The following is a 56887-nucleotide window of genomic DNA, read 5'->3' as shown; positions in this document are numbered from 1 at the left end:
GGCCAGCACCACCGGCGCATTCGCGGGAGCGGCCGCCTGCGGCAGCGCACCCGACAGCAGATCCGCCTCACTGGGACCAAAACCGAACATAAACCACTTCCTTTCACTGGACTCAACGACCACACACGCGGCCGCCACCATCCATCCAACCCCGAAAACCCACAACCGAGTTTGGAACACGAAACCCAACCCCCACACCGCGATACCCCGATACCGCAACACCGAAAAACCCGAACACCGGCCGACCGAAACAGGCAAACCAACATACGATGGAACGGACACGACGACAAGGACGCCGATAGAAAGGAACACACCATGACAGAAAAGACGAAGAAGCCGCAGGAAAACCAATGGGAATGCCCGTACTGCCACAGCACGAACGAACATCGGTCACAGGAACACGTGATCTCTAAGGCCGTGCTCGACCTCTATCCGAACAGCCGAACGACCCTCGACTACACCCGGACCGGCAGGCAGCCGAACACCATACTCACCTACTCGGGCGACCCGACCGTCACGATCGGACGGCAATGCAACACCGCCAGCTCATACCTGGACGACTACATGAAGGACATGCTCGCCCGTCACATCGCCAACCCGCGGGCCAACATCCCGAACGGAACCAGACAATGCAAGGACCGCACCGCCGACACGACGACGATATGCCACGACTACGTCCTCTTGCAGAAGACGCTGACGAAATACGTCTGGAACGCGCTGCACCTGATGAGCGAAGGACCGCAGGTCCGGTCGTTCCTCGGCGCCGAATTCCCCGAACCCGGCGACGGGACCATCAACCCCCGCCTCGACTGGATACGACATCTCGACATGGACCACCCGGACGACAGGATACTCATCCTCGCAGGACGCTACGCCACCCCCAGATTCCCCATGACACGCGACCGCGACATCGACATCCTCACCTCGATCACCGCCATGTTCGGCGACGGCGGGAAGGACGAGCCGCTCGACATCCCCTGCCGTCACTCGGCGCAGTTCAAGTTCGGCGACCTCAGCCTCGTGATCCTGTTCATGCCCGACGGCACCGGACTGCCTGACAAGACCAGGAACATGCTGAAAAGCCAATACGGGCATACACTCGTGGAACCCGGCAAGCCGATCAGAACGAGAACCTGCTACCTGCCACCCACGCCCGATACATTCGGCGCCATCCCCTCCATCCGGAAGGGAAAACAGCTTTCCCAGCTGGCAAACGCCGGGCGGGCCACCATGCTGCTGAACGCGATGGGAGCGGACCTCGCACGCACCACGCCCAACGCGACCGACAAGGCCATCGACGACCTCATCACCCGGGAGGCCGAACGAGAATGACAGGAGAAACAGGGGAGGATGGAGAAGACCACGGCAGGGCCGGCCATATCCCCCTCCGCCCCGATCACGGAGACATGAACGACGAACGGCGACACCCCATCGTCCGGATCGGCGAACGATCGAGGAAACGCTGGAAGCCGTTCCTCGGCAGGCCGGACGCCGTCCAACGGATCATGGACCTAGAACTCGGCAAGAATACGGAGATCGACGATGACTTCCGTCACTTCCTCGAGGCTGAGATCCGATACGAGATCGGCCTCGGCGGCCGGGACGAGGCCGAAGCCGCCTACAACGCCTACTACGGAATAACACCCGAGGAATCCACGGAGACCATGGTCATCGGGAAGAGGTGACCTTTCCGGCCAGCGAGGGTCTTGAAGAGCGGCATGCCGCCGATTGATAGACCCTCAAGGCCATGCGCACCTTGTAAACAAAGGCGATTTGGGCGCATGCTCGGCCCGGCGTAACGTTCGCCATGCCACCGGCCATACGGGGCCGACGGCATAGGAGAAAGGAGCCGCGCATGCGACCCGAGCACAATCGAAACCTGGCGCTCGTCACGCTCATCGCCGTCTGCGGCGTGCCGTTGGCGCAGCAGACCAGCGGCTGGCAGGCCGTGGCAGTTCTCATGGCCATGACCGTCGCGGCATTCCAGAGCGACCGACACCACTGAAAGGCCAGTCCGCCACGACCGGCGGCGAACTGGAACTGTGATGAAGATCACGCCACATCGCATGTTCTAGGCGCATAGCCGACAAGTATGGCCGATTTTGTAGGCGCCGTGATCGGCGCGTTCCACACCATCCATATCACTGATCTGTGCTGGAGTCTGCCGCTGTGGTCTCTGGGCATCCTGCTGCGTGACGCCGGCCGTCACGGCCGTCACTCACGTCGATGCGGACGGCATACGCGCGCACGTCACAGCAGGGTATCGAGCCGGATCAGGCTCATCAACCGGATCGGCGAGATCCTGAAGGCGGTGGCGGAGTTCCTTGCCTCATAGGACCTCTAGAAGAGGACATGGACGCCTCCCGGACATGGAAAACGGGTTCATCCTCCTCCCCGTGAAACCGGTGAGGGGATGAACCCGTCATGTGGTGCGTCGACTACCGGACTCGGCGCATGCGGCGTGCGATCATGCCGCCGGCCGTGAGCAGACCGGCCGTGAGCAGGACGCCCAGTCCCGTGGCCGCTCCGGTGGAGGGCAGGGTGCTGGTGCCGGTTCGTGCCCATTGGGCGGTCAGGGTGACGGTCTCGCCGTCATTGGAGGCGAGGTTGGTGGCCTCCTGCGCGTCCTGGTAGGTCTTGCCGTTCTGGTCCTTCCAGCCGGTGAATCGCCATCCGGATCGTTTGAACCCGTTGGCGGTGAGCCTGGCGGACTGGTCGAACGTCATGGCCTGGTCGCCCATGCTGCCGGTCGCATCATCCGCGCCCTTCTCATAGCGGACGGTGTAGGTCCACGTGCGCCATTGGGCGGTGAGGGTGAGGCCTCCCTTGGGGTAGTCGATCTTGTCGCCGGCCTTGTGGTCGCCGCCGTCCGGATCCTTCCACCCGGTGAACGTGTGGTGGTCCCACGTGTAGCCGGTCGCGTCGGGCAGGGTGGCCTGGTCGCCGACGTACCCGTCTAGAGGCTTGATGCTGCCGGTGACCTTGGGATCACCGGGCTGGAAGGTGATGCGGCTGGACGCGGCCCGGTAATGCAGGACGACGGCCTGGTTGCGCGCGCCCATGGTGCCGGACGCGACCGTATTCGGATCCTGCGTGCTGCTGGACGTCGCGTCGCCGGTGACCTTCTCGAGCGTGTACCCCTCGGGGGCCTTCGGCGTGGCCAGCTTCCACTGGGTGCCGTAGACGACCTTGGTCGCGTCCAGATCCTTGCCGGCGGCGGTGGTGAACCCGCTGGTCTGGTTCGTCAGCCCGGGCAGCGTGTTGCCGTTCTGATCGACCGCAGTCCACGACACCTGATGGGAGCTGTCCTTCTCGACCGCGTCGGAACCGATGGTCATCGCACCCTCCTGGCCGCTCGTGTAGCTGAAGGTCAGGCTCGTGGCGTCGAACAGGGCGGCGAACCGGTGGGACGCCTGACTGGACTCGGCCAGGGCCTGATCGTTGGTGGTGTCCCTGTGATCATACAGGTCGTTGGGATTGTTCGGCCTCGGGAAGTTCGCGTCGTACGTGTAGGCGAACGTCTTGTCGCCGGCGATGCCGTTGCGCCCGAACCGGGTCAGATCGCCGGTCGACGTGCCGGTCGAGGGCAGGATCAGCTGGTCGAAGCCCTGCAGGGGCTCGATACCCACGTGCAGGTAGGGGTCCCACTTCAGATTGTCGGGGTCGCCGCCCCACCAGAGGCCGTACCGGTCACCGTCCAGATTCTCGAACGCCGTGTATCCGGACACCTGGATCGGCTGGCCGTTCTGGTCGAGGAAGTCGACCTGAAGGGTCAGGCCGTTGCGCTTGGCGGCGTCGTACGCGGGCTGGGGGGAGTCCTTCGAATATCCCGTACCGCAGCCCGTGGGCTGTCCGTTCGCGCATTGCAGGAGCTTGATGCCGGCGTCGGCGGCGAACGTCAGGCCCTTCTCGTACACCGGGTTGTTGTCGCCGCCCAGATGGTACCAGCGGACGGAGCCGCCGTTCCATTCGGTGACGGTGAACTTCGCGCTCACGGTCTGGGGCAGGCCGTTGCCGGCGATCCACGTGCCCAGATCGGGAACGGTGAACGAGGCGCCGATCTTGGTGGGGATCTGCTGTTCGATGGCGCCGTCGACCATGCCGCTGTTGCCGTGGGTCCAGTTGGCGTCGAACTTGACGGTGTCCATGCCGATGGACTGTGTGTCGAACTCGAAGTTGGTGTATTTGCCGTGGATCTGGCCGGCGATGGTCCCGCCCTGGGGAGCGACGGTGACGGGCAGACTTGTATCGCACACGGGCAGCTTGACGTTGATGTCGGTGTCGCTGCCGGCGGGACGGTCGTAGCCCGAACAGGAGGCGTCCGCCGCCTGGACGGCCGGAACCGCCATCAGGCCGGCCAACGGCATGGCGAGGCATGCGATGCCGGCCAGGGCCGCTGCAGGCCGTTTCCAAAACATTGTTCTCATGATGTGCTGCTTTCCTTTCTGGTGGAATGATGCTGCGGCGTCTCACGCCGGCTGGCACGGCGGGCCAGCGGCAGGCCGACGATCAGGGGCAGGCCGACCCCGGCCGCGAGCAGCGGCCGCGCGTCGCCGGGCGCATCCGCCTCGGCCGGCACCTGAACACCGATCCGGGCGCGTTCGCCGGTGACGAGGAGCCGTTGCGTGTTCACGCCGTACGGGGTGCACGTGACCAAGGTGACCAGATCCTTGCCCGGGACGATCTTCAGACTGTCGACCTGGTCCGGGTCGACGACCCGGATATCGGTCACCCGGTAGGCAAGCGTCGTGCCGAGCACGTGCAGATAGAACGGGTCTCCCAACCGGATCTCGTCCAACCGGGTGAACAGCTCCGCGTTGGGCAGACCGCGATGACCGGTCAACGCCGCATGCGTGGACGGGCCTCCCACGGGCAGGCTGGTGCCGTGCAGATGACCGATCCCGGTCTCCAGCGCCTGCGCGCCGCTGCCATGACGAATGGTCAGGTCAACGCCGATCTTCGGGATGCTGATCGACCCCATGACCCCCCGACCGGTGTCGAGGGTCCGCTCGTAGTCGGGATCATCACTCCCGGTGAAATCCCCGGTGGCCTTGCCGCTGAACGGGTCCGCCGCCTCGCCGATGATCGGCTGGCCGGTCCGGGCGAGACGCCGGTTGTACGCGTCGGCGGCCGTAAGCATGCGGGTGCGACGCGCGGAGTCCATGGCGTCCATGGCGTCGGAGAGCCGTTGCGTCGTCTGGCTTTGGTCGGCGGCGAACCCCACGCTCTGCGCGGCCGGAATGCCGACGACAAGCGTGGCGGCGGCGAACAGGAGCGCGGTCGCGGCGGTGAGGATCCGGTCACGGACCCGCCGGCGTCGCTCACGGCGGCGCTCGATGCGCGAGAGGGACGGATGGATGATCTCGTAGAAGTCGTCCATTCGTCCCTCCCGGTGGTCCATGCGTTGTCTTTCCCGTTCGTCATGTCCCTCTCGGGCCGTGTCGGGCGGGAGGGCGCGCATGTCAGGCGGCCGGCTGCTGCTTGCGCTTGAGGGCGTAGGTCGCGCCGCCCGCGAGGGCGAGGAGCGCGGCGGTGCCCGCGAGCACGTACACGCCAGCGGCGCCGGTCTGCGGCAGCTGGGTGATGCTGTTGAGGTTGTGGACCTCGACCTGGCCGCCGTCCTTGATGGTCACGTTCGGGGTCAGCCCGTTGTTCGCGCCGGTACCGGTGACGACGCCCGTGTGCGCCTTGTTGTCGATCTTGATGGTGAACTGGGCCGGGGTCTTCAGATAGCCGTCCGGCACGGTGGACTCGGTGACGGTGTAGGTGCCATCGCCCAGACCGGCGAAGCTGAGGAAGCCCTGGTCGTTGGTCTTGGTCTCCGCGCCGGCGGCGACGGCGGCCTGGTCGTCCTTCGCGTCGACCTTGGTCCACTTGCCCTGGGCGAACTTCATGTACTTGCCGTCCGAGGCCTTGATGGTGAAGCCGGCGTTCTTCAGCGCGACCGTGCCATCGTTGTTGGTCTTATGGATCTTGAAGTCGAAGTTGGCGAGGGTGACGGGACCCTCGGGCGTGGTGCCGGTGTGGTCGGTGCCGTCGAGGTTGGCGTGCACGGTACCCGTGTTGGACGGATCCTCGCCGAGGACGACCGCGGTGTAGGTGATGGTCACCTGCTTGCCGTAGTTGGCATCCGTCAGCAGACCGGTCGCGTTGTAAGTGAAGCCGGCGTTGGCGTCCTTCATGGTCAGGGTGCCCTGGGCGGGGGCGGCGGCCGCTCCGTCGCCGACCTTGACCTTGATGGAGTCCTGGTTGACGGACAGGTTGGTGGCCACGTCCTCGTAGGACAGGCTCTTCGGGTTGGAGTTCTTGTCCGGGACCTTGAAGCTGACCGTGTAGCTCACGGTCGCGCCGATCGTGGAGTCGCCCGCACCGTCCTTGGAGACGGACAGGATGGTGGACTTGACCACGGCGACGCCGAGCGTCTGCGTGTCGAGATCATGGCCGCCGATCTTGGTGCCGACGAGCAGGGGCAGACCGTCGGAATCGACGACGAGGTAGTAGCCCTCCTCGAGACCGCCGATGGTCAGGGTGGTCTTGTCCTTCGCATCCGCGGCGACGGCGATGCCGGACTTGACGGCCTGCGGCTTGTTCTTGACCGCGGCGAGGGCTGCGGCCGCGCTGCGGGCGGCCTGCGCGTTGCCGGCGGCGATCGTGCCGGCCTCGTCGTGGCCGGTGGCCTGATCGGCCTTGATGCCGGCGGCCTTGAGCCAGTCGGTGGCGGCCTGATTGGCGTTGACGACGTCGGTGGAGTCGATCTTGCCGTCCGCGTCGTTGTTCCAGTTGCCGTAGTTCGTGTAGGAGCCGACGCGGTACACGTCGAACGTGTGGCCGACCAGATCGCCGGACGCCGCGCTCAGGGTGATGGTCGCGTTCGCGGCCGCGGCCTGACCGCCATCGGCAGCGTTGGCCGAGAGAACGCCGGTGCCGAGAGCGGCGGCGGCGACGAAGGCCGCGACGGTCGGGGCCACGATACGGCGAAGGTTGTTGCTCATGATGATTTCCTCTTTCCTCGGGAAGACCACACGGCCTGCCCGCTTGTCGTTGTTGCATATGCGTGGATGCCGCCCCATCGGGGACGGCGGGATGATGATCGGTGTGGATAGGCTCCTTTCCTGATCGGGTCGTGGTGGACGGGGAGGGCCAGCGTGCGTGTCACGCCGCCGCTGCCGGCCCGCCCCTGCGCCCGCGCCTGGTGGCGCGGGAAGAATGAACGGCCGCCGGGAGGAAGAGATCCGACGGCCCGGGTGCCCCGAAGCCGGGGAAGACGACTCCGGGGAGGCTTCGTCTACCGGTCTCCGTCATGCGGCTCCGGTTCCCGGCCGTGACCGGGCGGGGATTCCAGCCGTTTGCCATGCCGGTACAGGAGGAACAGCACGCCGCCGGCCGTGGCCGTGGCCATCGCGGCGACCATGTTGACGATCGCGGCCCCGGTCGCCGCGAGCCTGGTCGTCCGCCCGCCGGCACGCATCCCGGACCAGTCATCGGACGCGGACGTCACCGTCGTGTCCAGACACAACGATCGACCGCCCGCCTCGACCCGACCGGCCATGTCCCCGTCGGACGGACACTCGGTCAGGGGGCGCGCCGACACCGTCGTCCTGCCGGTATGACGCCCCTGGGTGAACCCCTGCAGCCGGCCCGTCACGTCCACGCTCTGACCCGGAGCCAGCAGCAGCGAATCCCAGCCGGACGGGTGCTCAAGCCCCGTGACCGCGCCGTCGCCGACGACCGCCCGATCCGAGAAATGTAGGTCCGAGGCGCGGAACCACGCGTCCGAACTCGTGTTCGTGACCGTGAACACGATCCGCTCCCCGTCCTTCACGCCCGTCAGAGCATCCGTCGAGGAATCCCGGTCCCCGGACTCGCGACCGCTGCGCGCGTCCCAGGACTCCACACGCAGCGTGGGCGTCGCGTCGGGAGTACGGGTCCACGCCGACGCGCTGCGCGTCGACTGTCCGTTGAGCGTCGCGGTGAACCGCCAGTCCACCCTGTCGGAGACCGCGATCCGTGTGGCCTGCGCGTAGGCGCGCCAGGCGGCCTCCCGACCCGGATTCGCATTCACGAGCCGCCGGTACAGGTCCGTGGCCTCCACTCGCGTCGTCCCGGACCCCGGATCCACACTCGCGGTGAACAGGTCGCCGCCGAAGCGTGACGAGTCCATGCCGTCGCCGCCGATCCGGGATCCCTTGGCCGCCAGCATGGAACCATCCATGCCATACAGGTCACGGGCCGCATACACCGCCCACCGGCCGGTCAGCCGGTCCACGCCCGGATCCACATTCGAGTCCACGCGCCACGACGAGACGGACGTCGCACGATCCGCGGACAGTACGCCCGAATCCATCCGATACAGGAACGACGAATCCCTCCACACCGACATGCCGTCCACGGAATCCCCGCCGACCGTCATGACCGCGTCACGATCCGGCTCCACACGCGCCAACGGATTCGACACGGCGTTCCCGTCGCCGCGATCCGCGTCCACGATCCTGGTCATCGACGCTCGAGCCGTGGAACCATTCCCCGTAACGCCCGTCACCCGCCACGGCACACGAACCCGATACGAACCTCCGGCCAGCGACCGGTCCACGCCCGGATCGTGCGACGGATCATGCGAGGAGCCATCCAACGCCGCATACGCGGCCAGATCCGACGGCTGCGCGCCGGCCGGCACCACGGTCCCGTCCTCCATCGTCGTGTCCACCAGCCGGGCAAACACGTACACGCGACCATCCGACACCTGCACGTTGAAACCATCGGTCACATCCCGTCCCGAACCATCCGACACCCTCACCGTCGAGGCATCCACGACCAGATGCCGCGCATCGAACGCGAGCACCACTCCCGCACGCCACGTCGGAGACATACCCGACAGATCCAGCAACGCCTCGTACTCGCCGGCATCCCCCACCAGCAGACCACGACCATCAATCCCCTCCGACGAACCATCGGACGTGCGCACCGACAGCCACTGACCAGCCGTCGAACCCTCCGCGGCCCCGGCCCCCACCGGAGCCAGCAGCGCCGCCAACGCGACACCGGCGGCACACGCCCTCACGCCGCAACGAAGATCCATGAGCTTCCCTCTCATCCAAAATCCATACGTCCCCGCCCTCCACCGGAGGCGGACCGGTCTGACCGGTCCGTCTCGACATCGGAACAGGAAAGAAGCGGACCCCCGAAGGGGCCATGCACCATGGAACCGCGAAAACCACGGGAAGAGTTTGGAACGAAAAAGAAAACCCAGCCTGAAAAACCGGCCTACCGCAATACCGCCATACCCCCGGAACGATACGAAAAAAGGGCCGTGCGAACCCGCACGGCCCCCACCGGGAACCCGCTAACCGATATCCGTGGAATCGGACAGGCCCGCCTCCACCGCCGCCAATCTGGCCTCCAGCGCAGTGACACGACGCGCCAGCGTCCGAACTGTCGCACGGCCCTCCACGCCCTTGACGCGAGGCCGGGACGGCGTCCAGACCACAGCCTCGGCCGGCACCGGAGGCGCGGGTGGAACGTCTTCATCGGGCAAATCACGCCAGCGCGCGATGCACCGTTCGATGCGCTTGTAGCCGATCAGAGCGGAATCCAGCCCCGCCTCACGGAAGATCCTGGCCGGAGAATCCCCGGCCCGATATCGTCTTGCCACCATGCGACGGAACCCCTCCTCATACGTGATCCGCAACCGGCCCCCGGTCACGCTCACACGCTTCACCGCGGGCAACGACTGCAGATACGACAGATCCGACATCGACAGCTCCCTGACTCCACTACTCATAACGAACTCCCTTCCAAAACAGGACTACACAACGAAAACCAACGAGAACCCGGCCGACACCGTACGGCACCGGCCGGCACGGGGTCACGGCCTAGAGGCCAGATACTCCTCCAACGCCAGGTCGACGACCTCCTGCATGCTCATGTCATGCTCCAGCGCCCACAGCTTCACCCGCCGGCGCGTCGACCTGCGCATCGCCACGCTCGTCTTCGTCCAACCGTCATCCCCGGTCGCTGACGAACCGGAACGGACTGGAGCGGTATCGGCGGCGAACACGTTATCCAACGGCGCCTCGGACACGGCGCGCGGCCTCGATGGACGGAACGCGAGATCCTTCATGCGATCACCCACCCCGCCAGCAGCACGAACGACGGGACCAGCAGCATGAGCGCCATACGTCCCGAGGCCGGCACATCCGCGCACATCGCGCACAACAGGCCGGCCGATGTCACGGCCAGCAGGACAACGAACACCAGAACGACAAGCGCCAGCAACCGGATCATCGCAGCACCTCCAGCAGCTCGTCGAGCACCTGCCCGTACTCCCACAGCTTGCCCGGGCGCAGACCCATGCACCGTTTGAGATCCTGCCGCTTGCGAACCACCGCGTCGAACCGTGGCGTGGCCGCGTCCCCGAGCGCGGACAGCGTCCTCGCATACGCCGTCGTGCCCGGCTCCACACGCACCAGCAGCAGGGCCGCCGGCCGATGACGCGGCACCGCCTCGAGCGTCGCCCACGCCTGCTGCAGATCCAGCGGACTGTCCGACGAGGGCACCACCACGAAATCCGCCACCCCGATGGCCGTCTCCAGCAGACGACCCTGCGGCGGCGCGTCCACCGCCACGAACGAATCCGCGCCCACGCGGCTGAGCCGGCCCAGCGTGCTCAGATTCGCCGGCGACACATCGAAGCCCAACGGCTCGCCCGCATCCTCGGCGAGATCCCGCCACAGACTCGCCGACGACTGCGGGTCCGCGTCCAGCACCACCGGCGCCGAACCCTCGAACCGGCGCGCGTACGCCGCGGCCAGAAACATCGCGCTGGTGGTCTTCGCCACCCCGCCCTTCGCGTTAGCGATAGTCACGATCATGATCAAACTCCTTGAAAAACCAGAAAAATCCAAAAACCAAATACCGACGACGGCACGTACCGGAGGAACCCGATACCGCCACACCGCCATACCGTCACGTCGACGCCAGCCGGCGCAGAAACGAGTCCAACGCCCAGACCACGTCGGCCGCACGGCCCGAACGCACCCGCAGGCCCCGCATGCTCACCGGACGCAGCGAGAAGCCGACCTCCATCAGCATCAGCCCCGACGACGAGGACGCGCAGTCCAGCACCAGCGACCACGGGCCCGGGGACGCGGGACGAGCCCCGTCCGCCAGCCCGTACCGGCCCTCCAACGCGCGCACGGCGGCCGACGCCACCGGAGCGGACTCGCGAGCCAGCAGGGGCCAGCCTCCGGCCGGAGGCTCGGCCTCGCCGCGGGACGACACCCGGGCCAACGGCACCGGCCCATCGACATGCAGATCACCGTCGAACACCTGAAGAAACAACACGACGAGCCTCCCTAGAACAGACGACCCTGAGCGAGAGCCGCGCTGGAGGAACGCTTGCGGTCCCGCCAGTAGGCGCGGGTGCACGACCGCGCCCGCTCCACCGCCCGGGGATGCTCACGAAGCCAGGCCAGCACCGTGGACGGGGACACCGACGCCAGACCCCACAGGGTCACGCCCAGATCCGCGGCGATCTCGTGGCTCAGCACGCACCGCTCCTGATAGGTCAGACCACCGGCCAGCACGTTGTCCCTCGTGCGACGGGCCAGCGCCTCGCTCAGACACAGGTCCCGCACCGGACACGAATCGCACAGCCTCCTGGCCGCACGCCTCGCCCGCCGATCGACACGACCGGAATCCGGGACCGCGAACATCTGATCCGCCAACGCCTGACTGCGCGCCGCGACCCGCACGCACGACGCCTGCTCCATGCCGGTCATGAGACGGCCCCCCGGTACATCGGATTGCCCGCGAACGACGGACGGAACGCGCCGGACGCGGCCGGGCGGCTCCGGGCGGCCTCACGGTCGCGACGCTCGGCGTCCAGACGAGCCTGATACGCGAGGCCCGCGTCCAACGCCGCGCGCAGCGCCTCGGCCTCGTCGACGCCCTCGCGCAGCAGCCGGCGCAGCTCGCGGCGGGCCATGAACCCGTCGTTGCCGTCCTCGACGCCCAGACCGTCCAGCAGCCTGCGGCAGCGATGCTCGAGATCGTCCGGAACCCCGTACGTGCCGGCGGACGGGGCGGAACGGGCGTCGAGCGTCATCGCGTCGCGGATCTCGTCGAACAGGCGGGCCAGCTGACGCGGGGACGACACCCGACGGGCCAGCCGAGCATCGGAGAACGCGTGATCGCACACCCGCCTCGCCTCGACCACCGCATCGGAGGCCCCGGAGGCCGTCAGACGGTCCAGCAGCGAGGCGACCGCGCGACGGTCACGATCCGAGAACGCGCGACGGGACAGACCCAGCTCGGCACGCCTCGAGGAGAACCAGTCCAGGAACGAACCCACCAGGTCCCCGCCAACGGCGGCCACGCCATCGACGGAACCCTCATCACCAGGTTCGCCCCCGGAGGGGGAGATGTCCCCATGGGGGACAGAGGGGGAAATGTATTTATATGTATTTCTATGTATATTGGGTGACATTTTGTCACGTTTTGATGACAAAATGTCACGCTTTTTGGACAAAATGTCACCCCGTTCAGTCTCCACGCACGGGGCGTCATTTTGTCCGGAACCGGTTCCAGGCGCCTCCATCACACCGTCGTCCACGGCATCGGCGACGGACATGCCTGCATCCTCGGCATCGACCTCGGCGGGGGAGGACTCGGCCGGTTCGGCCTCCTCGACCGCCTCGGACGGGATGTCACGGCACACCACGTTCCACACGGTCGTGCGACGGTCCTGACGCACCGGCTCGCCCGTCTTCGGGTTGAAGCCCGCGAAATCCTGCTGGCCGAGCTCGATCAGACCGATCTCCAGCAGACGATCCATCGCCCGCTGCACCGTGCGCCTGCCGATGCCCAGATCATGCGAGATCGTGTCCACCGCGGGCCACGACGCCGTCCCGTCATCGAAATGCGCGCGGAACGCCAGATACGCCAGCACCGACTTCGTGGCGTTGCCCACGCAGGTCACGTTCTTCTGGACCCACACCATCGTCACCACGGTCACGTCACTCACCTCCGATCAGACGGTCGCCCGCCTCCGCGCCCAGGCGCATGCCCAGCACGAACGCCGGGGACACGTCCACGGCCAGACCCGACGGGTCCATCAGGTGATGGGCCACGCCGGCATAGAAATCATCACGGTTCGCCGCGGTCAGCGGCAGACCCGCGTTCAGACAGGTCAGACCCCACATCGCGGCCCGATACGCCTCGACGCCCATCCACGCGACGAACAGACGATCCGTCGCCGTCCGGGAACCCGCGTCCAGCAGCACCGACTCCGCGTCGAACTCCACACGACGCAACGGCAGACCGCCCCGCATCGCCAGAAACAGCAGCAGCGTGGTCTTCGCCGCATCCAAACGCGCGGGATCACAGCCCCGCACCACCGGAACACTCAGCCACGAGCAATGCCGGCCACCCAACGAGCCGCCCGCATCCACCAGCGCGCGGAGCGACGAGACCCGGCCATGCAGACGCTCATACGCCAGCACCCGCTCGTCAAACCCCAGACAACGATCCTCGAGAAACGAGGAATCATCCGACGGCGTCTCCAACAGGGACAAGTCCCTGGCCGCCGCCAACAGACACGACCCGGTCATCACAGCACCCCCGAACCGGCCGGATGCTCCAGCATCGCCAGACGCTGCTCCAGCGCGTGACGCACCGCCGTGCCGCACTCCGACGCGCCCAGGGCACGCTGCTCCGCACGATCCCAGTCCACCGCCGAGAACGACCCCGTCGCACCGGACTCGTCCAACCCGCGCATCGTCGCGACATGACCGGAGACCACGTCACCGGAAGCGCGATTGCAATCCCGCATCGCATCCAACAGGGCAAGCCCGTACGCCGCGTGCACGAGACCCGCGATATCATCATCGACAGCCAGTCCCATGACACGGGACAACAGATCTTCCTTTTCCAAACTCGGCGCCCCGGAACCACCCTTACCCTTGGAGGTGTTCAGGGAACCGCAAGCTGCGTTTGTAAAATCACACATGTGCGATAACTCCTTGATCAACCCGAGCGGAAAACGTTTGGCGACATTTTGAACGCCCGGGAAACGGTTATTTGCACGGCCGGCCCTCCGTCACTTCCAGGTCCTGGAGAGCCGGCCACCTCATTCATTGGCTTCTCAACGGGCGGCGCGCCCGCATAACGATGACAGTGCGGCATCACCTCCTCTCGGATTCCCGGACGGGAACTCCATTTCGTAGGGGATGAGGTCCTGAATGAAATCCGAAGACAGGCCATACAGCTCGCGGATGCGCAGACAGTCGCGTCGTTGCCACTCGGTCTTGCGATTCAACTTCTGAGTGATGCTGGATCGGGACTGGTTTGTCTGAACGGCCAATTGAGAGCTGGGAATACCCATCTCGCGCAGCCACCGCTTCATGTTTGACATGACCTCTCCGTTCCATAGAAGTTAGATTTCCTAACCTCAGAATACAGGGAAGAAACCATGTCCTCAAGTTAGTAATTCTAACTTTCGGAAATATGTTGTTACTGTTGGGTTCGACGGCGTGTCGTTTTCGTTGGAATTTATGGCCTGAGATGCGTTTTTATTTAGATTTCCGACGGCTGGACGAGTTTAGGTTTTCTAACTTTCGTTTGATATGATGACCTATGTTAGTCAAAAGATTGAAGGGATACGCGCATGAGTGTGACGGAAGCCGTAAATTTTGTGGCTGCCGATAGGGAAGAGGCTGCCGCTCGTTTTGCCGAAGTAGTGCGATACAACATTCGCCGGTATATGAGGTTGACGGGGAAGCTGCAGAAGGATCTTGCGAAGGCGATGGGAGTGACCCGGCCCGCCGTTACGCAGATGCTCAATGGAACCACGAAGATAAAGCTGGAACAGTTGTATCTTGCGGCAAGGGAATTGGGAGTTACTGTCAATGATTTGATTGACGATACCTATTACCGACAGGACGAAGATTTCGTAGCGCGAATGCAGGAAAACGAAAAAACCGTGGCCGGAAACTCCAAACCACGGTTTTTCGTAGGTCTCCTTTCGGAGACCGAATTTGTAGCGGGGCATGGATTTGAACCATGGACCTCTGGGTTATGAGCCCAGCGAGCTACCGAGCTGCTCCACCCCGCGTCGGCCTTAACAGGCAACGTCTATATAGTCTATGGATTCGAGCGGGGATGTCAAGCGGGAGTGTGGCTGTGGGGGATTTTGTTGTGATACATCGTTGGGATTGTTGGGGTTTGTCGGCGTGTCGTTTTTGGGGTTGTGGCCCTCCCTCAGTCACGCATTGCGTGACAGCTCCCTCCCGAGGAGGGAGCACGTTGAAACGGGGCGTGTGAGGCAGTGCTCGGGGGTCTTCCTTCCTTGGGGCGCATTGAATGGTTTTGGGGATTTACACGGCACTGCAATAATTGGGACTATGCCTATCAAGATTCCCGAGGGTCTGCCGGCCCGTGCCATACTCGACTCAGAGCGCATCTTCGCGTTGGAAAAAGCCGACGCCGAACAGCAGCGCGTGCGTCCGCTGCGTCTGGTGATCCTCAATCTGATGCCCAAGAAGATCGAGACGGAGACGCAGCTGCTTCGTCTGATCTCCAAGTCCCCTCTGCAGGTAGACGTGGACTTCATGAAGACGTCCACGCACGAGGCCACGCACGTGAGCCGCGATCACCTGCTCAAGTTCTATGAGAACCTCGACGCGTTCGAGGACAACTATTACGACGGTCTGGTTGTCACAGGCGCGCCCGTGGAGCACATGCCGTTCGAGGACGTGGACTACTGGGACGAGTTCCGTCGCATTCTCGACTGGGCGGGCACGCACGTGTTCTCCACCATGTATCTGTGCTGGGGCGCAATGGGCGCGCTCTATCATCGCTACGGCGTGCGCAAGCATGTGCTCGATCAGAAGATCTTCGGCGTGTTTCCGCAGCGTCTGCAGGACGAATACTGCTTCATCACCAACGGATTCGACGAGATCGCATTGCAGCCGCACTCGCGTCTGGCCGACGTTGACATGCACGACATCCGTGCCAACGAGGATCTGCAGGTGCTGACCTGGGGAGAGGAGAGCGGCCCGGGGCTGGTGGCCACGCGTGACTTCTCGGAGGTGTTCGCACTCGGCCATTGGGAGTACGGCAAGTGGACGCTGGCCGAGGAGTACGAGCGCGACATGTCGCGCGGTCTGACGAACGTGCCGTTCCCCGTCAACTACTTCCCGCACGACGATCCGAGTCAGGAGCCGCTGTTCGCCTGGCGTGCGCATGCGAACCTGTTGTGGCGCAACTGGCTGAACTGGGTGTATCAGACCACGCCATACGATCTGCGCGAGGTGCCGCAGCTGCGTGCGGAGAAGCGTCTGGGGACCGATCGGCGGTATCGTCGTTCGCCGGCCGGTCCGCGCGGAGACGACTTCCATACGTTCGACGGCTGCGGGTACGGCGTGATCGAACGGTAGGGGAGTGAGGCGCTTTTCCGGGATGGATCCCTCCCTCAGTCACGCGTTCGCGTGACAGCTCCCTCCCCTGGAGGGAGCACGAAGTAAGAAAATCCGCGTGCTCCCTCCGAGGGAACGCTGGTCGCTGCGATGCGAATCGGGGGCCTCGGCATGAGCGCGCACGGTATGACGCTTGGCAGGCTTCCGGTTCCCTTGCATGACGCAGTGCGTCCACATAGTGAGATCTGTGGGTAATGTCGTCAAACTGCGTGTTGCGTGTGACCGATCACTGGAATTCCAACGAAAATACGGGCCGATGAAAGTCGTCTGATGTGTCTGATTTTCGGAACGATTATTTAGACAGGTGTCGATTCGGTGTTGCTTTGGGCGGCTTTGCAATGTGAGCCCTAACATAAAGCCGCCCACCGAAGGCGCCGCGATGCCCCCGATCGGGAAGTGCCGAAATTTGAACGATGTCGCTGTTTCGTTTCTTGGAAAATCCTGTATCCTAGAGGGGTTAAAGGAAGACTGCCAACCTGTACGTAGGTGTACAGTCGGCTAATTAACGTCTGTGACACATATTGCGCCGAAGAAGCGTTATATTGGTTCAGGTTCAACAAAGAGGAGGCATGCAACAATGGCAGGTGTTGCTGAATTGATGGGGGCAGCGGGCATGACTCTCGCCGCGGCTGAAGGGCCGGAAATCCCCCAGATCGACGAGTTCCTTCCACCGGAGATCCTGTTCGCGGGCACGCCGTTCGCGATGAATCGCATCATTCTCGTCCGTGTGATCATGACCGTCGTCATGCTGCTGATCCTCGGCATCAGCGCCAGCCGTGCGAAGCTGATCCCCGGCCGTTGGCAGGGATTCGTGGAGTGGGGCATCGAATACGTTCGCGACAAGATCGTCTATGAGGTCATGGGCGAGCTGCGCGGCAAGCGCTACGTGCCGATGATCTGCACGATCTTCTTCACGATCTTCTTCTTCAATCTGTGCGGCATCATCCCCGGCATGAACATCGCGGCCACGGCCACGATCATGATGCCGCTGATCTTCGCGGCATGGACGTTCGTGCAGTACTGGATCGCCGCGTGCCGTGAGCAGGGCCTGATCAGCTACCTCAAGCAGGAGTGCACCCCTCCCGGCGTGCCGTTCCCGGTGCTGATCCTGTTGGTGCCGATGCAGCTCATCGATATCCTGATCATCCGTCCGGCATCGCTGACCCTGCGACTTCTGGCCAACATGATCGCCGGCCACCTGATCGTGGCGCTGTGCTTCTCGGCCACGCAGTTCTTCCTGATTCTTACGGAGAACAAGCTGATGATGGGCGCCGGTGTAGTCACCTTTGCGTTCGGCTTCATCATGACCCTGTTCGAGGCGTTCGTCGCCTACCTGCAGGCGTTCATCTTCGCCACGCTCTCCACGGTGTACATCAATATGAGCTACCCGGAGGAAGACTGATCCGAAGGGACGCCGGCTTCCCGTTCCCGTCCACAAGGCGGTGGCGGAAACGGCCGACAACACTTGATATCTCCGTATATCGCAATAACTCAAGATCGTATAACTGAACATCATCCGCAGTTTTTGTTTCGTGGGCTCACGGAACTGAAAGAAAGGAAACAACAATGGATCTCATCACTCTGGCTCAGGTGACCGGTAATCTGAGCGCCATCGGTTACGGCCTCGCCGCCATTGGCCCCGGCATCGGCGTCGGCATCGTGTTCGGCAAGGCCATCGAGGCCACCGCTCGCCAGCCCGAACTGGGCGGCCGCATCCAGACCCTGATGTGGATCGGCTTCGGTCTGATCGAGTTCCTTGCCCTCCTCGGCTTCATCTCCGGCTTCATCTTCACCGCCTGATCCGCACTCGAAGATAACGAGATATTCATTATCAACACGAGTGAAAGGAGGCGAACATGGTGACAATGGCCGAAGGCGGAATCGATCTGTTCCTGCCGAAGTCCTATGACATTTTCTGGTCGGCTGTCATCCTGATCGTCGTCGCAATCTTCTTCTACAAGTTCTTCCTGCCGAAGTTCCAGTCGATCTTCGACGAGAGGACCGCAAAGATCGAAGGCGGCATGGCCAAGGCCGAGAAGGCCCAGGCCGAGGCCGACGCGGCGAAGAAGAAGTATGAGGACCAGCTGAACAACGCCCGCATCGACGCAGCGAAGATCCGCGACGACGCCCGCAGCGAAGCCACGCACATCATCGCCGACGCCCGCACCAAGGCCGAGGCCGATGCCGCGCAGATCACCGCGACCGCGCAGAAGTCCCTGGAATCCCAGCAGCAGCAGGCCCTCGTGAGCCTGAAGGGCGAGGTCGGCGCACTGGCCACCGCTCTTGCCGGCAAGATTCTGGGCAACAAGCTGTCCGACGCCGACGTGCAGTCCACGATGATCGATTCCATGCTCGACGAGCTCGACAAGCAGGGTGCCGGAAAGGCCGCCAAGTAATGGCGACCGCACCGGTGCATCACGTGAACACAGAAGGCAGGAGGTGAAAATCCGATGTACGGAGAAACTTCATCCAGTTCGGTGAAGGCCGTGCTCAAGACCTATGGTCCCAAGCTGGACAAGGCCGGAGCGGCTGCGAAGACGGTTGGCGATGAGCTGTTCGACTTCGCCGCCATCCTCGACGCCAACCGCCAGCTCGAGCGCTCGCTCACCGATCCTTCGCGTTCCGCGGACGACAAGACCAAGCTCGTGCGTGCCATCCTCGCCGGCAAGGTGAGGCCGCTCACGCTCGAGATCGTCGAGTCGCTCGTGGCCAGCAACTGGAGCCGTCCGGCCGACATCGCGGATGCGACTGAGGACGTGGCCGTGGAGGCCCTGCTGTGCGAGGCCGACTCGCGAGGCAAGTGCTCCGCCGTTTCGATTCAGCTGTCCCAGCTGTCGAGCGCGCTGCTCAACCTGCCGGTCGTCCGTCAGCGACTGTCCGACTCGCACGCCGAGCCGGAGACCCGAGTCAAGTTCCTGAACACCCTGCTTAAGGGTCAGGCGCTCGATCCGGTCACGGTCGATCTGGCGGAACACGCCACCAGGGACCTGCGCAACCGCCGATACCTGTCGACGATCAACTGGCTGATCGACGTCGCGGCCGAACACCGCGATCGTTACATGGTCACGGTCACGAGCGCCGTCCCGCTGAAGGACGAGCAGTTCCAGAAGATCAAGGCCGTGTACTCGAAGAAGGTCGGTCGTCAGGTCTTCGTCAACAGCGTGGTCGATCCCAAGGTGCTCGGAGGCATGCGCATCCAGATGGGTTCGGAGGTCACCGACAACACTGTGGCGGCACAGCTGCAGAACCTCAAGCGCGCCGTGGCCTAGTCCCGGCACGCCGTACGAACGAATTAGACGTTCTTGAACAGAAACAAACAAAAGGAGTGATCAATGGCAGAATTGACCATCGATCCCGCGGCGATACGCCAGGCGCTCGACGACTTCGTCGAGTCCTACAAGCCGTCCGACACTCCGACCCAGGAAGTCGGAACCGTCAAGACGGCCGGCGACGGCATCGCGCACGTGGAGGGTCTCCCCGGCTGCATGGCCAACGAGCTGCTGACCTTTGAGGACGGCACGCTCGGTCTGGCATTCAACCTGGACGCCCGAGAAATCGGTGTGGTCGTCCTCGGTGACTTCGCAGGCATCGAAGAGGGTCAGGAAGTGCGCCGCACCGGCGACGTGCTTTCCGTGCCGGTTGGCGACGGCTACCTGGGCCGTACCGTCGACCCGCTGGGCAAGCCGATCGACGGCCTTGGCGAGATCAAGGCCGAGGGTCGTCGAATCCTCGAGGCGCAGGCCCCTGACGTGATGCACCGTCACCCCGTCGATGAGCCGCTGTCGACCGGCCTCAAGGCCATCGACGCCATGACCCCGATCGGTCGTGGACAGCGTCAGCTCATCATCGGCGACCGCCAGACCGGTAAGACCGCCATCGCGATCGATACCATCATCAACCAGAAGGCCAACTGGGAATCCGGAGATCCGAAGAAGCAGGTCCGCTGCATCTATGTGGCCATCGGCCAGAAGGGCTCCACCATCGCTTCCGTGCGTCAGGCCCTCGAAGAGGCCGGCGCCATGGAGTACACGACGATCGTGGCCTCCCCGGCATCCGATTCCGCAGGCTTCAAGTACATTGCCCCGTACACCGGCTCGGCCATCGGCCAGCACTGGATGTACCACGGCAAGCATGTGCTCATCGTCTTCGACGATCTGTCGAAGCAGGCCGAGGCCTATCGTTCGATCTCGCTGCTGCTTCGTCGCCCGCCGGGGCGTGAGGCGTACCCGGGCGACGTCTTCTACCTGCATTCGCGTCTGCTCGAACGCTGCGCGAAGGTGTCCGACGATCTGGGCGGCGGTTCCATGACCGGTCTGCCGATCATCGAGACCAAGGCGAACGACGTCTCCGCGTACATTCCGACCAACGTCATCTCCATCACGGACGGCCAGATCTTCCTGCAGTCCGACCTGTTCAACGCCAACCAGCGTCCGGCAGTGGACGTCGGTATCTCCGTGTCCCGAGTCGGTGGCGCGGCGCAGACCAAGGCGCTGAAGAAGGTCTCCGGTACGCTGAAGATCTCGCTGGCGCAGTACCGTTCGCTGGAATCCTTCGCCATGTTCGCCTCCGATCTGGATGCGGCGTCCAAGGCCCAGCTGAACCGCGGTGCGCACCTGACCGAGCTGCTGAAGCAGCCGCAGTACTCCCCGTACTCGATGGAGCAGGAAGTCGTGTCCGTGTGGGCCGGCACGCATGGCAAGCTCGACGACCTCGATCTGGTCGACGTGCTGCCGTTCGAGCACGGTCTGCTGGACTACGTTGACCACAACACCGACATCCTGAAGACCATCCGCGATACCGAGGACTTCACGGCCGACACCGAGAAGGCCCTGGAGAAGGCCGTTGACGACTTCCGCAACACCTTCGTCCAGCACGACGGCACCCCGCTGGTGGCCGAGAAGCCCGTCGAGAAGACCGACACCCCTGTCGAGCAGGAGAAGCTGGTCGCGCCGAAGGCCTCGACCAAGGAGGAGTAGTCCATGGCATCGCAACTCGCATATAAGGCGCGAATCGCCTCCACGTCGTCGTTGGAGAAGATCTTCAACGCGCAGGAGATGATCGCAAGCTCTCGCATCGCCAAGGCCCGCAACGTGGCCCTGGCCGCGAAGCCTTACTCCGATGCGATTTTCGATGCAGTCCAGGCTCTGGCCCAGCACACCCATATCTCGCATCCGATCGTGAGGAAGGACGAGGACAACCCGCGCGTGGCCGTCCTCGCCCTCACGGCGGATCGAGGTATGGCCGGTGCATACACCTCTTCGATCATCCGTGAGACGGAGAGCCTGCTGGCCAAGCTTGACGACAAGGGCAAGAAGCCCGAGCTTTATGTCTACGGCCGTCGCGGCGTCACGTACTACAAGTACCGTGGCCGCGACGTGCGGGGCACCTGGGAAGGCAACTCCGACGCTCCCGGCGTCGAAGTCGCCGAGGAAATCTCCAAGGCCCTGCTCGACGCCTACATGAAGCCGGCCGACGAAGGCGGCGTGAGCGAGCTGTACGTCGTGTTCACCGAGTTCGTGAACATGGTGGTGCAGAAGGTGCGCATCCTCAGGATGCTGCCCGTGGAGATCGTGAGCGTCGAAGGCGAACAGGCCGAGGCATCCGGTGTGCCCGAGGCCCAGCCGCTCTACACTTTCGAGCCCAGTCGTGACGAGGTCCTCGATCGCGTCCTTCCGAAGTACGTGCAGTCGCGTATCCACGAGTGCCTGCTCACCAGCGCGGCCTCGGAGACGGCAAGCAGGCAGAACGCCATGCACACCGCCACCGACAACGCCCGCAATCTGATCGACGAACTGACCCGTAAGCTCAACGCCACGCGTCAGGCAGCGATCACGCAGGAGCTTACAGAAATCATCGGCTCCGCTGATGCATTGAATAACGAGAAAGAATAGGAACGCCATGGCAGAAAGTAATGTAGCTGCGGCAACGGCAGCCGAGGTGGACGCCTCGGCAGCCTCGCAGGGCCGCATTGTTCGTGTCCAAGGCTCGGTTATCGATATTGAGTTCCCGGTGGGTCACCTGCCCGATATCTATAACGCCTTGACTGTGGAGATCGCCGCGGTGGGTTCCACCGAAGGCGAGACCAGCCACACGATCATGCTCGAGGTCGAACAGCACCTCGGTGACTCCACCGTGCGCGCCGTCGCCCTGAAGCCTACGGACGGTCTGGTCCGCGGCGCCAGCGTGACCGACACGGGCGGCCCGATCGAGGTTCCGGTCGGCGATGTGACCAAGGGACACGTGTTCGACGTCTCCGGCCGCATCCTCAACCAGAAGCCCGACGAGAAGATCGTCGTCAAGGAGCGTTGGGGCATCCACCGCAACCCGCCGGCATTCGATCAGCTGGAGTCCAAGACCCAGATGTTCGAGACGGGCATCAAGGTCATCGACCTTCTGACCCCGTACGTGCAGGGCGGCAAGATCGGTCTGTTCGGCGGCGCAGGCGTCGGCAAGACCGTGCTGATCCAGGAGATGATCCAGCGAGTCGCGCAGAACCACGGTGGTGTGTCCGTGTTCGCCGGCGTCGGTGAGCGTACCCGTGAGGGTAACGATCTGATCGGCGAAATGGACGAGGCTGGCGTGCTCGAGAAGACCGCTCTGGTCTTCGGCCAGATGGATGAGCCGCCGGGAACGCGTCTGCGCGTGCCGCTGACCGCTCTGACGATGGCAGAGTACTTCCGCGACGTGCAGAACCAGGACGTGCTGCTCTTCATCGACAACATCTTCCGCTTCACCCAGGCGGGTTCCGAGGTGTCCACGCTGCTCGGCCGTATGCCGTCCGCAGTGGGTTACCAGCCGAACCTGGCGGATGAGATGGGCTCGCTGCAGGAGCGAATCACGTCGACCCGTGGTCACTCCATCACCTCGCTGCAGGCCATCTACGTGCCGGCCGATGATTACACCGACCCGGCGCCTGCCACGACCTTCGCCCACCTCGACGCGACCACCGAGCTTTCCCGTGAGATCGCCTCGAAGGGTATCTACCCGGCCGTGGATCCGCTGGCCTCCACCTCGCGAATCCTCGATCCGCGCTACGTGGGTCAGGACCACTACGAGACCGCCAACCGCGTCAAGGCGATTCTGCAGCGTAACAAGGAGCTGCAGGACATCATCGCCCTGATCGGTATCGACGAGCTCGGCGAAGAGGACAAGACCACCGTCAACCGTGCCCGTAAGATCGAGCAGTTCCTCGGTCAGAACTTCTACGTGGCCGAGAAGTTCACCGGTCGTCCCGGCTCCTACGTGTCGAAGGACGAGACCGTCGAGGCGTTCAAGCGCATCTGCGACGGCGTGTACGACGACGTTCCGGAGCAGGCGTTCTCCGGCATCGGCGGCATTGACGACCTCGAGGAGAAGTGGCACAACATGCAGAAGGAGTTCGCGGCCTGATGGCAGCGACCGACAAGCCCACCATCCAGGTGAACATCGTGGCCGCCGACCGCCCTGTGTGGTCGGGGACCGCGGTGCAGATCAGCATTCCGGCTTCCGAGGGTTCCATGGGCATCCTCGCCGACCACGAGCCGGTCATGACCGCCACCAAGGACGGGCTGATCAAGGTCATTCAGCCGAACGGCGAAACGCTCGGCTTCGAGGTGACCGACGGCTTCATCTCCTTCGACTCCAACAAGCTCACCGTGGCCGTGGAGACCTGCAAGGACGGCGTTGACCTCAACGCCTCCGCCGAGTGAGGCAGTCCTCGTTCGGGGTTTCCGCCACGTCACGTGAGTGACTTGGTGACCGCACATGAAAGGGTGCGCAGCTGATTCGTTCGGCTGCGCACCCTTTCCGCGTCTTCGGAGAGAATGTTTTGGCGAGAATGTCCTGAGCTGGGCGGTCGTCGGGGAACGGCCGGCGGGAGCGGCGGGGGCCGGCGAGCGCCGCGACGGTCAGGGGATTCGTTATCCTGTGCTGTATGCGTATTATCGTCGCCGACTGTTCGGCCGAGTATTCCGGCCGCCTCAATGCCTCGCTTCCGCAAGCCAAACGCGTGATCCTGATCAAGGCCGACTCGAGCTGCCTGATCTTCTCCGAACTGGGATCGTACAAGCCGCTCAACTGGATGTCCGCGCCGTGCAAGATCAAGGAAACCGATCTGACCGACGGTGACGCGTCCGATACGCCGGCCGTTGACGATGCTTCCGTTGATGCTGCTGATACCAACGTCGTCGATGACGATCTGATCGCCCCCAAGCCTATCCGGCAGCTGCGCGTGACGGCGGACAAGTCGTCTGACGTATTGGTCGTGAAGCTGTACCACGTGTATTCGGATCAGGACTTCGACCTGGGGGAGGATCCGGGACTCGTCAAGGACGGCGTGGAGGATCATCTGCAGCGGTATCTGGCTGAACAGATCGAACGCATCGGTGAGGGCGCCAAGCTGATTCGTCGTGAATACCCGACCGCCATCGGCCCGGTAGACATCATGGCCGTGGACGCCGAAGGCATGCATGTGGCCATCGAGATCAAGCGTCACGGCGGCATTGACGGCGTGGAACAGCTGACTCGCTACTGCAAGCTGCTGAACCGCGATCCGCTGCTGGCGCCGGTCCGCGGCATCTTCGCTGCGCAGACCATCACGCCGCAGGCGCAGGTGCTGGCCAAGGATCGTGGATTCGAGTGCCTGATTCTGGATTACGACGAGATGAAGAGCACCGAATCGGATGAGTTGAGGTTGTTCTGAAGTTCTAAATTGATGTGATGCGATGGTCTTGGGATGGGATCCCTCCCTCTGTCACTGCGTTTGCAGCGACATCTCCCTCCCTCGGAGGGAGAACGCCATCGCACCAGTGGGGTGGAAATGGTGGAATTGGGTGGGCGACGCTTGCGTCGTCAAGGCGCGCAAGGCGAAGGCGTACAACAGTACGTCGAGCCTTCCGCAACGCCGACGACGCTCCGTCGCCCACCCAATTCGCTTTAGTAGGCGTCGAGGATGTCTACCACGAACACCAGCGTCGAGTTAGCGGGGATGCCGTTCTGCTCGGTGGAACCGTAGGCGAGGTCGGCCGGGATGATGAGCAGGACCTGGGAGCCGACGGTCTGGCCGGCAAGACCCTGCTTCCAGCCCTTGATGACCTGATCGAGCGAGAAGTCGCTGGCGGCGCCGCGGTCCCAGGAGGAGTCGAACTGCTTGCCGTTGCTGGCGAGCCAGCCGGTGTAGTTGGCGCTGACGGTGTCGGTGTCCTTGACCTCCTTGCCGGAGCCCTTGATGAGGGTCTGCACCACGAGCTGGTCGCCGGGCTTGTAGTTGTTCATATCGATGGACGGCTTGCCGTTCTTGTCGAGCGTGACCTTGGGCAGGTCGGCCGGGATGTCGGTGACCTTCTCACCGGTGGCGCGGGTGAGCGCCTTGGACTTGGACACCACGGTGAGCACGATGATGTACTTGGTGGCGGTGGCCGTGGTGATGCCGTCGGAGCTGGAGGATGCGCTGGCGGAGGCGGAGGAGCTGTCGTCGAAGCCGAACGCGATGGTGGTGTTGACCTTCCTGCCCTTGAACAGGTCGTAGTACTCCTGGTTGATCGCGTTGGTGTTCATCACCATGGAGCATTCGGGGGTGTTCGTGGTCCAGGTGTTCGCATTCTCCAGCTGCTTGCCGGTCTCGGCGTCGTAGGCGATCTGCTGGACGCACAGACGGTCGCCGTCTTCGATCTTGTCGCCGTTGCCCTTCTGCAGGACCTGATAGCTGTAGTTCTTGACGTTGAGCGGGGTCTTGAAGGAGACCTTCGGCTCCTTGCCGAGCTCGCCTTCCGCGGAGATGCCGGTCATGGCGGTCAGCTTGACCGATGACGACGAGGACGAGGAGGAGCTGCTCGACTTGTCGGAGGAACCGGAGTTGCTGGAGCCGCACGCGGCGAGGGAGACGCCCAACGCGACGGTGCAGACCAGGGCGATTGCGCGGCGTGCGCGCTGACGGATAATGGAGTTGAAATCACGCATAATCCCCTACTCTAACGGCATTTCCTGACCGTAATAAGTGGTGGCTTGTAGAATGGCAATCAATATGAGTGATACGAACCTGCAGAATCAGGATGACGAATCGTCCAAGGACGGGAAGGGGTCGGCCGCGCAGACGGCCGGCGGTTCGGCCTTGCCTGAACGACGCGAGAATCCGTCATCGCAACTTGACCTATTCAAATTCATGCCGCACCGCGAGCGTGCCGACGTGAATGCCGACGAGTCCAAGACCTCGGACACTGGCGCCGCGGATGACGGACTCGACCATGTCGACGATACCGATCCCAAGGGCGTTGTCGCCGTTGACGACTCGTCCTCCGAAACGGCCGCCGTGGCAGACGACGAGCCTGTCGTCGCCGGTCCAGACACCGCTGATTCCGACGTCGTCGAACCGCAATCCGACAATGCGACGGACGAATCCGGTGCCGCCGATGCGGAAGACGACGCGGATCCTGAAGAGGCTGCCAAGCGCAAGCACCGTCGTCATGTGAGGATCATGCGAGGCGTGGTCACCCCGCTGCTCGGTCTGCTCGCCGTGGCGTCGTTCGTGTTCGGCGGACTCAATGCGACCATCTGGAAGCCGAACCCGCACGTGTCCGTCTCCACCGGGACGTTGTCGACGAACTATCTGGTCACCGATCCGGGTGTGCTCGCCCTCGCCGACAACACCGTGGATATCAGCGCCACCGCCGCGTCCGGAGATCAGGTGTGCATCGCCGTCACATCCGCACGAGACGCCACCGGATGGCTGTCCGGACAGAAATACACGCGCGTGAACGGACTGGATACATGGCAGAAGTTCACCACGCAGTCCTCGTCCACCAAGGATTCCGGCGACACCGGATCCGTCGCATTCGCCGACTCCGACATGTGGGAGAAGGTCATTTGCGCCAACGACAAGGCGAGCATGCAGTGGAAGGGCGACGGCGGCGACCGCGTGATCCTCGTCAGCGTTCAGGGCTCTGACCAGAACGCCTCGACTAAGCTTGACTTCACCATGAGCTGGACGCGCGCCACCGTGCCGAACTTCGCCATGCCGTTCTTCTTCGTGGGTGGCCTGCTTGTGGTGATGGCCATTCTCGCCGCCACGCTGTTCTCGCTCGAAGGGCACCGTCGTCGCAAGAAGAAGACTCTGGAGAATGCGCATGTGACCGCGCTCACCGAAGAGGAGATGCTCGATCAGGACGGCAAGCCGCACTGGATGCATGCCGGAGCGAAGCCGCCGTCGCCGGAACGCAACCGCCGCGAATTCCGCCGCCGGCACCACTCACACCGCAGGGAGGCCGTAGAAAAGGAACTTCGGGAGGAATCCGAATCCGAAGGTCCCGAAGTGCTCGACGTCACGTCGGTCAATCTGCTCCAGCAGAACACGCCCGCGGTGAGCACCGACGAACTGCAGGAATACTTCGCGCGACTGGCTGCGGAGAACGCGGCGAACGCGGAGCAGGCCGCCGCCTCGGATCAGGGTGAAACCGTCGGACACCTGGCCGACGCCGCTGCGACGGAGGCGAGCGAACCGACACTGATCGGGACCGAACCCGAGGAAACCGACGCGGACCATGCGACGGATGATATTGACGGCAACGACAACGACGGCAGGAAGGAGGCCGAGTGATGAGAAAATCCACGATCGTCCGCATCGCCGCGGCCGCGCTCACCGTGGCGATGCTGCCCGCACTCGCCGCCTGCAGCGAAACCGTACCCAAGGTGACGTCCACCGCGTCGTCGTCCACCGCGTCTCCGGTGATGACCGAGGCACAGGAAAAGAAGATCCGCACCAAGATCCTCGACGTGCTCAAGCAGGCCGATGACTCCAAGGACGCGAACGCGCTCGCCGAACGTGTGGAGGGACCGGAACTCGAGGTGCGTTCCAGCCAGCTGACCATCGCGCAGGCCACCGGCAACCTTGATCCGCACGCCACCATCCCCGACAAGATCAGCCAGACCGTGATCCCCACGGACTCCAGCTGGCCCAGGTCAATCTTCACGATCACCACCACCACCGACGACCAGCAGTCGCAGCGTCTGCTCGTGCTTAATCAGGACAGCGCCCGCAGCAACTACAAGCTGTGGGGATTGGTCCGCCTGTTCCAGGGCGCCCAGCTGCCCGCCTTCGAGATCCCCAAGCTCGGATCCAAGATGGGCGACGCCGACGACTCCGGTCTGGTGAGCACACCGGCCGACGCCGTGGCGCACTATGCCGATCTACTGCAGAACGGCAGCGGCAGCCAGTACGCCGGTGACTTCAACGACGACCAGCTGCGCAGCGATCTCGCCACGCTGACCGCGACCGTGCAGAAGGGCATCGAGGCGAACGCTGGCACTCAGACGCAGACGTTCACCGTGCAGCCCGACCAGATCAAGGTGATGCGTGCGGCTGGCGGCGGCGATCTCGTGGTGGCTCAGATCAACTCCGAATGGACCCGCACCGCCGGCGAGGGACGTGAATCGCTGCCCGCATCCGACGCGGAGAAGGCGCTGTTCGGCGATGGCACCGCCACCAGCAGCATGAAGGTCACCTACGTGAACGTGGTGGCTCTGTTCGTGCCTAAGTCCGACTCGGGCGAGAAGATCCAGGCCGTGGGCGCCGAACGTCAGCCCATCAAGGTCGAGGCGCAGTAGAGCACTAGACTACGGGTAGATGCCCGTGCCGGACAGGCAGGGGCGAAAGCGGTAATAGGGAATAGCAAAAAGGAGCAGTGATGGCGGACAAGAAGCCGTTCAATCCGGGAATGTCGTTGGCCGGGGCCGTGGATCTCGAGGCCCTCAAGCACAAGGTGGATGCCGAGGCCGGTCAGGCCGGGGGAGCTCCGGCGGCTGGCGGCTATGTGATCGATACCGATGAGAGCACCTTCCAGGCCATGGTGCAGACGTCGGCCACGTTCCCGATCCTGCTGCTGCTGTGGGTGACCGACGACGACCGCTGTTTCGGCATCGCCCGCAAGCTCGGTGAGGCGGTGAACAAGCTCGAAGGCAAGATCCAGCTGTCCCGCATCGACATCGCCAAGAGTCCGACCATCGCACAGGCGCTGCAGGCTCAGGGAGCTCCGGCGCTCTACGGCCTGATCGGTGGCCGTCCGATGCCGATTCTGCAGGGTGTGCCCTCTGATGCCGAGCTCGATCAGATCGTGGATCAGCTCATCCCGCAGCTCATCCAGATGGCCCAGCAGGCCGGTGTGACCGGCACTGCCCCGTATCAGGAGGGTGCCGCCGGCGATGGCGCTCCTGCCGCGCCGGAGACCGAGGCCATCCCCGAATCGCATGCCAAGGCTCATCAGCTGGCGCAGGAGGGCGACTACGCCGGTGCTGCCGCTGAGTACGCCAAGCTCATGGAGGCCGATCCGCATGATGTGCGCGCGGCCCGTGAACATGCCAAGGCCCTGCTGCTCGACCGTTCCGGCTCGGCCGACGTGCGTGTGGTGCGTGCCGCCGCCGCCGAGGCCCCGGATGACGTGGAGGCCCAGCTGGCTGTGGCCGACATCGATATGATCGGCGGGCAGATTCAGGACGCGTTCGATCGTCTGCTCGACTTCCTCGCCGGTCACAAGGCCGACGTGGAGCCGGTGCGCAAGCGTCTGCTCGAGTACTTCTCCATTCCGGACGCAAAGGATCCGCGTGTGGCCCGCGCCCGTAGGCGCCTCGCCACGCTGATGTACTGAGGTGTCCTTCTGTTCTCCCTCCAGGGGAGGGAGATGTCATGACGAATGTCATGACAGAGGGAGGGATCGAACACCAGCCGGTCCGCGATCCCTCCCTCAGTCACACCGTTTGGTGTGACAGCTCCCTCCCGTGGAGGGAGCACTTGAAGAGTGGTCTATTCGTAGCGGTTTTGGCCGAAAAGCTGAGAGTATTGGGCTCCGTCGCGGTCCAGACTGGCGAGGAAATCATCCCGCCAGGTGATGAACGGCCGTGACGCGAGCCCATCGTTGTAGAAACGGTGATCGTCGGTCACCTCGGTCGTGCAGAAGCCGGGGATCAGCAGATTCGTCACCGGACTCGATCGCTCCACCTTCGCCACGATCAGACCGGCATTGTTCGCGCCGAACACGTCGATATTCCATCCGTCCTCGCCGATCCACACGCTGTACCGGTTCTTGATGATCGGCGTACCGCCACGCAAAATCATCTCCGCGGCGATATCGGCATCCACTGTCCGTTCCGCCTCATATCGCGTGCCGCTCACCGGCGAGCCCAGCACCGTGATATACGCCTCTCGGAACGCCTCCCGATACTGCATCAGCGTGGTCAGACCATCCGTCTGCGAGCCCATCGGCACACGTACGCCGCGCGCCTGCACGCGCAAGCGCAGCGCAAAACCATCCTGATGCAGGAAATAACTCTGCACCATCAGCAGTGGCGCGTCGCCGTCGTCGCACTCGTTCGGAAACTCACGGCAGTAGAAACGACGCTCATATTCGAATTCATCCACCATGGCACCATCGTAACGAAAATCGAAAGGCAAGAAAAGCCGATCGGCGCAAACGCTGTCGCAAGGACAACCTCTGTCTTAATCGACGGAATACTGCCGGTAACAGGATGGAAACCGCCCATTGTGTACACTATTGGCGTTTTGTAAAGGAGCTCAATCTTATGCATATTGAGAAGAAGATCGGCGCCGTCGTGATGCGGCGCGCTTCGCAGTGGCGGATGATGGTCGGCATGATGCTGGCCCTGCTGCTGTGCGTGGCCGGCCTTGGCTCCCTTGGAGTTTCCACGGCGAACGCCGCCGAAGATACGGCCGCCAGCACCGAAAACGTGGCCGCAGTCAAGGGCAAGACCTTCAAGGTTGCCACCGATACCACTTTCGCACCGTTCGAATTCCGTGATTCCAGCGGACAGATGGTCGGCATCGACATGGACATGCTTCGTGCCATCGCCAAGGACCAGGGCTTTACCGTGGAAATTCAGTCGCTCGGATTCAACGCCGCCCTGCAGGCGCTGTCGTCCGGTCAGGCCGACGGCGTGATCGCCGGCATGTCGATCACCGACGAGCGCAAGGCCGTCTACGACTTCTCCGACCCGTATTTCCAGTCCGGCGTGCAGATGGCCATCGCCAAGAACAATGACGAGATCAAGGGATACGAGGATCTCAAGGGCAAGACCGTCGTGGCCAAGACGGGCGCCGAAGGTGAGGCGTTCGCCAAGAAGAACGCGAAGAAGTACGGCTACACCGTCAAATCCGTGGACCAGTCGGCCACCATGTACGAAATGGTCAAGTCCGGCAACGCGGCCGCCGTGGTCGACGACTACCCGGTGCTCGCCTACGGCATCGCCCAGGGCAACGGACTGAAGACCGTCACCCCCAAGGTTCCCGGCGCATCCTACGGTTTCGCCGTGAACAAGGGCCAGAACGAGGATCTGATGGCCGCGTTCAACACCGGACTTGCCCACCTGAAGGAAACCGGCGAATACGACAAGATCCTCGCCAAGTACCTCGGTGAGGACAGCACCTCCAGTGCCGCCTCCAACGCCAACGCGTCCAGCACCAAGAAGAGCTTCATCGATCTGGCCGCGGACTCGTTCCCCGCGCTGATGACCGGTCTGAAGAACACGCTGCTCATCACCGCGATCTCCTTCGTGATCGCGCTCGTGCTGGGCATTGTGCTCGGCCTGATGCGCGTATCGCCCAACCCGGTGCTCGCGTGGATCGCCCGCGTGTACGTGGCCATCTTCCGCGGCACGCCTATTCTGGTGTGGGCGTTCTTCTTCTACTTCGGCATCCCGCAGCTCATCGGCCACAGCATCAACATCTGGGTGGCCGGCGCGCTCACGCTGTCGCTCAACTCAGGAGCCTACCTGGTGGAGATCGTGCGCGGCGCCATCGAATCCGTGAACAAGGGCCAGATGGAGGGCGCTCGCTCGCTCGGCCTCAACTATGGTCAGGCCATGCGCAAGGTGATCCTGCCGCAGGCCGTGAAGATCGGCACCCCTGCCATCATCAACCAGCTGGTCATCATGCTCAAGGACTCCTCGCTGCTGCTCGCCATCGGCTTCGGCGAACTGCTCTACCAGGCCCAGCAGATCTACGCAGCCAATTTCCGCGTCACCGAGACGCTGCTCATGGTCGGCGTGATCTACTTCGTGGCTATCACGCTGCTCACCTGGCTCGCCAATATCGTTGATCGGAGGATGAACAAGCGATGAGTGAAGCAACCAACGCGACGAACGCGACCAACACGCAGAACGATGCCGTGAAGAACGGTGACATGCAGAAGTCCGACGTCGTCATCGACGTGAAGGACCTGCGCAAGAGCTTCGGTGGCAACGAGGTGCTCAAGGGCATCAACTGCCAGGTGCATGCGGGCGAGGTCATCTCGATCATCGGCCCGTCCGGCGCCGGCAAGTCCACGTTCCTGCGCTGCCTCAACGGCCTCGACACCCCGTCGTCCGGCTCGATCGTGGTGCTCGGCGACGACATCGCCGATCCGAAGACCAACATCGACAAGACGCGCGAGCACATCGGCATGGTGTTCCAGCACTTCAACCTGTTCCCCAACATGACCGTGGCGGAGAACATCACGCTGGCGCCCACGCTCATCAAGAAGGTGCCGGCCGACAAGGCGCGCGCCCGCGCGCTCGAGCTGCTGCGCATGGTGGGGCTCGAGGAGAAGGCCGACGCCAATCCCGAATCGCTGTCCGGCGGCCAGAAGCAGCGCGTGGCCATCGCTCGATCGCTCGCCATGGACCCGCAGATCATGCTGTTCGACGAGGCTACATCCGCACTCGACCCGGAGATGGTGGGAGACGTGCTGCAGGTGATCCGCGATCTGGCCAAGAAGGGCATGACCATGCTGCTCGTCACGCACGAGATGGCGTTCGCCCGTGAGGTCTCCACGCGCGTGATCTTCACCGACGCCGGCGTGATCGAGGAGGAAGGCACCCCGGAGCAGGTCTTCGGCAATCCGCAGAGCCCGCGTCTGCGCTCCTTCCTGTCCAAGGTGCTGTGATCGCGTAGCCGTGATCGGGTGCTGGCCCCTCCCTCTGTCACTGCTGCGCAGTGACATCTCCCTCCCTGGGAGGGAGAACGCCGGGTTTGGAATCTGGCTCCCCTCCTGGGGAGGGGAGCTGGCTGCCGAAGGCAGACTGAGGGGAGGGGCGGGCGCCGGGAGCCCTAAGGCCGTGATTGAAGTTCAACGGTCCAATAATTCCCCGCCTTCCCTCCCAAAGTCCATCTCGCGTGTAAACTAATCACCAGTGCCCGCGGACGGCTGTAATGCCATTGCGGGATTCGGGTTCGTAGCTCAGTGGATAGAGCGTCTGTCTCCGGAACAGAAGGTCGTGGGTTCGATCCCCATCGAGCCCACGAATAAGGTCCGTTTCCTCGGAATGAGGAGCGGGCTTTTTGCGTATGTGGCCGTATATCGGGCGATAACGCAGGCCGCGGCGCTTCGGGCGCTACCATGGTCGGCAAGTCGCGACGGCAGATGGGACGTCGACGCGGCATGACAACGGTTGAAATGGTTCAAGGAGGACATCATGGTGGACAAGCTTGAAGAGGTCGCGACCGCGTACGCACCGGCCGCGCTCGGCGCCTACAGCCAGGCGGTGAAGGCGAACGGATTCGTGTTCGTCTCTGGCCAGCTCGGCATCGACCCGCACACCGGCGAACTGGCGGGCCCCTCCGCCGGCGAACAGACCGCACAGGCGCTGAAGAACATCAAGCATATCCTCGACGCGGCCGGCAGCGGCATCGAGAACATCGTGCGCGCCACCATCTACATGAAGAACGTCGACGACTTCAAGGAGATCGACGGCGAGTACGCCAAGGTGTTCATCGGATCCGTCAAGCCCGCCCGCGTGGCGTTCGGCGGCAACAACATCCCCAAGGGCGCGCTCGTGGAGATCGACGCCATCGCCGTGCTCAACGACGCGGAGTGACCTGCCGTTCCATACGACGGTTCGTTCCACGGTTCGTTCATGACGATTCACTGATCGTTCGCGGTAGGGGCACCGGCCGGTACGTCGGTCTGACCCGCCGCGAACGGCATACAATACGACCATGTTTCTTGTACTGATTGGCGTGCTGGCATGTATCGCAGCGGCAGTGCTGACGCTGGGAGTGCGGCTGATGCGCGCAAAGACGAAGATTCCCGTGTACCCGCTTGGGCTCGCGCTCGCCGTGGTGGGCGGCGTGGCCACGGTCGCGTTCGTGGCGATCTTTCTGGTGTACGGTATCTCCGCATTGGTGTGATTGCGATTACGTCGGCGCGCGTGGGATCGAGCCGTGGAACCGGATGGTTTGGTTGGGCGGATTACCGTTTTTGGATGGGTTGCGGTAGTCTTCTGGGGTGACGAAAGAAGAGCAGCACCTCACCGCATCGACCGCGGAACTGGAACCAACGGCAGCGTCCGCAACGGCAGGGCAGGAGCCTGAAGCCACCGGACTTGAACGCAAGATGGAATCCCGCCACCTGACCATGATCTCGCTCGGCGGCGTGATCGGCACCGGACTGTTCCTGAGCTCCGGATACACGATCCATCAGGCCGGCCCGCTTGGCGCGATCATCGCCTACGGCATCGGCTCGCTCCTCGTCTACTTCGTGATGCTGTGCCTCGGCGAACTGTCTGTGGCCATGCCGTACGCCGGTAGCTTCCATCTCTACGCCAACCGGTTCATTGGCCCCGGCACTGCGTTCACCATTGCCATCCTCTACTGGCTCAACTGGGCGGTGGCGCTCGCATCTGAATTCACGGCGGCCGGCCTGCTTATGCAGCGCTGGTTCCCCGGCAGTCCCACATGGATGTGGAGCGCCATCTTCATCGCTGTGGTGTTCGCGCTGAACATCCTGTCCGTGCGACTGTACGGAGAATCCGAGTTCTGGTTCGCGTCGATCAAGGTGTTCGCCATCGTCGCATTCATCATCATTGGTCTGCTCGCCATTTTCGGGGCGATTCCGATCTCCGGCTACGACTCCGCGCCGCTGTTCGGCAACTTCACCGCCGACGGCTGGTTCCCCAACGGTATCGCGCCGATCTTCTCCACACTGTTGACCGTGGTGTTCGCGTTCTCCGGCACTGAGGTGGTGGGCGTGGCGGCCGGCGAGACGCGCGACCCCGGCGCGGCGATCCCCAAGGCCGTGCACACCACCGTGCTGCGTCTGGCCATCTTCTTCATCGGTTCGATCGCCGTGATGGCCGCGCTGATCCCGTGGCACAAGTCCGGCGTGGACACCAGCCCGTTCGTGCTCGTGTTCCAGTCGATCGGCATGCCGTTCGCCGGCGACGTGATGAACTTCGTGGTGCTCACCGCCGTGCTGTCCGCAGCCAACTCCGGCCTGTACGTGTGCTCGCGCATGGTGTGGTCGCTGGCCAAGGAGCGTATGATCCCGGTCGGGCTCGCCAAGACCAACTTCCGCGGCGTGCCCGTGTTCGCCGTCATGTTCAGCATGGCCGGCAGCCTGCTCGCTCTGCTGTCGTCCGTGGTGGCGGCCAGCACCGTGTACCTGGCGCTCGTGGCGGTCTCCGGACTGGCGACGATCGTGGTGTGGGCGTCGGTGGCCGTGTGCCAGATCCGATTCCGCAGACAGTGGACGGCCGAGGGGCACAGCGTTGACGAGCTCGGATACCGTGCGCCCGGATATCCGTTCGTGCCGTGGGCTGCCATCGTGATGTGCGTGCTCGCGCTGGTGCTCGTGGTGCTCGACGACTCGCAGCGGTCCACGCTCTACTACATGATCCCGTTCGTTGGCCTGTGCTATGCGTTCTACTACGCCCGCGAGGCGTGGCGGAGGCGGCACGGCGACGTGCAGTCCGCTGGACGGGTCTGAGTCGCGAACGGCGCCAGCCAAGCGGCTGACGGCTGGACAATCTCCAAGTTCTGAAGTGATTTCAAGGTCCTGCAGACATCAATCTCGAAGTTCTGAAGTGATCATCTGGCATATTCGTAATATGACCGTTGAAATCACAACGGATCTACCTTGAAATCGTGTCGTAGACACTTCAGAACTTGGAGATTGGTGTCTGTAATGCGTAAAAAATACTTCAGAACTTGGAGATTGCTCTTCTTCGCGCCTCATTGCTCGTTCGGGGGCGCGAAGATATTTTTCCCGATCTTGTGACGAATCGGTCGGGCACCTCATCAGTCACCCATCGGCTGACAGCTTCCTCTCGAGGGAAGCGGAAGGCTTCGAAGAAGCCGGAAGGTCAGCGCCCTCGGTAGACTTTGAAGAATGAGTCCTGAAGCGCTTAGTGAACTGATTTCCGCAATTGCACACGACCTCGCCGCAGCCGGAACCGCCGGCGAGCTGACCGACGAACTGATTCCCCCGATCGAGAAGATCACCGTCATGCGCCCGAAAGATCGCGCGCACGGTGACTGGGCCAGCAACATCGCCATGCAGCTGGCCAAGAAGGCCGGCATGAAGCCGCGCGATCTGGCCGAACTGTTCGTTCCCGAACTCGAGAAGAACACGGGCATCAAGTCCGTGGAGATCGCCGGCCCCGGCTTCATCAACATCACCCTCGACTCCGCGTCCGCCGCTGGCGTGGTCGACACCGTGCTCGAGCAGGGCGCCGACTTCGGCCGCAACGAGCACCTGGCCGGCAAGACCCTCAACCTCGAGTTCGTCTCCGCCAACCCCACCGGTCCGATCCACATCGGAGGCACCCGCTGGGCTGCCGTCGGCGACTCCATGGCCCGCGTGCTTGAAGCCAACGGCGCCAAGGTGGTGCGCGAATACTACTTCAACGACCACGGCGAGCAGATCAACCGCTTCGCCCGTTCCCTCGTGGCCGCTGCCCACGGAGAAGAGACTCCGGCCGACGGCTACAAGGGCGCCTACATCGACGAGATCGCCCAGCGCGTGATCGACGAGGCCAAGGCCGACGGCGTGGACGTGCTCTCCCTGCCGCGCACGACCGCCGAGGACGGCGCCGAGGGCGATTCCGTGCAGCGCGAGGAGTTCCGCAAGCGCGCCGTGCCGATGATGTTCGACGAGATCAAGGACTCCATGAAGGAGTTCCGCGTGAACTTCGACGTGTGGTTCCACGAGAACAGCCTGTACATCGACGGCGAGGTGGAGAAGGCCATCGCCGAGCTGCGCGAGCGCGGCGACATCTACGAGAAGGACGGCGCCACCTGGTTCGCGTCCACCAAGCACGGCGACGACAAGGACCGCGTGATCATCAAGTCCGACGGCAACGCCGCGTACTTCGCCGCCGACATCGCCTACTACCGCAACAAGCGTCACCGCATCCTCAACCCGGCCGACGTGGCCATCTACATGCTCGGCGCCGACCACCACGGCTACATCGGCCGCATGATGGCCATGTGCGCCGCGTTCGGCGACAAGCCCGGCGAGAACATGCAGATCCTCATCGGCCAGCTGGTCAACGTGATGAAGGACGGCAAGCCCGTGCGCATGTCCAAGCGCGCCGGCAACGTCGTGACGCTCGACGACCTCGTGGAGGCCGTGGGTGTGGATGCCGCCCGCTACTCGCTGGCTCGCACCGACTACAACCAGAGCGTGGACATCGACCTCGACCTGCTCGCCAGCCACACCAACGAGAACCCGGTGTACTACGTGCAGTACGCGCACGCCCGCAGCTGCAACGTGGACCGTAACGCGGCCGCCGCCGGCGTGACCGTGGACGGTGCTGATCTGGCCCTGCTCGACACCGAGGCCGATGGCGATCTGATCGCCGCGCTCGCCCAGTACCCGAGCATGGTCGCCACCGCGGGCGACGGTCGTGCGCCGCACCGCGTGGCCCACTACCTCGAGGATCTGGCCGGCCGCTACCACAAGTGGTATGCCGCCGAGCGCGTGGCCCCGATGGCCCTGACCGACGCCGAACAGCGTCTGCCCGAGGCCGAGCGCGCCGCCCTCGAGATCGCCAAGAACCCGGAGCCGGCCCGCGCCGCCGCCCGACTGCGCCTCAACGATGCCGCCAAGCAGGTCATCGCCAACGGCCTCGACCTCCTCGGCGTCACTGCTCCCGAAAAGATGTGACGCCATTCGGCGTCGCTCAATTTTGAAGGGCGCTCATATTCCGGCTCCCCTCTCTGAGGGGAGCTGTCCGCCGTATGGCGGACTGAGGGGAGCCGTGCCGAAAAGCTGCATGGCCGGATTCTCCCCTCAGTCGGCTGCGCCGACAGCTCCCCTCAGAGAGGGGAGCCAGAGCATATGTACGCTCTCCGATCATGGACGATGGGCGTACGAGTTTCGCGACTTCTGGCACAATGTGAACGGTATTGTGCATTCACGCGTTTACGAATGGAGCGACGATGAGCGAGAAGACCGCGGAACAGGACTACGAACTCGGCAAGGGCATCACGCCGATCTGGCCGACGGCCACCACGATCAACGATGACGGGGCCATCGAATTCCACGGACGCACCGCCGAATCCCTGCTCAGCGAATTCGGCTCGCCGCTCTACCTCATCGACACCGACGAAGTCGCCGCCCGCGCCCGCTACTTCGTGCGCGCCGCCGCCGACGCGTTCAACAACTCCACCACGCACGTGAGCTTCGCCGGCAAGGCGTTCCTCTCCAAGCGAGTGGTGCGCGAAGTCATCGACGCCGGCATGCTCGTCGACACCTGCACCATGGGCGAGATGCGCATCGCGCTCGCCGCCGGCGCCCCCGGCCGTCGCCTCGTACTGCACGGCAACAACAAGTCCAACGCCGAAATCGAACTGGCCGTGGAGAACGGCTTCGCCAAGATCGTTATCGACTCGGCCGACGAGCCTGCGCGCATCGCCGAGATCGCGCATCGCCTCGGCAAGCGCGCCAAGGTGATGCTGCGCGTCACGTCCGGCATCCACGCCGGCGGCCACGAATACATCTCCACCGCGCACGAGGACCAGAAATTCGGCGTGCCGCTGCTGCCCGCCGGGGCGGACACGTCGGCGCTCGGCGTGCTCGACGATCTGGGCGACGTGACCCCGGCGGCTACGAACGCCCGCCTGTCCAACGCCGCGAACGCCGCCGACAAGACCGGCAAGCCGGAACGCGAACTGCGCTACGACGTCAAATACCCGTACGATCTGAGCCACGAAGAGGTCTCCGACGCCGACAAGGCGCTCGCCGCCGCCATGACCACCGTGGCCGACGGCCCCGCGCTCGCCGTGCTCAAGGACATCCTTGCGCACTCCGAGGATCTGGAGCTTGTGGGCATCCACTCGCACATCGGCTCCAACATCCACGACGCCGACGCGTTCATCCAGGCCGCCAAGCGCATGATGCTGCTGCGCAAGACCTTCTACGCCACTGACGCGTACACGCTGCCCGAGGTCGATCTCGGCGGCGGCTACTCCGTGGCCTACACCGACGGCGAGGATTCCATGGACGTGCGCGTGGAGCTCAAGCGTCTGGCCGACGCCGTCGTGGCCGTCAACCGTGCGCTCGGCATGCCTGCCCCGTCGATCAGCTTCGAGCCCGGCCGTTGGATCGTGGCCCCGGCCGGCGTGACCCTGTACCGCGTGGGCACCGTGAAGCCCGTGAGGCTCGCCGATGCCAAGGATTCCGCCGGCAATCCGATCCACGAACGCGTGTACGTGTCCGTGGACGGTGGCATGAGCGACAACATCCGTCCGGCCCTGTACGGCGCCGACTACACGGCCCGTCTGGCCAACCGTACGGGTTCCGCCGAGACCATGCTGGCACGCGTGGTGGGTATGCACTGCGAGTCCGGCGACATCGTGGTGCACGAGGTGAGGCTCCCCGCCGACACGCATCGCGGCGACATCCTCGCCGTGCCGGTGACCGGCGCGTACGGCCGTACGATGGCCAGCAACTACAACCAGGCGCTCATCCCCGCCGTGGTGGGCGTGGGCGAGTCCGGCGCAAGCGTGATGATCCGCCGCCAGACCGTCGACGACCTGCTGGAGCTCGATCAGGACTGACCTGGGACTGACTCAGGACTGACTTTCGCCGCGCCCTCCCTCATCCAAGGGAGGGCGTCTGTCGCTTTGCACCTTTAGGATTATGTAGGTTGTATCTGTTGCAAGCGGCGGTCAACGCCCGTGTTGGGAAGGACAATACAAATGGCACACACTGCGGAAAGCACTGCAAACCCGATTCGCGTGGCGCTGCTGGGCGCCGGCACGGTCGGTTCGGCCACCGCCCGTCTGATCGTCGAACAGAACGAAGAGCTCGCCCAGCGCATCGGCCGCCCGCTCGAGCTCGTGGGCGTCGCCTGCCTCGACCCGGACGAGGTGAACGTGCCGTGGATCGACAAGTCCCTGCTCACCACCGACACCGCCGACCTGTGCACCAAGGCCGACATCGTTATCGAACTCATCGGCGGCACGACCGCCGCGCACACCTTCGTGATGAAGGCCATCGAATCCGGTGCCTCCGTGGTCACCGCCAACAAGGCTCTCATCGCCAAGTACGGCCCGGAGATCTACGCCGCGGCCGAGGCCAAGGGCGTGGACTTCTACTTCGAGGCCGCCGTGGCCGGCGCCATCCCGATCGTCCGCCCGCTGCGCGAATCCATGGTCGGCGACAAGATCACCAGCATCATGGGCATCGTCAACGGCACCACCAACTACATTCTCGACGAGATGACCACCAAGGGTCTCGACTTCGACGTGGCGCTCAAGGACGCTCAGGCCAAGGGCTACGCGGAGGCCGACCCGACCGGCGACGTCGAGGGCGAGGACGCCGCCAACAAGGCCGCCATCATGGCCTCCCTCGCTTTCCACACCGACGTGCGCATCGACGACGTGAACGTGGAGGGCATCACCAAGATCACCGCCGACGACATCGCCGCGGCCACCGCCGAGAACAAGGTCATCAAGCTGCTGGCCGTGTGCGAGAACACCGAGGCCGGCATCTCCGCCCGCGTCTACCCGGCGCTGATCCCGAACGAGCATCCGCTGGCCAGCGTGCGTGGCAGCTTCAACGCCGTGTTCGTCAAGGCCGAGGCCGCCGACGATCTCATGTTCTACGGTCGTGGCGCCGGCGGCGACCCCACCGCTTCCGCCGTGGTGGGCGACGTGGTCACCGAGGCCCGCCACATCACCCACGGCTGCACCGGCCCGGTCATCCCCATGTACGCCAACCTGCCCAAGGCCCCGCTCAACGCCTCCCGTTCCGCGTTCGCCGTGCGCTTCGTGATCCACGACAAGCCGGGCACGCTGGCCGCCATCGCCGAGGAGTTCGCCAAGCGCGGCCTGTCGATCAACGGCGTGAACCAGGATCTCAAGCCCACCCTGCACGAGCCGGGATACAGCGGCGAGCTGCAGCAGCTGCGTCTGGTCACCCACCTGTGCGACGAGGTGACGCTGCGCGAGGCCGTGGACGCCGTGACCGAACTCGACTTCGTCTCCGGCGAGGCCACCATCCTTCGCGTGATGGACTGACCGATCGTATAGCAAGATCCAACAAGGTCTGTAAGGAGCATTATGAAGTTCGCCGCCGATGCCGTGCGCGTAACGGTCCCCGCCACCAGTGCCAATCTAGGCCCCGGTTTCGATGCCGTGGGTCTGGCGTTGGACGTGCGTGACGAGCTGACGTTCACGCTGTCGCCGTCCTTGGAATCGTCGATCGAGATCCACGGCGAGGGGGAGAACACGCTGCCGCGCGACGAATCGCATCTGGTGATGCGCACGTTCCGTCGCACGCTCGACGAGCTCGGCCTACCGCAGGCCGGCGTGAAACTCGTGGCGAACAACCGCATCCCGCAGGAGCGTGGCATGGGCTCGTCCGCCGAGGCGATCGTGGCGGGCGTGTCCGCGGCCGTGGCGTTCGCCGGCTACGGCGACGAGGAGCGCGACTTCATCTTCGACCTTGCTGCGCACATCGAAGGCCATCCCGACAACGTGGCGCCGGCCGTGTACGGCGGCATGACCGTGTCCTGGGACTTCGAGCCCAAGACCGAGGTGCCGCTGGTGGACGCCCCGAACGCCAAGCCGTCGAACGTGGTGCCCGTGGAGGCCGACCGCGCGATCTTCCCCGATTCCGCCGAAGCGTTCAAGGGCGGCTACCATACCGTGAACTACCCGGTGGGGGAGAACATCAACGCATGGGTGTTCGTGCCGGACTTCAAGCTGTCCACCGAGGAGGCGCGCAAGGCCCTGCCGTATGAGGTGCCGCGCGCCGACGCCCTATTCAACGTGTCGCGTGTGGCCCTGCTGCCCGCGGCCATGAGCGGCGCCTCCGGTCGTGACACGAACTCGCTGCTGTTCAGCGCCACCGGCGACACGCTCCACCAGCATTACCGCAGCTCGCTCATGCCTGGCTCATGGGAGCTCATGACCTTCCTGCGCGCGCACGGCTACGCTTCGACGATCTCCGGTGCAGGCCCCTGCGTGCTCGCCCTGCATGAGGGCGACGCCACCGATGCGATCACCGAGCTGATCCACGATCAGTTCCTGGCCGGCGGACATTGGCGCATGCTGCACCCGGCGATCGATCGCAGGGGCGTGCAGTTCGGTCCGGTGGAGTTGTAGACCGCGGCCGCGCACACGGTTCGGGTCTTTCGATCTTGTCTTTGAGCCCTTGATCGGCATGCCGGTCGGGGCTCCCCGTATTCTTCAGGAAAGTTGGTGTCTGTTGTCGATTCCGGTGATTCTCGCGTCCCAATCCAAGGCGCGACGTGACGTATTGTTCCATGCGGGCATTCGTCCGACGATTCGCGTGTCCCACGTGGACGAGGCGGCGGTGATCGTGAACACGGCCGCGCAGCAGGGCATCGACCCGGACTCCATGACCACGGAGGAGCGTGTGCCGCTGTTGGCGCGCGCCAAGGCCGCGGCCGTGTACCGCGACTACATCGCCATCTCCGCGGCCGCGGTGGCCGCAGTGGGCGAGGAGCACGTCTCCCGTCCGCTGACCGACGGCGTGGGCAGCATCGCGTCCGTCACGCCGATCCATGACGCGATCGACGCCGAGGAGGGCATGGCCAACCGTGCCGTCGGCCCGCTGATCATCGGCTGCGATTCCATGTTCGAGCTCGACGGCGTGCCGTACGGCAAGCCGCACACCGTGGCGCATGCGCGCGAACGACTGGCGCTCATGCGCGGCCGCACCGGTACGCTGTGGACCGGCCACTGCGTGATCGACGCCGCCACCGGTTCCATGATCAGCCGCGCCAGCCATGCCGAAGTGACGTTCGCCAACTACTCCGACGAGGATATCGAACGCTACATCGCCACCGGCGAGCCGCTCGAGGTGGCCGGATCGTTCACGCTCGACGGCTTCGGTGGCGCGTTCATCGACGGCATCCAGGGCGACCCGAGCGGCATCATCGGCCTGAGCCTGCCGCTCACCCGTCAGCTGGTGGAGGAGCTGGGCATCAGCTGGACCGACCTGTGGAACCTCGACCGCGACGAGCAGCAGGGCACCGGCTACGGCAGTGGCAAGGCCGTGGACCCCAAGGCTCCGCGAGACAACGTGAACCAGCCCGGCGACGGGTTCATCGACTGCGCGTGCGGCCGCAAGCACTGGGGATTGAACGGCGCCTCCGGCGTGCTGCTGTGCCGCCGCGACGCCGAGACCGGCGAGATCACCGACGTGCTCATGCAGCATCGCGCGCTGTGGAGCGCCGAGGGCGGCACGTGGGGCATTCCCGGCGGCGCCACGGCAGACGGCGAAAGCCCGCTCGAGGGTGCGCTGCGCGAAAGCTTCGAGGAGGCGAATATTCATCCCGAGGACATCGCCGTGGTCGGCTCCTATGTGGAGGATCATGGCCCGTGGAGCTACACCACGGTGTTCGCGTTCGAAAAGCCCGGGCATGCGGTGGAGCCTCGTGCGAACGACGACGAAAGCTTGGAGATCGCGTGGGTGCCGTTCAGCAAGGTCGGCTCGCTCAAGCTGCTCACCGCCATGAAATCCGACTGGCCGCGGTTCGAGGAGCGTCTCAAGCGCATCGCCGCCGAATGCGAGCGGTGAGTCATGACCGTGATCGTGAGGCCGCTGCCCAAGGCGGTGCTATGGGATCTCGATGGCACGTTGGTGGACTCCGACCCGCTGTGGACGGCTGCAGAGCGTGAATGCGTGATCGCGCACGGCGGCACATGGACCGATTCCGTGGCCGACCCTCTGGCCGGCGCGTCGCTGACCACCTGCGCGCGAGTGCTGCGCGAGGCCGGCGTGACATTGCCGGACGATGCGATTATCCGCGAACTTGTCAACAGCGTTGTGCGCAAGTATGGGGATAACGTGCCATGGGTGCCGGGAGCCGTGGAGCTGCTGACCGCACTGCGGGACGCCGGCGTACCCTCGGTGCTGGTCACCGGGTCTCCGCATGCGCTGGCCGACCGCGTGGTCGAGGCCGCCCCGGCAGGTGCGTTCGTCGGCTGCGTGACCGGGGACGACGACGTGCGCGACAAGCCCGACCCCGAACCGTACGAGCGTGGAGCCTTGCTGGCGGAAGCGCTGCCGGGGGAGTGCCTGGCGTTCGAGGATTCGCCGACCGGTCTCGCATCGGCCCTTGCCGCGGGAACACGGGCGGTGACGGTGAGGGCGCACGCGCGCACCGTCGTGCCGGAGGCCAGCGACCATCTCACCATCGGCTCGCTCGCCGACGTGCGGGTGCATGCGGGCCGGCTGGAACTGGTTTTAGACGAATAATGCGTGGTGAGTGAAGTCTGATCCCTCCCTCAGTCGGCCGTGCCGACAGCTCCCACCCTAGGAGGGAGCACAAGCTCTTTATCCATGTTCTCCCTCCTTGGGAGGGAGATGTCATGGCGCAGCCATGACAGAGGGAGGGCGCAACCCCCTAAAAACGTCTCGGAGCAGAGGGAACGCCAAACGCCAAAGACGCCGCGGCATCAGAAAACGCTCCCCGAAATGTCTCCTGAACACCGTCCAGCCTAACTGAGGATCGCGGCGATGATGGCGATGAAGATCGGGCTGGTCATCGTGGACAGCAGGATGCCGTCGCGTGCGAACGTAAGACCCACGTTGTACCGGGCCGCATAGTTGTACACGTTCTGACCGGTCGGCAGCGCGGCGAGCACCACGCACGCGTACAGCGTGGCGCCGCGGAAGCCCATCACGAAATAGGCGAGCAGGAACGCGATGATCGGCATCACGATGTTCTTCAGAATCGCCACGGTGAAGATCGCCGGACGGTCGCCCTTCTGCTGCAGCGGCTTCGTGCCGTGCAGCGACATGCCGAACGCCATCAGGATCATCGGCACCGCGGAATCACCGATCATGTCGATCGGGTCGAACAGATAGTTCGGCAGGAACCAGCCGGTCTTCGCATGCACGGCCGACAACGCTATGCCCAGCAGCGAGCCGATCAGCAGCGGCTGATGCAGCGGCTGTTTGGCGATCTCCTTCAACGACACCTTGCCCTTGGTCGTCACGTCGAGCACCGTCAGACCGACCGGCGTGAACACGGCCTGCTGCATGACCAGAATCGGCGCCACCAGCGCCGGATTCCCAAGAATGTACGTGGCGATCGGCAGACCGATGTTGTTCGAATTCAGATACAGCGAATTCAGTGCGCCGATCGTGGCGTCCGCCGCCTTGAGATGAAAGAACAGACGGTTGAGCACGATGAAGACCACACCCACGATGGCCGCCGAGAAGAACGCGACGATGATCGACGAATGAAAGATCTCGAAAATCGGCTCCTTCGACAGGATCGCGAACATCAGACACGGACTGGACACGAAAAAGCTGAAACGGTTCAACACCATCTGCGCCTGCGGTCCGCCGATACGCATGCGTGCGGCCGCATAACCCACGGCGATCACGATGCCGATGACGCAGAAACCCTCCATGGCACTCAGCAAGCCAGGCATGTTGCTCCCCTCGATTGGTAACCCGTCAATACTGCCACAGTTCCCGTACTAGGTGCCGTATGTTTCGGAGTATGGGCGGGATGATGGGGCGGAGAGGATCGGCAGCGTCCTGTGCGCGGTCGGGGCAGGTGTCACCTCATCCGTCGGCTTCGCCGACACCTTCCCCTCAAGGGGAAGGCGGCATATCGCCTCATGGGGTCATTGAGGGGAAGGTGGCAGCCGAAGGATGACGGAAGAGGTGACATTGCGGAAGACCGCCGGCCCACGGTACTGCATTCCTGCGAATGTGAGCTGTGCCTCGTTGTGGGATATGTCACGATTCCGTCGCTGGCGAACGCCGTCGCAATGATGCGGCATGGTGACCCGCCTAGTGATGACGCGATTTTGCGCACTCTATATCTAGTGGCGACACGCTGATTTGGTGACTAGATGTAGTGGTTTTTGCGGTCGGCTGGTGATGTAGTCTTGGGGAACGCAATAACGAAACGCAGTCCAGACCGACGGAGGAATCCATGCCCATCACGGTGTTCACCAAACCGCATTGCCCACAGTGCGACGCCACCAAGCGCCAGTTCGACAAGCTTGGCCTGACGTACGAGACCGTGGATCTGAGCAAGAACCCGTCCACGCTTGAACAGCTGCACGCGGCCGGCTTCCGTCAGGCGCCCGTCGTAATCACCCCCACCGACTCGTGGAGCGGCTACCGCCCCGACCTGATCCGCGCCTACGCGAAGCAGGCGGTGGTCCGCGCATGAACGTCGCGGCCGGTGCCGCTGATGTCGCCGGCGCAACCGAACCCGCCGGCGCAGCGGACTCCATCGGAGCAGTCGTCTACTTCTCGTCCGCATCAGGCAACACCACACGATTCGTGAAAAACTGCCGACTCGACGACCTCGGCATCAACGCCTACCGCATACCGCTGCGGGCCAACGAGCCGGCACTCGCCGTGCGTGAGCCATACGTGCTGATCGTGCCCACCTACGGCGGGGGAGACGCGCGCAAGGCCGTGCCGATCCAAGTCAAACGATTCCTCAACGATCCCGACAACCGCAGCTGGATCCGCGGCGTCATCGCCTCCGGCAACACCAACTTCGGCGAAGCCTACGCTGCCGCCGGGCGCATTGTGTCCGCCAAATGCCAGGTGCCGCTGCTCTTCACCTTCGAACTCATGGGCACGGCCGAAGACGTGGACAAAACCCGCGAAGGACTCGCCCGATTCTTCGCCGGCGCCAACGCATAACCCGCAGCCCGCAACCCCAGGACCACAACCGCAACAAGGACCGCACAACCATGACCACCTACGATCCCGCCACCGACTACCACGCGCTCAACGCGCAGCTCAACCTCTACGACGCCGACGGTCGCATCCAGTTCGACAAGGACAAGGAAGCCGAACGCGCGTACGTGACCACCGAAATCGAACCGCACAGCCGCCGGTTCGCCTCCACGCGCGAACGCATCGAATACCTCATCGCCAACGACTACTACGACGCCGACGTATTCGACCGCTACACGCCCGAATTCCTCGACGCGTTCTACGATCGAGCGGCCGCCACCGAATACGAGTTCAGCACGTTCCTCGGCGCGTTCAAATTCTTCCGCTCCTACGCCCTGAAATCGTTCGACGGCAAGGAATACCTCGAAGACTTCCCGCAGCGCTGCGCCGCCGTGGCCCTGAGCCTCGCCGCCGGCGACGAGAACGCAGCGACCTCATACCTCGACGAAATGCTCTCCGGCCGATTCCAGCCGGCCACGCCCACGTTCCTCAACCTCGGCAAGGCACAGCGCGGCGAACCCGTCAGCTGCTTCCTGGTGCGCATCGAAGACAACATGGAATCGATCTCCCGCGGCATCAACGCGGCCCTACAGCTCAGCAAGCGCGGTGGCGGCGTGGCCCTGCTGCTCAGCAACCTGCGCGAACTCGGCGCGCCGATCAAGCACATCGAAAACCAGTCCAGCGGCGTGGTCCCCGTCATGAAGCTCCTCGAAGACAGCTTCTCCTACGCCAACCAGCTCGGCGCCAGACAGGGCGCGGGCGCCGTATACCTCAGCGCCCACCACCCCGACATCCTGCGCTTCCTCGACACCAAGCGCGAAAACGCCGACGAAAAAATCCGCATCAAATCCCTCGCCCTAGGCGTCGTCGTGCCCGACATCACATTCGAACTCGCCAAGCGCAAGGAAAAAATGGCGCTGTTCAGCCCCTACGACGTGGAACGCGTCACCGGCAAACCGTTCGCCGACGTACCGATCAGCGAAAACTACGACAAACTCGTGGCCGACGACCGCATCCGCAAGACCTACATCGACGCCAGAAAATTCTTCACCACCCTCGCCGAACTCCAATTCGAATCCGGCTACCCGTACATCGTGTTCGAAGACACCGTCAACCGCGCCAACCCGATCGACGGCCGCGTCACCATGTCGAACCTGTGCTCCGAAATCCTGCAAGTGCAGGAGCCGAGCACCTACAACGACGACCTCAGCTACGCACACGTCGGCCGCGACATCTCCTGCAACCTCGGCTCGCTCAACATCGCCAAGGCCATGGACGGCGGCCTCACCACAACCGTGGAAACCGCCGTGCGCGCCCTCACCGCCGTCGCCGAACACACCAGCATCAACTCCGTGCCCTCCATTCGCCGCGCCAACGAAGAAGGCCACGCCATCGGCCTCGGCCAGATGAACCTCCACGGCTTCCTCGCCCGCGAAGGCATCGAATACGGCAGCGACGAAGCCCTCGACTTCACCGACACGTACTTCATGACCGTCGCCTACCACGCCTACCGCGCCTCCCACGCGCTCGCCGTGGAACGCGGCCACGCATTCGTCGGATTCGAACGATCCGCCTACGCCAAGCCGGCCGGCCAAGGCAACTACTTCGACAAATACACCGAACAGGGCGAATACGCCGACGGACGCTACACCCCCGGGCCGAAGACCGACCGCGTGCGCTCCCTGTTCGACCACTACGGCATCACCGTGCCGACCGCCAGCGACTGGGCAGTGCTGCGCGACGCCATCCTCGCCGACGGCATCTACAACCAGAACCTGCAAGCCGTCCCACCCACCGGATCCATCTCCTACATCAACCACAGCACCTCATCCATCCACCCCATCGTCTCCCCAATCGAAATCCGCAAGGAAGGCAAGCTCGGCCGCGTCTACTATCCCGCGCCCTACATGACCAACGACAACCTCCCGCTGTTCCGCGACGCCTACGACACCGGCTGGAAAGCCATCATCGACACCTATGCCGCCGCCACCCCCCACGTGGACCAGGGCCTTTCCCTCACCCTCTTCTTCCCCGACACCGCCACCACCCGCGACGTCAACAAGGCCCAGATCTACGCCTGGCGCAAAGGCATCAAAACCCTCTACTACATCCGCATCCGACAGCAGGCGCTGTCTGGCACCGAAGTCGCCGGCTGCGTCTCCTGCACCCTCTGACGGCGCGTCGTCGGCGTTGCGGCAGGCTCGACGTATTGATATACGCCTTCGCCTGCCGCGCCTTGACGCCGCGCGCGTCAGAGGGCGCAGGAGGGTCTCAGGCCCAGAATCCCGGGAAGTTTGGGGTCCTTCGGTCAGGTTATCGGGGGAGTTTCGGGGCCTTCGGTCCGGAATCCGGGGGAGTTGAGGTCCTTCGGTCGGGAGTTCCAAGAGGCTTGGGGGCCTTCGGTCAGGTTATCGGGGAAGTTTGGGGTCCTTCGGTTCGGGATTTCGGGAGGCTTGAGGGCTTTCGGTCGGGGGCTACGGGAGCTGGAGGTTCTTTGGGCGGGAGACTTGGACGCTCCTTCGGTCCGGGAATCGGGGGCTTGGGCTTCGGGACGAGGTCGGAGTCCGGGGTGCTCCCTCCTTGGGAGGGAGCTGGCGCGCGGCAGCGCGACTGAGGGAGGGATCCGCCCCGCACCCATCGAATATCCCAATCGGCTCCACTTGTTCGTTGTCAATCCATCACACACCACACACAAAGGAATCCACTATGTCACCCATGATCTACCGCGCGATTCTGCGCCTCACCGCACCCGAGGAATTCGCCGACCGCACCGCTGCCCCGACGGACAACAAGGAGGACTGATAATGGCACCGATCTCCGTACCCCGCAAGCCGCTCAAGCTCATCGACCGAGTCAGCGCGATCAACTGGAACCGTCTCGAGGATGACAAGGACCTCGAGGTGTGGGACCGCCTCACCGGCAACTTCTGGCTGCCCGAAAAGGTCCCCGTCTCCAACGACATCCCCAGCTGGCAGTCCATGAGCGAGGAGGAGCACACGCTCACCATGCGCGTGTTCACCGGCCTGACCCTGCTCGACACCATCCAAGGCACCGTGGGCGCCGTCTCCCTCATCCCCGACGCGCTCACCCCGCACGAGGAGGCCGTGTACACCAACATCGCGTTCATGGAATCCGTGCACGCCAAGTCGTACTCCAGCATCTTCTCCACGCTCTGCTCGAGCGAACAGATCGACCAGGCGTTCGCGTGGAGCGAGGACAACGAATACCTGCAGAAGAAGGCGCAAATCGTACTCGACTACTACGAGGGCGACAGTCCCCTCAAGCGCAAGGTCGCCTCCACCCTGCTCGAATCATTCCTCTTCTACTCCGGCTTCTACCTGCCGATGTACTTCTCCAGCCACGCCAAACTCACCAACACCGCCGACGTGATCCGCCTGATCATCCGCGACGAGGCCGTGCACGGCTACTACATCGGCTACAAGTACCAGCGCGGACTCGAACGCGTAAGCGAAGCCAAGCGCGAGGAGCTGCGCGAATACACGTACGAACTGCTCAACGAGCTGTACGACAACGAGGTGGACTACACCGAATCCCTGTACGCCGGCGTCGGACTCGTGGACGACGTGGAAAAGTTCCTGCGCTACAACGGCAACAAGGCGCTCATGAACCTCGGCTACCCGGCGCTGTTCCCCGCCGAAGCGTGCGACGTGAACCCGGCGATCATCGCATCGCTCTCGCCGAACGCCGACGAGAACCACGACTTCTTCTCCGGCTCCGGCTCGTCGTACGTGATGGGCAAGGCCGAGGACACCGACGACGAGGACTGGGACTTCTGACCGGTGCGCGTGCAGTCGCCGTGCGTGCTGGCGCGTGCCCCGATTCCGCGTGTCGTGTGGGGGCATAGGGCGTGGGGCATGCGCATGGTATGTCGATGATGTGCGAGACACGGACGTCGGGTACTATGTCGAAGAGGCTGTGAACGCTCACTGTTCACGTGTATTCGCATGGTGTCCCTAACTGACCGACCATTCTGGGTGCTTCGTGCTTGTGCGCCGAAGCGGCCATTGACCATTTGCTGTCGTGATAGTGAGGTGTTGTAAGCATGGCAGGCAAGCGCGTTTCCATCTTCGAGGTCGCCAAGGCGGCCGGAGTGTCCCATCAGACGGTATCCCGTGTGATCAACCATTCCCCGAACGTGTCTCCCGCCACCCGAGCCAAGGTCCAGGCGGCCATCGACCGAATGGGATACCGTCCCTCGAGCGCCGCACGCGCGCTCGCAACGCAGCGCACCAAGACCATTGCGCTGATCGCAGGCGGCGTCAGCTACTTCGGCCCGCTCTCCACCATCTCCTCCATCGAGGGTATGGCCCGCAAGCACGACCTGTACGTGTCCAGCTCCATCCTCAACGACCACGAGTACACGCAGGAGGCCTTCGAGCAGGTGGCCAACGCGTGCCTCGAACAGGGCGTGGAGGCCTTCGTGTTCGTGGCCCCCACCGAGCCCATGGTGCAGGCCGCGCTCGGCGCGCGCATCAAGGTGCCGCGTGTGCTGCTCACCTCGTCCCACGGCGAAACCGACATCGAGTCCGTGACCTCCAAGGACCCCGGCATCGCATGCCTCGGCATCGACCAGTGGGGGGCTATGCGCACCATCGCCAAGCACCTGGCATCGCTCGGTCACGCCAGCGCGCTCTACCTCGCCGGCCCGGGAGACTGGCGAGATGCCGCCACCCGCCGCATCGCATGGGAACACGAATCTGCGGCTGCCGGAATCAAGTCCGACGTGATCGAGGTCGGCAGCTGGTCTGGCGAGGACGCATACCAGCGCATGGGCTCATACCTTGACGCGCTCGCCGACCCCAAGGCCGACATGCCCACCGCCATCGTGGCCGCCAACGACATGCAGGCGCTCGGTGTGCGGCGCGCGCTCTACGACCGTGGCTTCTACGTGCCGCGCGACGTGAGCCTGGTCGGCTTTGACGACATGCCCGGCGTGGACAACGCCATTCCTCCGCTGACCACCATCTCACCGGACTTCTCGAACCTGGGCGTGGCCGCCATGAGCACTGTGTTCTCGCTGATGGGCGGCGGCAACCCCGTGGATCTGCCGCTGCGCCACGGTGTTGGCGTGATCGGCGCGCCGCTCGTGGTGCGTGAATCCACCGCGGCTCCCGCGGCTCGCTGAGCGAATTCCCATGGCCTATACGGCTCTGGGGGACATAGGTCGCAGGACTCCGGTATGCCATGATGGCCGGTGCGCGTCATGCGTGCCGGCGGGGATCTCCGGACCTTCGAGGATGAATGTGCGTTTTCTAAGGCGGATGTGTGGGGGGTGTCTCCCGGTGGCGTCGCACAAATCGAAAGTACCGAAAATCGAACGGCCATTTTTCAACGTTTTGATTTCGGTATCTTCGATTTGTGAACCGCGCGGCCTCCGTGGGCCCTCGTGGAGCCTTTGTGACGCCCCAGTGGAACACGGGAAAAATTATCCCTAAATTTCCCCTCGCTCAGCTTGCGTGGCGGGTACGCGTCGCGCTACACTGAAACTAGTTATGTGAGCGTTCACATGCAGAGGGCCACATACCCAGGGCCACGGATCCGTCCCGGACCCTGCGCAGCTTTACGGCGCAACGACGGCGTTGGTAACCATCGACGGCGTGAACCGTCACCAAGATCGACCATAAGGAGTACACGAATGAGCGATGTATCCGAGACCGACATCTCCACGATCGTAGAAAAGATTCGGGCCGGCAAGACCTCGCTGGGCATCGAGTTCGGTTCCACCCGCATCAAGGCGGTGCTGATCGATGACAACTACAAGACCATCGCCTCCGGCGACTACCAGTGGGCCAGCCACCTCGAGGATGGCCTGTGGAGCTACTCCCAGGAGGAGATCTGGAAGGGTCTGCAGAGCGCATACGGCGCCATGGCGTGGGATGTGAACCAGGCCTACGGTGTGAAGCTCACCCGCATCGGTCACATCGGCTTCTCCGCCATGATGCACGGCTACCTCGCCTTCGACAAGAACGGCGAACTGCTCGTGCCGTTCCGCACCTGGCAGAACACCAACACCCACGAGGCCCATCTCAAGCTCTCCGACCTGTTCCAGTACAACATCCCCGAGCGCTGGAGCATCGCGCATCTGTACCAGGCTGTGCTCAACAAGGAAGAGCACGTGGGCAAGGTCGCCTACTTCACCACCCTCGCCGGCTACGTGCACTGGAAGCTCACCGGCAAGAAGGTTATCGGCGTGGGTGACGCCTCCGGCATGTTCCCCATCGACCCGAAGACCCACACCTGGGAGAAGGACCTGCTCGCCAAGTTCTCCGCACTGCCCGAGGTCGCGGCCCAGCCCTGGAAGATCGAGGACCTGCTGCCCGAACCGCTCGTCGCCGGCACCCCGGCCGGTGAACTGACCGCCGAAGGCGCCAAGCTGCTCGACCCGTCCGGCGATCTGCAGCCGGGCATCGTGCTCGCCCCGCCAGAAGGCGACGCCGGCACCGGCATGGTCGCCACCAACTCCGTGCGCGTGCGCACCGGCAACGTCTCCGCCGGTACCTCCATCTTCGCTATGGTCGTGCTTGAGAAGAAGCTCGCCCGTCTGCACCCCGAAGTCGACCTCGTCACCACCCCGGCCGGCGACCTCGCGGGCATGAGCCACGCCAACAACTTCACCTCCGACCTCAACGCCTGGGTGGGCCTGTTCGGCGAATTCGCCAAGGCCATCGACCAGCCGGTCAACACCGGCGCCCTCTACGGCACCCTGTTCCGTCTGGCCATCAGCGATCAGGCCGACGCCAACGCCGGCGGTCTGCTCAACTACCCGTTCCGCTCCGGCGAGTTCCTGGCCGGCCTCGAAGAGGGCCGCCCGCTGTTCGCCCGCAGCCCCGAGGCCCACATGAACCTCGCCAACTTCATGCGTGCCCAGCTGTTCAGCGCCTTCAGCCCCGTCAAGATCGGCATGGACGTCATGACCAAGGACGAGGAAGTCAAGATCGACTCCCTCGTGGGCCACGGCGGCATCTTCACCACCCCGAAGGTGGCTCAGAAGATCCTCGCCGCCGCGTTCAACACCCCGATCAAGGTCATGTCCACCGCCGCCGAAGGTGGCGCCTGGGGTATGGCCGTGCTCGCCGACTACCTGTGGCACACCCCGTGGCCGCTGGCCGACTACCTCGATCAGCGCGTCTTCAAGGACGCCCAGTCCACCACCGAGACCCCGGATCCCAAGGACGTGGAAGGCTTCGAGAACTTCTTCGCCCGCTTCCAGGCCGGTCTGGCGATCGAGAAGAGCGCCGTGCGCAACATCGATCTCGAAAGCAAGTAACGGCGAACAAAAGCAAGCAACCAATTTTTGAAATTAATCGAAAGGAATTTGAGAGATGGCTACTTTGGCTGATTATGGTCCCGAGGTGCGTGCCGAGGTCAAGCAGGTGCGCGAGGTGGTGTCCAACCTGCACCAGCAGCTGATCAAGTGGAACCTGGTCGTGTGGACCGCCGGCAACGTGTCGCAGCGTCTGCACACCGCCGACCTGTTCGTGATCAAGCCGTCGGGCGTGCGCTACGAGAACCTGACCCCGAACTCGATGGTCGTGGTGGACCTTGACGGCAACGTGGTCGACGGCACCGAGGCCCCCTCCTCGGATACCGCTTCCCACGCGTACATCTACCGCAACATGCCGGACGTGTACGGTGTGGTGCACACCCACTCCACCTACGCGACCGCGTGGGCGGCCACGGGCCAGAACATCCCGTGCGGCCTGACGATGATGGGCGACGAGTTCGGCGGCCCGGTGCCGGTGGGCCCGTTCCGTCTGATCGGCTCCGAGGCCATCGGCAAGGGCGTGGTCGAGACGCTGAAGAAGTACCCGAAGTCCCCGGCCGTGCTGATGCAGAACCACGGTCCGTTCACGATCGGTAAGGACGCCGAGGGTGCGGTCAAGGCCGCGGCCATGACCGAGGAGGTGGCGCACACGATGTGGGCCGCCAAGCAGCTCGGCGACATCATCGAGATCGACCAGGCCGACATCGACAAGCTCAACGACCGCTACCAGAACGTCTACGGCCAGCACTGATGTGATGGAGCGTCGTCGGCGTTGCTCCTCGGTCGACGTGCCTTCGCACGCCTTCCCTTGGCACCTTGGCGGCGCACATGTTATCCGTGTGTGATGAACCCCGGTGATCGGGGTTCCGCGTGATTGAGCAATGGGGTGTGAACCCTCCTTCGGGAGGATTCACACCCCATTTGCATTGCCGCCGAGAATTTGCATTGCCGTCGGGAACACCTCCACCCGATCCCGGTGTAGCCGGGCTTCCCCTTGAGGGGAAGCTGTCGGCCATAGGCCGACTGATGAGGTGAACGCCACCTTGACCACCCAAAACGCCTCCGCTATGCATTACGCCCCGATGGTCAAAGGCCCGATAGTCCGGGACAATCCCACGGCCATCGCAATCCTCCTGAATTCATCGTCGTGGCGATGCCTGCAATCTTCAGACATGGGCAACCACGCCTCCGATCATCAAATCTGAATTGCTTCAGTCCAACGTGTGGTTCCAGTCCCTAGGACCCATTTTCAACCTATCCGCGAGTTGTGCATCCCTTACCGCTCCGTGCTTGGAGCTGACTACCGATATGGAGGTCCTTGCCGAAGTACACAATCCGCTGAGACATCGCCATTCAACAAGTTTTCCCGCAAAAACTATCTCAGCATCACCGATCTTCGGCCGTTTCTCATTGTCGCTACTCAACAAAGGACCTCCGAATCGACGGATAGCTATTTGCGAAGTGCCATAGGGGCCTCCAAAACCAGGGATAGTCCCATCTGGATGACGATATCGCCGAGGATACATCCGGTTCCGGCTTCTGCGCGCTCCTTCGGGTGGAGGATTGGCTTCGAGGATCCGTGATCTTGCATGATTCGCCGGCGGAATGTGGGATGTTGGTTCCCTGTATTCGCGTATTCAATATATTCACGATATTCACTCGTGTCCTCCATGTGTTCGTAACGCGCGACACGCCCGAAGTTATGGCCGGTCATCGATTTTCTTTATTTGTAATTAGTTTCATGGCGTGCTCAGCATTGAGCATGAAGTCACAAAATAGCACAAATATGTGCGTTAATGAGTAGAAAATCAATAAAAGATGTTCACTTAAGGTTGATTTATGTGAGCGCTCTCAGTTTTTTGGAAAATTGCGGAAAACGCATGGTAAACCACGGATGTGAACGATGCGCATTCGGCTTGACATGATTTTTTGTGAGCGGTAACATTTCTATCAGCTACCGAGATAGGAACAAACTTGGGCGAACATGTTCGTTCCTGATCGATTGGCCGACGGAGTCCTCCGGTTCGTTGGTGTCCCGTGCAGGGCTTCCGTCACAAGGGTGAAACAAAAATCAAGGAAGAACAATGTCTCAGACTTCTCAGGCGAGCGCTGTCAAGCAGGGCTCGATGAAATATGTGGTCATTCTGGCGATCAGCGCCGGTCTGGCTGGTCTGCTGTACGGTTACGATACCGTGAGC

Annotated in this window: 54 protein-coding genes and 2 tRNA genes (1 of these 56 cut by a window edge); 38 read left to right on the top strand and 18 right to left on the bottom strand. The window is 63.6% G+C overall.

The window, feature by feature from the left end; genetic code table 11:
* Positions 1-12, bottom strand: partial view of a hypothetical protein gene (locus tag Tam10B_RS07660; protein ID WP_233133654.1) — the 5' end (the start) only. 213 nt of this gene lie to the left of the window's left edge; 12 of the gene's 225 nt are visible here — the first part of the coding sequence; the start codon lies at positions 10-12; the stop codon falls past the left edge of the window.
* 303 nt (positions 13-315) lie between these two features.
* Here Tam10B_RS07660 and Tam10B_RS07655 point away from each other — a divergent pair, with 303 nt between their 5' ends.
* The 4 genes from Tam10B_RS07655 to Tam10B_RS07645 all read left to right on the top strand — a co-directional run bounded on the left by Tam10B_RS07655 (position 316) and on the right by Tam10B_RS07645 (position 2335).
* The gene (locus tag Tam10B_RS07655) at positions 316-1332 is read left to right on the top strand and encodes a hypothetical protein (protein ID WP_093960660.1); all 1017 of its coding nucleotides are present in this window, start codon (positions 316-318) and stop codon (positions 1330-1332) included.
* Between the two features lie 74 nt (positions 1333-1406).
* Positions 1407-1685, top strand: coding sequence for a hypothetical protein (locus tag Tam10B_RS07650; RefSeq protein ID WP_143248598.1), 279 nt, complete (start codon positions 1407-1409; stop codon positions 1683-1685).
* A gap of 170 nt (positions 1686-1855) precedes the next feature.
* Positions 1856-2005, top strand: a complete 150-nt coding sequence (locus Tam10B_RS13255; protein WP_158214163.1) for a hypothetical protein — start codon at positions 1856-1858, stop codon at positions 2003-2005.
* A gap of 87 nt (positions 2006-2092) precedes the next feature.
* Positions 2093-2335, top strand: a complete 243-nt coding sequence (locus tag Tam10B_RS07645) for a hypothetical protein (RefSeq protein ID WP_093960658.1) — start codon at positions 2093-2095, stop codon at positions 2333-2335.
* Between the two features lie 103 nt (positions 2336-2438).
* Here Tam10B_RS07645 and Tam10B_RS07640 read toward each other — a convergent pair whose 3' ends face one another.
* From Tam10B_RS07640 to Tam10B_RS07610, 8 genes are all read right to left on the bottom strand, one after another.
* Complete coding sequence (locus Tam10B_RS07640; protein ID WP_143248597.1) at positions 2439-4427, bottom strand: hypothetical protein; 1989 nt, start codon at positions 4425-4427, stop codon at positions 2439-2441.
* Positions 4424-5380 carry a class C sortase gene (locus tag Tam10B_RS07635; RefSeq protein WP_158214162.1) on the bottom strand — a complete coding sequence of 319 codons (957 nt, stop codon included), beginning with the start codon at positions 5378-5380 and terminating at the stop codon, positions 4424-4426. The genes Tam10B_RS07640 and Tam10B_RS07635 overlap by 4 nt, the downstream gene beginning before the upstream one ends.
* Positions 5381-5462: 82 nt before the next feature.
* Complete coding sequence (locus tag Tam10B_RS07630) at positions 5463-6992, bottom strand: SpaA isopeptide-forming pilin-related protein (protein ID WP_093960655.1); 1530 nt, start codon at positions 6990-6992, stop codon at positions 5463-5465.
* A gap of 293 nt (positions 6993-7285) precedes the next feature.
* Positions 7286-9076, bottom strand: coding sequence for an LPXTG cell wall anchor domain-containing protein (locus Tam10B_RS07625; RefSeq protein ID WP_158214161.1), 1791 nt, complete (start codon positions 9074-9076; stop codon positions 7286-7288).
* Positions 9077-9340: 264 nt separating this feature from the next.
* Positions 9341-9778, bottom strand: coding sequence for a hypothetical protein (locus Tam10B_RS07620; protein WP_093960653.1), 438 nt, complete (start codon positions 9776-9778; stop codon positions 9341-9343).
* An 84-nt stretch (positions 9779-9862) separates the two neighbouring features.
* Positions 9863-10117 (bottom strand): hypothetical protein, encoded by a 255-nt coding sequence (locus Tam10B_RS07615; protein WP_093960652.1) that lies wholly within the window; start codon positions 10115-10117, stop codon positions 9863-9865.
* Positions 10114-10281 carry a hypothetical protein gene (locus tag Tam10B_RS13250; protein WP_158214160.1) on the bottom strand — a complete coding sequence of 56 codons (168 nt, stop codon included), beginning with the start codon at positions 10279-10281 and terminating at the stop codon, positions 10114-10116. The genes Tam10B_RS07615 and Tam10B_RS13250 overlap by 4 nt, the downstream gene beginning before the upstream one ends.
* A complete protein-coding gene (locus Tam10B_RS07610; RefSeq protein WP_093960651.1) occupies positions 10278-10868 on the bottom strand; it encodes a ParA family protein in 591 nt (196 codons plus the stop codon). The genes Tam10B_RS13250 and Tam10B_RS07610 overlap by 4 nt, the downstream gene beginning before the upstream one ends.
* 11 nt (positions 10869-10879) lie before the next feature.
* On the opposite strand from Tam10B_RS07610, the gene Tam10B_RS12965 reads away from it, so the two are divergent.
* Positions 10880-11329 carry a hypothetical protein gene (locus tag Tam10B_RS12965; protein WP_143248595.1) on the top strand — a complete coding sequence of 150 codons (450 nt, stop codon included), beginning with the start codon at positions 10880-10882 and terminating at the stop codon, positions 11327-11329.
* Positions 11330-11351: 22 nt separating this feature from the next.
* Here the strand turns inward: Tam10B_RS12965 and Tam10B_RS07600 are convergent, their stop codons facing one another.
* The 5 genes from Tam10B_RS07600 to Tam10B_RS07580 form a co-directional block, all read right to left on the bottom strand.
* Positions 11352-11777: a WhiB family transcriptional regulator gene (locus Tam10B_RS07600; protein ID WP_093960649.1), complete on the bottom strand. Its 426-nt coding sequence runs from the start codon at positions 11775-11777 to the stop codon at positions 11352-11354.
* A complete protein-coding gene (locus Tam10B_RS07595) occupies positions 11774-13012 on the bottom strand; it encodes a helix-turn-helix domain-containing protein (protein WP_093960648.1) in 1239 nt (412 codons plus the stop codon). The genes Tam10B_RS07600 and Tam10B_RS07595 overlap by 4 nt, the downstream gene beginning before the upstream one ends.
* A gap of 1 nt (position 13013) precedes the next feature.
* Complete coding sequence (locus Tam10B_RS07590) at positions 13014-13607, bottom strand: hypothetical protein (protein ID WP_143248594.1); 594 nt, start codon at positions 13605-13607, stop codon at positions 13014-13016.
* On the bottom strand, positions 13607-14005 hold the full coding sequence (locus tag Tam10B_RS07585) for a hypothetical protein (RefSeq protein ID WP_093960646.1): 399 nt from the start codon (positions 14003-14005) through the stop codon (positions 13607-13609). Before Tam10B_RS07585 ends, Tam10B_RS07590 begins: the two co-directional genes overlap by 1 nt.
* Positions 14006-14140: 135 nt before the next feature.
* The gene (locus tag Tam10B_RS07580; protein WP_093960645.1) at positions 14141-14410 is read right to left on the bottom strand and encodes an XRE family transcriptional regulator; all 270 of its coding nucleotides are present in this window, start codon (positions 14408-14410) and stop codon (positions 14141-14143) included.
* 252 nt (positions 14411-14662) lie between these two features.
* Here Tam10B_RS07580 and Tam10B_RS07575 point away from each other — a divergent pair, with 252 nt between their 5' ends.
* Positions 14663-15076, top strand: a complete 414-nt coding sequence (locus Tam10B_RS07575; RefSeq protein WP_093960666.1) for a helix-turn-helix domain-containing protein — start codon at positions 14663-14665, stop codon at positions 15074-15076.
* On the opposite strand, the gene Tam10B_RS07570 is transcribed toward Tam10B_RS07575, so the two are convergent.
* Positions 15036-15109: transfer RNA gene (locus Tam10B_RS07570), tRNA-Met, on the bottom strand. The genes Tam10B_RS07575 and Tam10B_RS07570 overlap by 41 nt on opposite strands.
* A gap of 289 nt (positions 15110-15398) precedes the next feature.
* On the opposite strand from Tam10B_RS07570, the gene Tam10B_RS07565 reads away from it, so the two are divergent.
* The 10 genes from Tam10B_RS07565 to nucS all read left to right on the top strand — a co-directional run bounded on the left by Tam10B_RS07565 (position 15399) and on the right by nucS (position 25152).
* Positions 15399-16433 carry a homoserine O-succinyltransferase gene (locus Tam10B_RS07565; RefSeq protein ID WP_093960644.1) on the top strand — a complete coding sequence of 345 codons (1035 nt, stop codon included), beginning with the start codon at positions 15399-15401 and terminating at the stop codon, positions 16431-16433.
* 616 nt (positions 16434-17049) lie between these two features.
* Entirely contained in the window at positions 17050-17874 is an 825-nt protein-coding gene (atpB, locus tag Tam10B_RS07560; protein WP_093960643.1) for a F0F1 ATP synthase subunit A, read from the top strand.
* 164 nt (positions 17875-18038) lie between these two features.
* Positions 18039-18272: an ATP synthase F0 subunit C gene (gene atpE, locus Tam10B_RS07555; RefSeq protein WP_093960642.1), complete on the top strand. Its 234-nt coding sequence runs from the start codon at positions 18039-18041 to the stop codon at positions 18270-18272.
* A gap of 59 nt (positions 18273-18331) precedes the next feature.
* Entirely contained in the window at positions 18332-18868 is a 537-nt protein-coding gene (locus Tam10B_RS07550; RefSeq protein WP_198947558.1) for a F0F1 ATP synthase subunit B, read from the top strand.
* Positions 18869-18922: 54 nt separating this feature from the next.
* Positions 18923-19741, top strand: coding sequence for a F0F1 ATP synthase subunit delta (locus tag Tam10B_RS07545; RefSeq protein ID WP_093960640.1), 819 nt, complete (start codon positions 18923-18925; stop codon positions 19739-19741).
* A gap of 63 nt (positions 19742-19804) precedes the next feature.
* A complete protein-coding gene (atpA, locus tag Tam10B_RS07540) occupies positions 19805-21448 on the top strand; it encodes a F0F1 ATP synthase subunit alpha (protein ID WP_093960639.1) in 1644 nt (547 codons plus the stop codon).
* A gap of 3 nt (positions 21449-21451) precedes the next feature.
* Entirely contained in the window at positions 21452-22363 is a 912-nt protein-coding gene (locus tag Tam10B_RS07535; RefSeq protein ID WP_093960638.1) for a F0F1 ATP synthase subunit gamma, read from the top strand.
* A 7-nt stretch (positions 22364-22370) separates the two neighbouring features.
* Positions 22371-23861 (top strand): F0F1 ATP synthase subunit beta, encoded by a 1491-nt coding sequence (atpD, locus tag Tam10B_RS07530; protein WP_093960637.1) that lies wholly within the window; start codon positions 22371-22373, stop codon positions 23859-23861.
* Positions 23861-24160 (top strand): F0F1 ATP synthase subunit epsilon, encoded by a 300-nt coding sequence (locus Tam10B_RS07525; RefSeq protein WP_093960636.1) that lies wholly within the window; start codon positions 23861-23863, stop codon positions 24158-24160. Before atpD ends, Tam10B_RS07525 begins: the two co-directional genes overlap by 1 nt.
* 224 nt (positions 24161-24384) lie before the next feature.
* A complete protein-coding gene (gene nucS / locus Tam10B_RS07520) occupies positions 24385-25152 on the top strand; it encodes an endonuclease NucS (RefSeq protein WP_093960635.1) in 768 nt (255 codons plus the stop codon).
* A gap of 233 nt (positions 25153-25385) precedes the next feature.
* On the opposite strand, the gene Tam10B_RS07515 is transcribed toward nucS, so the two are convergent.
* Entirely contained in the window at positions 25386-26408 is a 1023-nt protein-coding gene (locus tag Tam10B_RS07515; protein WP_093960634.1) for an FKBP-type peptidyl-prolyl cis-trans isomerase, read from the bottom strand.
* Between the two features lie 64 nt (positions 26409-26472).
* On the opposite strand from Tam10B_RS07515, the gene Tam10B_RS07510 reads away from it, so the two are divergent.
* From Tam10B_RS07510 to Tam10B_RS07500, 3 genes are all read left to right on the top strand, one after another.
* The gene (locus tag Tam10B_RS07510) at positions 26473-28041 is read left to right on the top strand and encodes an MPP10 family protein (protein ID WP_093960633.1); all 1569 of its coding nucleotides are present in this window, start codon (positions 26473-26475) and stop codon (positions 28039-28041) included.
* Complete coding sequence (locus tag Tam10B_RS07505; protein ID WP_093960632.1) at positions 28041-29048, top strand: hypothetical protein; 1008 nt, start codon at positions 28041-28043, stop codon at positions 29046-29048. The genes Tam10B_RS07510 and Tam10B_RS07505 overlap by 1 nt, the downstream gene beginning before the upstream one ends.
* A gap of 80 nt (positions 29049-29128) precedes the next feature.
* A complete protein-coding gene (locus tag Tam10B_RS07500; protein ID WP_093960631.1) occupies positions 29129-30085 on the top strand; it encodes a tetratricopeptide repeat protein in 957 nt (318 codons plus the stop codon).
* A gap of 155 nt (positions 30086-30240) precedes the next feature.
* Here the strand turns inward: Tam10B_RS07500 and Tam10B_RS07495 are convergent, their stop codons facing one another.
* On the bottom strand, positions 30241-30858 hold the full coding sequence (locus Tam10B_RS07495; protein ID WP_093960630.1) for a CYTH domain-containing protein: 618 nt from the start codon (positions 30856-30858) through the stop codon (positions 30241-30243).
* 158 nt (positions 30859-31016) lie between these two features.
* On the opposite strand from Tam10B_RS07495, the gene Tam10B_RS07490 reads away from it, so the two are divergent.
* From Tam10B_RS07490 to Tam10B_RS07440, 12 genes are all read left to right on the top strand, one after another.
* Positions 31017-32570: an amino acid ABC transporter substrate-binding protein/permease gene (locus Tam10B_RS07490; RefSeq protein ID WP_233133649.1), complete on the top strand. Its 1554-nt coding sequence runs from the start codon at positions 31017-31019 to the stop codon at positions 32568-32570.
* Between the two features lie 62 nt (positions 32571-32632).
* Positions 32633-33373 carry an amino acid ABC transporter ATP-binding protein gene (locus Tam10B_RS07485; protein WP_093960664.1) on the top strand — a complete coding sequence of 247 codons (741 nt, stop codon included), beginning with the start codon at positions 32633-32635 and terminating at the stop codon, positions 33371-33373.
* Positions 33374-33656: 283 nt separating this feature from the next.
* Positions 33657-33729, top strand: a tRNA-Arg gene (locus Tam10B_RS07480).
* A gap of 173 nt (positions 33730-33902) precedes the next feature.
* Positions 33903-34304 carry a Rid family detoxifying hydrolase gene (locus tag Tam10B_RS07475; RefSeq protein WP_093960629.1) on the top strand — a complete coding sequence of 134 codons (402 nt, stop codon included), beginning with the start codon at positions 33903-33905 and terminating at the stop codon, positions 34302-34304.
* A 121-nt stretch (positions 34305-34425) separates the two neighbouring features.
* The gene (locus Tam10B_RS12960) at positions 34426-34617 is read left to right on the top strand and encodes a hypothetical protein (protein ID WP_143248593.1); all 192 of its coding nucleotides are present in this window, start codon (positions 34426-34428) and stop codon (positions 34615-34617) included.
* A 205-nt stretch (positions 34618-34822) separates the two neighbouring features.
* Positions 34823-36193, top strand: coding sequence for an amino acid permease (locus Tam10B_RS07470; RefSeq protein WP_093960628.1), 1371 nt, complete (start codon positions 34823-34825; stop codon positions 36191-36193).
* 402 nt (positions 36194-36595) lie between these two features.
* Entirely contained in the window at positions 36596-38374 is a 1779-nt protein-coding gene (gene argS, locus Tam10B_RS07465; protein WP_093960627.1) for an arginine--tRNA ligase, read from the top strand.
* A gap of 275 nt (positions 38375-38649) precedes the next feature.
* Positions 38650-40269 carry a diaminopimelate decarboxylase family protein gene (locus tag Tam10B_RS07460; protein ID WP_093960626.1) on the top strand — a complete coding sequence of 540 codons (1620 nt, stop codon included), beginning with the start codon at positions 38650-38652 and terminating at the stop codon, positions 40267-40269.
* A 141-nt stretch (positions 40270-40410) separates the two neighbouring features.
* Positions 40411-41733 carry a homoserine dehydrogenase gene (locus tag Tam10B_RS07455; RefSeq protein ID WP_093960625.1) on the top strand — a complete coding sequence of 441 codons (1323 nt, stop codon included), beginning with the start codon at positions 40411-40413 and terminating at the stop codon, positions 41731-41733.
* A 42-nt stretch (positions 41734-41775) separates the two neighbouring features.
* A complete protein-coding gene (gene thrB / locus Tam10B_RS07450) occupies positions 41776-42822 on the top strand; it encodes a homoserine kinase (RefSeq protein ID WP_093960624.1) in 1047 nt (348 codons plus the stop codon).
* A gap of 103 nt (positions 42823-42925) precedes the next feature.
* On the top strand, positions 42926-44263 hold the full coding sequence (locus Tam10B_RS07445) for a Maf family nucleotide pyrophosphatase (RefSeq protein ID WP_093960623.1): 1338 nt from the start codon (positions 42926-42928) through the stop codon (positions 44261-44263).
* Positions 44264-44266: 3 nt separating this feature from the next.
* The gene (locus Tam10B_RS07440; RefSeq protein ID WP_093960622.1) at positions 44267-44944 is read left to right on the top strand and encodes an HAD family hydrolase; all 678 of its coding nucleotides are present in this window, start codon (positions 44267-44269) and stop codon (positions 44942-44944) included.
* A 242-nt stretch (positions 44945-45186) separates the two neighbouring features.
* Here the strand turns inward: Tam10B_RS07440 and Tam10B_RS07435 are convergent, their stop codons facing one another.
* Complete coding sequence (locus Tam10B_RS07435) at positions 45187-46128, bottom strand: AEC family transporter (protein ID WP_093960621.1); 942 nt, start codon at positions 46126-46128, stop codon at positions 45187-45189.
* A 512-nt stretch (positions 46129-46640) separates the two neighbouring features.
* Here Tam10B_RS07435 and Tam10B_RS07430 point away from each other — a divergent pair.
* The 7 genes from Tam10B_RS07430 to Tam10B_RS07400 all read left to right on the top strand — a co-directional run bounded on the left by Tam10B_RS07430 (position 46641) and on the right by Tam10B_RS07400 (position 55440).
* On the top strand, positions 46641-46883 hold the full coding sequence (locus tag Tam10B_RS07430) for a glutaredoxin domain-containing protein (protein WP_093960620.1): 243 nt from the start codon (positions 46641-46643) through the stop codon (positions 46881-46883).
* A 62-nt stretch (positions 46884-46945) separates the two neighbouring features.
* Positions 46946-47368, top strand: coding sequence for a class Ib ribonucleoside-diphosphate reductase assembly flavoprotein NrdI (nrdI, locus tag Tam10B_RS07425; protein ID WP_233133651.1), 423 nt, complete (start codon positions 46946-46948; stop codon positions 47366-47368).
* A 50-nt stretch (positions 47369-47418) separates the two neighbouring features.
* Complete coding sequence (nrdE, locus tag Tam10B_RS07420) at positions 47419-49578, top strand: class 1b ribonucleoside-diphosphate reductase subunit alpha (RefSeq protein ID WP_093960618.1); 2160 nt, start codon at positions 47419-47421, stop codon at positions 49576-49578.
* A gap of 630 nt (positions 49579-50208) precedes the next feature.
* Positions 50209-51201 carry a class 1b ribonucleoside-diphosphate reductase subunit beta gene (nrdF, locus tag Tam10B_RS07415; RefSeq protein WP_093960617.1) on the top strand — a complete coding sequence of 331 codons (993 nt, stop codon included), beginning with the start codon at positions 50209-50211 and terminating at the stop codon, positions 51199-51201.
* A 266-nt stretch (positions 51202-51467) separates the two neighbouring features.
* Positions 51468-52550, top strand: coding sequence for a LacI family DNA-binding transcriptional regulator (locus tag Tam10B_RS07410; RefSeq protein WP_093960616.1), 1083 nt, complete (start codon positions 51468-51470; stop codon positions 52548-52550).
* 510 nt (positions 52551-53060) lie between these two features.
* A complete protein-coding gene (locus tag Tam10B_RS07405; RefSeq protein WP_093960615.1) occupies positions 53061-54692 on the top strand; it encodes a xylulokinase in 1632 nt (543 codons plus the stop codon).
* A gap of 55 nt (positions 54693-54747) precedes the next feature.
* Positions 54748-55440 (top strand): L-ribulose-5-phosphate 4-epimerase, encoded by a 693-nt coding sequence (locus Tam10B_RS07400; protein WP_033891525.1) that lies wholly within the window; start codon positions 54748-54750, stop codon positions 55438-55440.
* The last annotated feature ends 1447 nt before the right edge of the window (positions 55441-56887 follow it).

This window comes from Bifidobacterium vansinderenii (assembly GCF_002234915.1).
Classification (GTDB): Bacteria; Actinomycetota; Actinomycetes; order Actinomycetales; family Bifidobacteriaceae; genus Galliscardovia; species Galliscardovia vansinderenii.
The sequence above is the reverse complement of the archived record's forward strand: the minus strand, read 5'-3'. Positions and strand labels throughout refer to the sequence as shown.

What these genes read in the sequence shown, in the direction of transcription:
- Tam10B_RS07655 (WP_093960660.1), top strand. Translation starts at nt 316, where the DNA reads ATGACAGAAAAGACGAAGAAGCCGCAGGAAAACCAATGGGAATGCCCG.
- Tam10B_RS07650 (WP_143248598.1), top strand. Translation starts at nt 1,407, where the DNA reads ATGAACGACGAACGGCGACACCCCATCGTCCGGATCGGCGAACGATCG.
- Tam10B_RS13255 (WP_158214163.1), top strand. Translation starts at nt 1,856, where the DNA reads ATGCGACCCGAGCACAATCGAAACCTGGCGCTCGTCACGCTCATCGCC.
- Tam10B_RS07645 (WP_093960658.1), top strand. Translation starts at nt 2,093, where the DNA reads ATGGCCGATTTTGTAGGCGCCGTGATCGGCGCGTTCCACACCATCCAT.
- Tam10B_RS07640 (WP_143248597.1), bottom strand. Translation starts at nt 4,427, where the DNA reads ATGAGAACAATGTTTTGGAAACGGCCTGCAGCGGCCCTGGCCGGCATC.
- Tam10B_RS07635 (WP_158214162.1), bottom strand. Translation starts at nt 5,380, where the DNA reads ATGGACGACTTCTACGAGATCATCCATCCGTCCCTCTCGCGCATCGAG.
- Tam10B_RS07630 (WP_093960655.1), bottom strand. Translation starts at nt 6,992, where the DNA reads ATGAGCAACAACCTTCGCCGTATCGTGGCCCCGACCGTCGCGGCCTTC.
- Tam10B_RS07625 (WP_158214161.1), bottom strand. Translation starts at nt 9,076, where the DNA reads ATGGATCTTCGTTGCGGCGTGAGGGCGTGTGCCGCCGGTGTCGCGTTG.
- Tam10B_RS07620 (WP_093960653.1), bottom strand. Translation starts at nt 9,778, where the DNA reads ATGAGTAGTGGAGTCAGGGAGCTGTCGATGTCGGATCTGTCGTATCTG.
- Tam10B_RS07615 (WP_093960652.1), bottom strand. Translation starts at nt 10,117, where the DNA reads ATGAAGGATCTCGCGTTCCGTCCATCGAGGCCGCGCGCCGTGTCCGAG.
- Tam10B_RS13250 (WP_158214160.1), bottom strand. Translation starts at nt 10,281, where the DNA reads ATGATCCGGTTGCTGGCGCTTGTCGTTCTGGTGTTCGTTGTCCTGCTG.
- Tam10B_RS07610 (WP_093960651.1), bottom strand. Translation starts at nt 10,868, where the DNA reads ATGATCGTGACTATCGCTAACGCGAAGGGCGGGGTGGCGAAGACCACC.
- Tam10B_RS07600 (WP_093960649.1), bottom strand. Translation starts at nt 11,777, where the DNA reads ATGACCGGCATGGAGCAGGCGTCGTGCGTGCGGGTCGCGGCGCGCAGT.
- Tam10B_RS07590 (WP_143248594.1), bottom strand. Translation starts at nt 13,607, where the DNA reads ATGACCGGGTCGTGTCTGTTGGCGGCGGCCAGGGACTTGTCCCTGTTG.
- Tam10B_RS07585 (WP_093960646.1), bottom strand. Translation starts at nt 14,005, where the DNA reads ATGTGTGATTTTACAAACGCAGCTTGCGGTTCCCTGAACACCTCCAAG.
- Tam10B_RS07580 (WP_093960645.1), bottom strand. Translation starts at nt 14,410, where the DNA reads ATGTCAAACATGAAGCGGTGGCTGCGCGAGATGGGTATTCCCAGCTCT.
- Tam10B_RS07575 (WP_093960666.1), top strand. Translation starts at nt 14,663, where the DNA reads ATGAGTGTGACGGAAGCCGTAAATTTTGTGGCTGCCGATAGGGAAGAG.
- Tam10B_RS07565 (WP_093960644.1), top strand. Translation starts at nt 15,399, where the DNA reads ATGCCTATCAAGATTCCCGAGGGTCTGCCGGCCCGTGCCATACTCGAC.
- atpB (WP_093960643.1), top strand. Translation starts at nt 17,050, where the DNA reads ATGGCAGGTGTTGCTGAATTGATGGGGGCAGCGGGCATGACTCTCGCC.
- atpE (WP_093960642.1), top strand. Translation starts at nt 18,039, where the DNA reads ATGGATCTCATCACTCTGGCTCAGGTGACCGGTAATCTGAGCGCCATC.
- Tam10B_RS07545 (WP_093960640.1), top strand. Translation starts at nt 18,923, where the DNA reads ATGTACGGAGAAACTTCATCCAGTTCGGTGAAGGCCGTGCTCAAGACC.
- atpA (WP_093960639.1), top strand. Translation starts at nt 19,805, where the DNA reads ATGGCAGAATTGACCATCGATCCCGCGGCGATACGCCAGGCGCTCGAC.
- Tam10B_RS07535 (WP_093960638.1), top strand. Translation starts at nt 21,452, where the DNA reads ATGGCATCGCAACTCGCATATAAGGCGCGAATCGCCTCCACGTCGTCG.
- atpD (WP_093960637.1), top strand. Translation starts at nt 22,371, where the DNA reads ATGGCAGAAAGTAATGTAGCTGCGGCAACGGCAGCCGAGGTGGACGCC.
- Tam10B_RS07525 (WP_093960636.1), top strand. Translation starts at nt 23,861, where the DNA reads ATGGCAGCGACCGACAAGCCCACCATCCAGGTGAACATCGTGGCCGCC.
- nucS (WP_093960635.1), top strand. Translation starts at nt 24,385, where the DNA reads ATGCGTATTATCGTCGCCGACTGTTCGGCCGAGTATTCCGGCCGCCTC.
- Tam10B_RS07515 (WP_093960634.1), bottom strand. Translation starts at nt 26,408, where the DNA reads ATGCGTGATTTCAACTCCATTATCCGTCAGCGCGCACGCCGCGCAATC.
- Tam10B_RS07510 (WP_093960633.1), top strand. Translation starts at nt 26,473, where the DNA reads ATGAGTGATACGAACCTGCAGAATCAGGATGACGAATCGTCCAAGGAC.
- Tam10B_RS07505 (WP_093960632.1), top strand. Translation starts at nt 28,041, where the DNA reads ATGAGAAAATCCACGATCGTCCGCATCGCCGCGGCCGCGCTCACCGTG.
- Tam10B_RS07500 (WP_093960631.1), top strand. Translation starts at nt 29,129, where the DNA reads ATGGCGGACAAGAAGCCGTTCAATCCGGGAATGTCGTTGGCCGGGGCC.
- Tam10B_RS07495 (WP_093960630.1), bottom strand. Translation starts at nt 30,858, where the DNA reads ATGGTGGATGAATTCGAATATGAGCGTCGTTTCTACTGCCGTGAGTTT.
- Tam10B_RS07490 (WP_233133649.1), top strand. Translation starts at nt 31,017, where the DNA reads ATGCATATTGAGAAGAAGATCGGCGCCGTCGTGATGCGGCGCGCTTCG.
- Tam10B_RS07485 (WP_093960664.1), top strand. Translation starts at nt 32,633, where the DNA reads ATGCAGAAGTCCGACGTCGTCATCGACGTGAAGGACCTGCGCAAGAGC.
- Tam10B_RS07475 (WP_093960629.1), top strand. Translation starts at nt 33,903, where the DNA reads ATGGTGGACAAGCTTGAAGAGGTCGCGACCGCGTACGCACCGGCCGCG.
- Tam10B_RS12960 (WP_143248593.1), top strand. Translation starts at nt 34,426, where the DNA reads ATGTTTCTTGTACTGATTGGCGTGCTGGCATGTATCGCAGCGGCAGTG.
- Tam10B_RS07470 (WP_093960628.1), top strand. Translation starts at nt 34,823, where the DNA reads ATGGAATCCCGCCACCTGACCATGATCTCGCTCGGCGGCGTGATCGGC.
- argS (WP_093960627.1), top strand. Translation starts at nt 36,596, where the DNA reads ATGAGTCCTGAAGCGCTTAGTGAACTGATTTCCGCAATTGCACACGAC.
- Tam10B_RS07460 (WP_093960626.1), top strand. Translation starts at nt 38,650, where the DNA reads ATGAGCGAGAAGACCGCGGAACAGGACTACGAACTCGGCAAGGGCATC.
- Tam10B_RS07455 (WP_093960625.1), top strand. Translation starts at nt 40,411, where the DNA reads ATGGCACACACTGCGGAAAGCACTGCAAACCCGATTCGCGTGGCGCTG.
- thrB (WP_093960624.1), top strand. Translation starts at nt 41,776, where the DNA reads ATGAAGTTCGCCGCCGATGCCGTGCGCGTAACGGTCCCCGCCACCAGT.
- Tam10B_RS07440 (WP_093960622.1), top strand. Translation starts at nt 44,267, where the DNA reads ATGACCGTGATCGTGAGGCCGCTGCCCAAGGCGGTGCTATGGGATCTC.
- Tam10B_RS07435 (WP_093960621.1), bottom strand. Translation starts at nt 46,128, where the DNA reads ATGCCTGGCTTGCTGAGTGCCATGGAGGGTTTCTGCGTCATCGGCATC.
- Tam10B_RS07430 (WP_093960620.1), top strand. Translation starts at nt 46,641, where the DNA reads ATGCCCATCACGGTGTTCACCAAACCGCATTGCCCACAGTGCGACGCC.
- nrdE (WP_093960618.1), top strand. Translation starts at nt 47,419, where the DNA reads ATGACCACCTACGATCCCGCCACCGACTACCACGCGCTCAACGCGCAG.
- nrdF (WP_093960617.1), top strand. Translation starts at nt 50,209, where the DNA reads ATGGCACCGATCTCCGTACCCCGCAAGCCGCTCAAGCTCATCGACCGA.
- Tam10B_RS07410 (WP_093960616.1), top strand. Translation starts at nt 51,468, where the DNA reads ATGGCAGGCAAGCGCGTTTCCATCTTCGAGGTCGCCAAGGCGGCCGGA.
- Tam10B_RS07405 (WP_093960615.1), top strand. Translation starts at nt 53,061, where the DNA reads ATGAGCGATGTATCCGAGACCGACATCTCCACGATCGTAGAAAAGATT.
- Tam10B_RS07400 (WP_033891525.1), top strand. Translation starts at nt 54,748, where the DNA reads ATGGCTACTTTGGCTGATTATGGTCCCGAGGTGCGTGCCGAGGTCAAG.